At 57.3% G+C, this 57,671-nt stretch carries 47 protein-coding genes and 1 pseudogene; 23 read left to right on the top strand and 25 right to left on the bottom strand.

Going from position 1 to position 57,671, the window contains the following annotated elements; translation table 11 throughout:
* Positions 1-390: 390 nt before the first annotated feature.
* From FHR87_RS16160 to FHR87_RS16145, 4 genes are all read right to left on the bottom strand, one after another.
* Positions 391-819: a DUF2846 domain-containing protein gene (locus FHR87_RS16160; protein ID WP_183167771.1), complete on the bottom strand. Its 429-nt coding sequence runs from the start codon at positions 817-819 to the stop codon at positions 391-393.
* A 450-nt stretch (positions 820-1,269) separates the two neighbouring features.
* Positions 1,270-1,644, bottom strand: a complete 375-nt coding sequence (locus FHR87_RS16155) for a hypothetical protein (protein ID WP_183167770.1) — start codon at positions 1,642-1,644, stop codon at positions 1,270-1,272.
* Positions 1,645-1,848: 204 nt separating this feature from the next.
* The gene (locus FHR87_RS16150) at positions 1,849-3,081 is read right to left on the bottom strand and encodes an MFS transporter (RefSeq protein WP_183167769.1); all 1,233 of its coding nucleotides are present in this window, start codon (positions 3,079-3,081) and stop codon (positions 1,849-1,851) included.
* Between the two features lie 115 nt (positions 3,082-3,196).
* Positions 3,197-4,216, bottom strand: coding sequence for an AraC family transcriptional regulator (locus tag FHR87_RS16145; protein ID WP_183167768.1), 1,020 nt, complete (start codon positions 4,214-4,216; stop codon positions 3,197-3,199).
* 459 nt (positions 4,217-4,675) lie between these two features.
* Between FHR87_RS16145 and fadB the strand changes: the two genes are divergently transcribed.
* From fadB to FHR87_RS16115, 6 genes are all read left to right on the top strand, one after another.
* Positions 4,676-6,811, top strand: a complete 2,136-nt coding sequence (gene fadB, locus FHR87_RS16140; protein WP_183167767.1) for a fatty acid oxidation complex subunit alpha FadB — start codon at positions 4,676-4,678, stop codon at positions 6,809-6,811.
* Between the two features lie 54 nt (positions 6,812-6,865).
* Positions 6,866-8,635 (top strand): acyl-CoA dehydrogenase C-terminal domain-containing protein, encoded by a 1,770-nt coding sequence (locus tag FHR87_RS16135; protein ID WP_183167766.1) that lies wholly within the window; start codon positions 6,866-6,868, stop codon positions 8,633-8,635.
* Positions 8,636-8,795: 160 nt separating this feature from the next.
* A complete protein-coding gene (locus tag FHR87_RS16130) occupies positions 8,796-9,545 on the top strand; it encodes an electron transfer flavoprotein subunit beta/FixA family protein (protein WP_183167765.1) in 750 nt (249 codons plus the stop codon).
* The gene (locus tag FHR87_RS16125) at positions 9,545-10,477 is read left to right on the top strand and encodes an electron transfer flavoprotein subunit alpha/FixB family protein (RefSeq protein WP_183167764.1); all 933 of its coding nucleotides are present in this window, start codon (positions 9,545-9,547) and stop codon (positions 10,475-10,477) included. The genes FHR87_RS16130 and FHR87_RS16125 overlap by 1 nt, the downstream gene beginning before the upstream one ends.
* 161 nt (positions 10,478-10,638) lie before the next feature.
* Entirely contained in the window at positions 10,639-12,288 is a 1,650-nt protein-coding gene (locus FHR87_RS16120) for an electron transfer flavoprotein-ubiquinone oxidoreductase (protein ID WP_183167789.1), read from the top strand.
* A gap of 109 nt (positions 12,289-12,397) precedes the next feature.
* Positions 12,398-13,891, top strand: a complete 1,494-nt coding sequence (locus FHR87_RS16115; RefSeq protein ID WP_183167763.1) for an acetyl-CoA hydrolase/transferase family protein — start codon at positions 12,398-12,400, stop codon at positions 13,889-13,891.
* Positions 13,892-14,025: 134 nt separating this feature from the next.
* Here the strand turns inward: FHR87_RS16115 and FHR87_RS16110 are convergent, their stop codons facing one another.
* From FHR87_RS16110 to FHR87_RS16100, 3 genes are read right to left on the bottom strand one after another with little or no spacing between them, the layout of a single operon-like run.
* Positions 14,026-15,441, bottom strand: coding sequence for a TolC family protein (locus FHR87_RS16110; RefSeq protein WP_183167762.1), 1,416 nt, complete (start codon positions 15,439-15,441; stop codon positions 14,026-14,028).
* Positions 15,442-15,462: 21 nt separating this feature from the next.
* Positions 15,463-16,470: an efflux RND transporter periplasmic adaptor subunit gene (locus FHR87_RS16105; RefSeq protein ID WP_183167761.1), complete on the bottom strand. Its 1,008-nt coding sequence runs from the start codon at positions 16,468-16,470 to the stop codon at positions 15,463-15,465.
* The gene (locus FHR87_RS16100; protein ID WP_183167760.1) at positions 16,436-17,539 is read right to left on the bottom strand and encodes an ATP-binding cassette domain-containing protein; all 1,104 of its coding nucleotides are present in this window, start codon (positions 17,537-17,539) and stop codon (positions 16,436-16,438) included. Before FHR87_RS16100 ends, FHR87_RS16105 begins: the two co-directional genes overlap by 35 nt.
* 483 nt (positions 17,540-18,022) lie before the next feature.
* Here FHR87_RS16100 and FHR87_RS19680 point away from each other — a divergent pair, with 483 nt between their 5' ends.
* The 5 genes and pseudogenes from FHR87_RS19680 to FHR87_RS16075 all read left to right on the top strand — a co-directional run bounded on the left by FHR87_RS19680 (position 18,023) and on the right by FHR87_RS16075 (position 21,694).
* Complete coding sequence (locus FHR87_RS19680; RefSeq protein WP_420826752.1) at positions 18,023-18,199, top strand: hypothetical protein; 177 nt, start codon at positions 18,023-18,025, stop codon at positions 18,197-18,199.
* Positions 18,169-18,497 (top strand): annotated as a pseudogene (locus FHR87_RS16090) (4Fe-4S dicluster domain-containing protein); the annotation flags it as partial. The gene FHR87_RS19680 and the pseudogene FHR87_RS16090, both read left to right, overlap by 31 nt.
* A gap of 106 nt (positions 18,498-18,603) precedes the next feature.
* The gene (locus tag FHR87_RS16085; protein WP_183167759.1) at positions 18,604-20,097 is read left to right on the top strand and encodes a succinate CoA transferase; all 1,494 of its coding nucleotides are present in this window, start codon (positions 18,604-18,606) and stop codon (positions 20,095-20,097) included.
* A 253-nt stretch (positions 20,098-20,350) separates the two neighbouring features.
* Complete coding sequence (locus FHR87_RS16080; protein WP_246336067.1) at positions 20,351-21,073, top strand: OprD family outer membrane porin; 723 nt, start codon at positions 20,351-20,353, stop codon at positions 21,071-21,073.
* 159 nt (positions 21,074-21,232) lie between these two features.
* Entirely contained in the window at positions 21,233-21,694 is a 462-nt protein-coding gene (locus tag FHR87_RS16075) for a MaoC family dehydratase (RefSeq protein ID WP_183167758.1), read from the top strand.
* A 208-nt stretch (positions 21,695-21,902) separates the two neighbouring features.
* Here the strand turns inward: FHR87_RS16075 and FHR87_RS16070 are convergent, their stop codons facing one another.
* From FHR87_RS16070 to FHR87_RS16055, 4 genes are all read right to left on the bottom strand, one after another.
* Positions 21,903-22,835: a ketoacyl-ACP synthase III gene (locus FHR87_RS16070; protein WP_183167757.1), complete on the bottom strand. Its 933-nt coding sequence runs from the start codon at positions 22,833-22,835 to the stop codon at positions 21,903-21,905.
* A 93-nt stretch (positions 22,836-22,928) separates the two neighbouring features.
* Positions 22,929-24,635, bottom strand: a complete 1,707-nt coding sequence (gene phaC / locus FHR87_RS16065) for a class I poly(R)-hydroxyalkanoic acid synthase (RefSeq protein ID WP_183167756.1) — start codon at positions 24,633-24,635, stop codon at positions 22,929-22,931.
* Positions 24,636-24,761: 126 nt separating this feature from the next.
* Positions 24,762-25,511 (bottom strand): acetoacetyl-CoA reductase, encoded by a 750-nt coding sequence (gene phbB, locus FHR87_RS16060; RefSeq protein ID WP_183167755.1) that lies wholly within the window; start codon positions 25,509-25,511, stop codon positions 24,762-24,764.
* A gap of 357 nt (positions 25,512-25,868) precedes the next feature.
* A complete protein-coding gene (locus FHR87_RS16055; protein ID WP_183167754.1) occupies positions 25,869-28,559 on the bottom strand; it encodes a DUF3141 domain-containing protein in 2,691 nt (896 codons plus the stop codon).
* A gap of 262 nt (positions 28,560-28,821) precedes the next feature.
* Here FHR87_RS16055 and FHR87_RS16050 point away from each other — a divergent pair, with 262 nt between their 5' ends.
* On the top strand, positions 28,822-29,385 hold the full coding sequence (locus FHR87_RS16050; RefSeq protein ID WP_183167752.1) for a phasin family protein: 564 nt from the start codon (positions 28,822-28,824) through the stop codon (positions 29,383-29,385).
* Positions 29,386-29,569: 184 nt separating this feature from the next.
* Here FHR87_RS16050 and FHR87_RS16045 read toward each other — a convergent pair whose 3' ends face one another.
* Positions 29,570-30,355 carry an NAD(P)H-dependent oxidoreductase gene (locus tag FHR87_RS16045; RefSeq protein WP_183167750.1) on the bottom strand — a complete coding sequence of 262 codons (786 nt, stop codon included), beginning with the start codon at positions 30,353-30,355 and terminating at the stop codon, positions 29,570-29,572.
* Positions 30,356-30,442: 87 nt separating this feature from the next.
* Between FHR87_RS16045 and FHR87_RS16040 the strand changes: the two genes are divergently transcribed.
* On the top strand, positions 30,443-31,339 hold the full coding sequence (locus FHR87_RS16040; protein WP_183167749.1) for a LysR family transcriptional regulator: 897 nt from the start codon (positions 30,443-30,445) through the stop codon (positions 31,337-31,339).
* 44 nt (positions 31,340-31,383) lie between these two features.
* On the opposite strand, the gene phaR is transcribed toward FHR87_RS16040, so the two are convergent.
* From phaR to FHR87_RS16010, 6 genes are all read right to left on the bottom strand, one after another.
* Positions 31,384-31,905: a polyhydroxyalkanoate synthesis repressor PhaR gene (gene phaR, locus FHR87_RS16035; RefSeq protein ID WP_183167747.1), complete on the bottom strand. Its 522-nt coding sequence runs from the start codon at positions 31,903-31,905 to the stop codon at positions 31,384-31,386.
* A gap of 231 nt (positions 31,906-32,136) precedes the next feature.
* Positions 32,137-33,447: an MFS transporter gene (locus tag FHR87_RS16030; protein ID WP_183167746.1), complete on the bottom strand. Its 1,311-nt coding sequence runs from the start codon at positions 33,445-33,447 to the stop codon at positions 32,137-32,139.
* A 264-nt stretch (positions 33,448-33,711) separates the two neighbouring features.
* A complete protein-coding gene (locus FHR87_RS16025; protein ID WP_183167745.1) occupies positions 33,712-35,058 on the bottom strand; it encodes a sigma-54-dependent transcriptional regulator in 1,347 nt (448 codons plus the stop codon).
* A 2-nt stretch (positions 35,059-35,060) separates the two neighbouring features.
* Positions 35,061-36,821, bottom strand: coding sequence for a sensor histidine kinase (locus FHR87_RS16020; RefSeq protein ID WP_183167743.1), 1,761 nt, complete (start codon positions 36,819-36,821; stop codon positions 35,061-35,063).
* Positions 36,822-36,886: 65 nt separating this feature from the next.
* Complete coding sequence (locus FHR87_RS16015; protein WP_183167742.1) at positions 36,887-37,669, bottom strand: SGNH/GDSL hydrolase family protein; 783 nt, start codon at positions 37,667-37,669, stop codon at positions 36,887-36,889.
* The gene (locus FHR87_RS16010; RefSeq protein WP_183167740.1) at positions 37,591-38,835 is read right to left on the bottom strand and encodes an OpgC family protein; all 1,245 of its coding nucleotides are present in this window, start codon (positions 38,833-38,835) and stop codon (positions 37,591-37,593) included. Before FHR87_RS16010 ends, FHR87_RS16015 begins: the two co-directional genes overlap by 79 nt.
* A gap of 269 nt (positions 38,836-39,104) precedes the next feature.
* On the opposite strand from FHR87_RS16010, the gene FHR87_RS16005 reads away from it, so the two are divergent.
* On the top strand, positions 39,105-39,800 hold the full coding sequence (locus FHR87_RS16005; protein ID WP_183167739.1) for a TIGR00266 family protein: 696 nt from the start codon (positions 39,105-39,107) through the stop codon (positions 39,798-39,800).
* Positions 39,801-39,896: 96 nt separating this feature from the next.
* Here the strand turns inward: FHR87_RS16005 and FHR87_RS16000 are convergent, their stop codons facing one another.
* A complete protein-coding gene (locus tag FHR87_RS16000; protein WP_183167738.1) occupies positions 39,897-40,889 on the bottom strand; it encodes an aldo/keto reductase in 993 nt (330 codons plus the stop codon).
* A 258-nt stretch (positions 40,890-41,147) separates the two neighbouring features.
* On the opposite strand from FHR87_RS16000, the gene FHR87_RS15995 reads away from it, so the two are divergent.
* The 3 genes from FHR87_RS15995 (at position 41,148) to FHR87_RS15985 (ending at position 43,257) form a co-directional block, all read left to right on the top strand.
* Positions 41,148-41,939, top strand: coding sequence for an SDR family NAD(P)-dependent oxidoreductase (locus tag FHR87_RS15995; protein ID WP_183167736.1), 792 nt, complete (start codon positions 41,148-41,150; stop codon positions 41,937-41,939).
* A gap of 261 nt (positions 41,940-42,200) precedes the next feature.
* The gene (locus tag FHR87_RS15990) at positions 42,201-42,464 is read left to right on the top strand and encodes a DUF3144 domain-containing protein (protein ID WP_246336066.1); all 264 of its coding nucleotides are present in this window, start codon (positions 42,201-42,203) and stop codon (positions 42,462-42,464) included.
* Positions 42,465-42,627: 163 nt separating this feature from the next.
* Positions 42,628-43,257, top strand: coding sequence for a uracil-DNA glycosylase (locus tag FHR87_RS15985; protein ID WP_183167735.1), 630 nt, complete (start codon positions 42,628-42,630; stop codon positions 43,255-43,257).
* Between the two features lie 34 nt (positions 43,258-43,291).
* On the opposite strand, the gene FHR87_RS15980 is transcribed toward FHR87_RS15985, so the two are convergent.
* Positions 43,292-44,656, bottom strand: coding sequence for an amino acid permease (locus tag FHR87_RS15980; protein WP_221189884.1), 1,365 nt, complete (start codon positions 44,654-44,656; stop codon positions 43,292-43,294).
* Positions 44,657-44,958: 302 nt separating this feature from the next.
* On the bottom strand, positions 44,959-45,276 hold the full coding sequence (locus FHR87_RS15975; protein WP_183167733.1) for an HPF/RaiA family ribosome-associated protein: 318 nt from the start codon (positions 45,274-45,276) through the stop codon (positions 44,959-44,961).
* Positions 45,277-45,593: 317 nt separating this feature from the next.
* Here FHR87_RS15975 and FHR87_RS15970 point away from each other — a divergent pair, with 317 nt between their 5' ends.
* On the top strand, positions 45,594-46,709 hold the full coding sequence (locus FHR87_RS15970; protein WP_183167732.1) for an S-(hydroxymethyl)glutathione dehydrogenase/class III alcohol dehydrogenase: 1,116 nt from the start codon (positions 45,594-45,596) through the stop codon (positions 46,707-46,709).
* 59 nt (positions 46,710-46,768) lie between these two features.
* Positions 46,769-47,614, top strand: coding sequence for an S-formylglutathione hydrolase (fghA, locus tag FHR87_RS15965; protein WP_183167731.1), 846 nt, complete (start codon positions 46,769-46,771; stop codon positions 47,612-47,614).
* A gap of 85 nt (positions 47,615-47,699) precedes the next feature.
* On the opposite strand, the gene FHR87_RS15960 is transcribed toward fghA, so the two are convergent.
* Entirely contained in the window at positions 47,700-48,347 is a 648-nt protein-coding gene (locus FHR87_RS15960; RefSeq protein ID WP_183167730.1) for a histidine phosphatase family protein, read from the bottom strand.
* A gap of 282 nt (positions 48,348-48,629) precedes the next feature.
* Here FHR87_RS15960 and FHR87_RS15955 point away from each other — a divergent pair, with 282 nt between their 5' ends.
* Positions 48,630-48,995, top strand: coding sequence for a hypothetical protein (locus FHR87_RS15955; RefSeq protein ID WP_183167729.1), 366 nt, complete (start codon positions 48,630-48,632; stop codon positions 48,993-48,995).
* A gap of 238 nt (positions 48,996-49,233) precedes the next feature.
* Here FHR87_RS15955 and FHR87_RS15950 read toward each other — a convergent pair whose 3' ends face one another.
* Positions 49,234-51,651, bottom strand: a complete 2,418-nt coding sequence (locus FHR87_RS15950; protein WP_275944089.1) for a heavy metal translocating P-type ATPase — start codon at positions 51,649-51,651, stop codon at positions 49,234-49,236.
* A gap of 79 nt (positions 51,652-51,730) precedes the next feature.
* Here FHR87_RS15950 and cadR point away from each other — a divergent pair, with 79 nt between their 5' ends.
* Positions 51,731-52,168 (top strand): Cd(II)/Pb(II)-responsive transcriptional regulator, encoded by a 438-nt coding sequence (cadR, locus tag FHR87_RS15945; RefSeq protein ID WP_183167728.1) that lies wholly within the window; start codon positions 51,731-51,733, stop codon positions 52,166-52,168.
* Between the two features lie 7 nt (positions 52,169-52,175).
* Here the strand turns inward: cadR and FHR87_RS15940 are convergent, their stop codons facing one another.
* Both FHR87_RS15940 and FHR87_RS15935 read right to left on the bottom strand, forming a co-directional pair.
* The gene (locus FHR87_RS15940) at positions 52,176-53,627 is read right to left on the bottom strand and encodes an ATP-binding protein (RefSeq protein WP_183167727.1); all 1,452 of its coding nucleotides are present in this window, start codon (positions 53,625-53,627) and stop codon (positions 52,176-52,178) included.
* On the bottom strand, positions 53,627-54,286 hold the full coding sequence (locus tag FHR87_RS15935; RefSeq protein ID WP_183167725.1) for a response regulator: 660 nt from the start codon (positions 54,284-54,286) through the stop codon (positions 53,627-53,629). The genes FHR87_RS15940 and FHR87_RS15935 overlap by 1 nt, the downstream gene beginning before the upstream one ends.
* Positions 54,287-54,685: 399 nt before the next feature.
* On the opposite strand from FHR87_RS15935, the gene FHR87_RS15930 reads away from it, so the two are divergent.
* Positions 54,686-55,615, top strand: coding sequence for a ZIP family metal transporter (locus FHR87_RS15930; protein WP_183167724.1), 930 nt, complete (start codon positions 54,686-54,688; stop codon positions 55,613-55,615).
* Positions 55,616-56,345: 730 nt separating this feature from the next.
* A complete protein-coding gene (locus FHR87_RS15925; RefSeq protein ID WP_183167723.1) occupies positions 56,346-57,365 on the top strand; it encodes an OmpA family protein in 1,020 nt (339 codons plus the stop codon).
* Positions 57,366-57,671 lie beyond the last annotated feature (306 nt).

Here is a 57,671-nt window from a genome sequence, read left to right as displayed (position 1 = left end):
GTCTTTGCAGGTTGAGGCAGCGTTTTGGGATATCTGCCACTGGGGAATACTCTGCTTGGTATCGCTGAGTGCGATCTGGGGGCTTTACAGGCTCTGGCTGTATATCCACTGGCGAAGCGGTAATAGCGATGGTGGTTGTCCCAGCTGCGGAGGCCCAATGCAGCATCTACAAGAACCGCATGCCATGTACAGTGAATGCATGATATGTGGGGCGAGAAAAAACGGCTGGGTCACCGAACACCGGCACAAGGCTTCGGTTTAGGTGCAAAGTAAAGTTGGTTGGCAGCAATCTGGAATATAAATGAAAAAGGGCGATTCGAATTTTCGAATCGCCCTTTGCTTTTTACCCTGCAAGCTCGAGTAGGCAAGGTCTGATCTGACTCGATAACGTTATCGGCCTACGATCAGCTTCGTTTCCATGACGCCTTTCTGGCCTTCATCTTCATCCATGATGTGCAGTTTGTTCTTGGCGTAGGGAGCACTGATTTTCACATCCTGCCAGATATAAGTGATGGTGCCGGGTTGCAGGTCCACTTCCAGCGTATCGGTATTTTCCGCTTCGGCCGTGATAGTGTGCTTGCCAGGTTTTACTTCATGGTACAGATAGGTTTTACCGACGGTTTTGCCGATGGACTTGCCATCGACCATCACGTTCATCTTCAATCCGGCATCGACGGTTTCATTACGATAGACATAGATGCCAGCTTTTTTAGGGGCTGTCTGGAATGTCTTGAGCGTGGCGTCCAGAGCTGGATCGCTCTGAGACCCAGCGCAGCCGGTAAGGGCGATCAGCAAGGCGCAAATCGGATATCGTTTCATCAAGGCACGTTCCATAGGTTTCATGGGCAAGGCGGTCGTTGTCTCTTGACAGTGGTAGTGGAGGCAGAAATCGATCACTACGAGACATTTCTTGTGCGGCATTCTGCCGCTTTTTAATAGTTAGCCAGCGCAACGTTAATGTAATGGACGTATGACCACAATATCTGTGGCGGTATTTGTCTACTACTTTAGTATTGGTTGTCGGCATTTTTTATAGTGGTTTTTGAGTAACGAGTCTGGCAAGCAAGAGCTCGTGAGCCATTGCGGTAATTTTTTCTATTCTCGGAATCAATAAAAAAAGAAAGATTTACAAATGGATGTAACAAATATCTGCTCGATATTTACTGCTTTGCGCATACTGCGACTCTCCATATTCCTTTCTTTTTTAAGCAATTTTCTTGCCAAGGATTTATGGTGTCGCTTGGGAGTTAGAGTTGCCTTACGGGGAAATCACGATTTGAACCAGCGCGGTGCCAAGGCGATCCAGGCCATTGCCGGATAGCAGGCATAGTGCAGGAAGAACACCAATAGCCCGACCAGGCCATGCGTAGACTGATTCTCCATCATCACAAGCAGGGCGGTGTAGAGCGCGCCGAGCCCTAAAGCGTAACGGGCCACCAAGCCTCTGCGTTCGCTGGGAGTAGGCCCACGGTGGGCCTGCCAGTGGAAGGCGAAAGCCATACCTATGGCGATCAGCGTTGCGAACAGTAGGGAGGCGATGGGGCCACCGATTTTCACGAAGGTGCGCAGCAGGAAGTTGACTACTACGCATGCCAGGATGGCACCAAGTGCGTGGTATGCGAGTCTGGGTGAGCTATCAGGCATGTGGAAAGTTCCGTTAATGCAGTAAATACGACCATTCGGCACCTGGATTGCACCGAAGCAGTTCATGCTGCAAGAACGATTCCTGGTGAATTCGCCAGGGAGCGTGTCTTGCCTGGTCATGTATGAAACACCGTCAGTTCTTCAAGCCTCGAATGACAGATTGCACGGCTTCGAGACTTGAAGGCGAGCGCGTGACGAGTCGGATCAAGCGTTTTCCGCCAAGCCTTCTTCTCGTTGTGCCGTTTCGCTATAACGTGCCTGGTCTTTCCAGGCCCACCAGAAGATCGCCAGCCCACCGGCCGCTGTGATCGCCCCGACATAGCCGGTAGAGGTCCAGCCAAGGCCGGCCGAGATCGCCAGGCCACCGAGCCATGGACCCAAGGCATTGGCGACATTGAAGGCGGCGTGATTGGAGGCAGCTGCCAGGTTCTGCGCGCCGACGGCCACATCCATCAAATGGGTCTGCAAGGCAGGAGACAGCGAGACCATGGTGCCCACTGCGAAGATGGCCGGCAGCATGCTCCAGATCGACTGTGCGGCCAGCGGAAACAGCAGCAATACGATGATGCTCCAGACCAATATCAGTGAAATGGATTTGAACTGTAATTTGTCGAACAGCCAGCCACCGACCAGGTTGCCAGAAATACCGCCCAGGCCGAAGGCTGCCAGAGCAAAAGGAATCCAACCTTCACTAACGCCGGTTACTTCCAGCAGAGTCGGAGCCAGATAGCCGAATACGCAGAACATGCCCGCGAAGCCGATCGAGCTGATGCCCAGGGCGAGCCATACCTGAGAGCGGTTGAACGACTGGATTTCGCTTTTTGGGTTGCTATGGGTTGCTTCGGCATTGCGTGGCAGGAAAATAAATACCAGCACCGTGGTCACCAGGGCGATAGCGCCGACCATGCCAAAGGCATAGCGCCAGCTCAGCAGTTGCCCGAGCCAGGTAGCGATAGGGTTACCGATCAGCATGGCGAGCGTCAGCCCCGCCAAGACTCGGCTGACGGCCTTGGCGCGCTTGTGGGGCGGCACCATGGAGGCAGCCACCAGCGATGCGACACCGAAATAGGCACCATGCGGCAAGCCGGCGATGAAGCGGAACAGCATTAGCGATTCATAGCCTGGAGCCATGGCGCTGGCGAAATTGCCGATGGCGAAGAACAGCATCAATAGCATCAGCAGAAGACGACGCGGCAGCCGGGCGCCGAGAATTGCCAGTAATGGCGCACCGATCACCACGCCGAGGGCATAAGAGCTGATTACGTGCCCCACTTGTGGTTCGCTGATAGCCAGGTTTTGGGCCATGTTTGGCATTAGCCCCATGGTTGCGAATTCTCCTGTGCCGATACCGAAGCCGCCCATGGCCAGGGCCAGTTCGATCAGTAATACCGTGTGGGTCGAGGGTTGGTTCGGTTGCGGCCTGGTTTGCTCTGTCATGAATGCCTCGGTTCCGGTCTGGTGAGTGTCTGCCGCATTATTCTCCGATCCGGCGTCTTGGAGAACCCGGGGAACCACTCGGAAACTGGCTTTATAAAGAACATGCAATTGCTCCCTACTTCTTGTTCTGGGCCGCATCCCGATAGGTCTTCGGGGATTCGCCCGTCCATTGCCGGAACGCTCGAGTGAAGGCCGAGGGTTCAGAAAAGCCAAGCTGGCGGGATATCTGAATGATCGAGATCGATGGTTGGTTCAGGTAGTGGATGGCCATGTCGCGGCGAATGCCGTCCTTGATGATCTGGAAGCTGGTGCCTTCCAGAGAGAGTTTCCGCCGCAGCGTTCTTTCCGTCAGGTGCAATTCGTTCGCGATCTCTCCGATATTGGTACTGGCCAGATCCGTGGCTTTTTCCAGGTAATTCAGCACGCTTCTCGTGTATGCGGAGTTATAGGCCTGGCGTATGAACCAGTCGAGAGGTGCGCGCTTCAGGTGGGTGCGTAGTGTAGCTGGGGTCTGCACCACGGGGGCATCGAGGGCCTCGATACCGAAGACGAAGCAGTTGCTGTTTTCGTTGAATCGGGCAGGACAGGGAAACATGAGGCGATATTCGGCCAGATGTTTCGGTTCGGGATATTCGAAGGTGATGTATTTCAGCGGAATCCGGTGGCCGATGAGCCAACTGGGAAAACGGTGCCAGAGCAGCATGAAGAATTCCCTGAACAGATAGTCGGGATCGTGCCCGGGATCTGCCAGGGTCATGGAAAAGAGCGCATCTCCCCCTTCGATCCTGAGCTCCAGCCGCAGCGAATCGTTCACCAGATTGTAGAAGCGGCTGAGATGATGATAGACGGAGCCGAGCGTGCGGCATTCGACGGCTTGCCTGGCCATCAGGGCGAACACTCCATGCCGGGAGCGATACGGGGCCAGCCCCATGAATTCATCGTCACCCATCCGCCATATGGCCAGCATCAGACGGCTGAACTGATCGGAAGTGATTCGCAGGTGCGAGCTGTCGAGCAGTTTTCGGCTGATTCCCGCTTCCTTGAGCAAGTTTTCTTCGTCGAGCCCTTTTTTTCTGGCTGCCTTTATCACCACTTGCGCGAAATGAACGGAAATGGAATAGCGCTCGATACTCATTTTTCTTGTTCGGTCAACGGGGCTGAAGGATTGCTGTGGGGGCAAAAATTGTAAAGAAATATGCGGTTCATACTGTCCTTTAATGTCAAGTATCGGACTGGATTCGTTATTGCCGAATGAAGGGCCGGAGCTGAAGCTAGCAGCCAGTAAAGAGCAAGTCGATAAACATAAGATTGCCTGTCGATATCGATTCTTTTCACTCAATTAGTGACTAACTATGAATCCATGCCAGTACAAGACACCGTCTGACTAGCTAGATGTACATGGCCTATCGGTGAGCATGGAAGCTATTTGAAAGCATCCGGATCGACTGCTTGGCGGCAATGGACATTACCGAAGTCGTCAAGCTTTATCTGTCGTGCGCTGGTCTTGATCCGACAACAAGAGATGGGTTTTAGCGATCTGGACAGGTCATAGCTGTTCGATACCCGAAACCATTCGCATAACAAGGAATTCGACATGTATAGCGGAAAGGCAATCGGCCTCAAGGCGCTCGGCTCGGGACTGGTCGAGCTGGTGCTCGACCTGCAGGGCTCCTCGGTCAACAAGCTCGACAAGCTGACCCTGAGCGAGCTGGGCGAGGCCATCGAGCTCGTCTCCCGGCCCGGGGCGGGCGTCAAGGGGCTGCTGATTTCCAGCGCCAAGCCGGCCTTCGTGGTGGGGGCGGACATCACCGAGTTCACCCAGCTCTTCGCCCTGAAAGAAAGCGAAGTGGTGGAGTGGGGGCGGCACACGCATACACTGTTCCTCGCCCTGGAAAACCTGCCGTTCCCCACCGTGGCCGCGGTGAACGGCCTGGCTTTGGGTGGCGGCTTCGAGCTGGCGCTGGCCGCCGATTTCCGCATTCTGGCGGCGGATGCCAGGATCGGCCTGCCGGAAGTGACGCTGGGCATCTGCCCCGGCTGGGGCGGCACCGTGCGCCTGAGCCGGCTGATCGGCGCCGAGGCGGCGCTGGAGTGGGCCACCGGCGGCAAGCCCCAGGCGGCGAAGAAGGCCCTGGAGCTGGGCGCCGTCGACCGAATCGCTGAGGATCTGCGGGCCGAGGCGCTGGCGTTCCTGAAGGCCGCCGCCGATGGCGAGCACGACTACCGCAAGAACCGGGCGCGCAAGCAGCAGCCCATCGAGCAGACGCCGGAATCGCCGGCGAAACTGCAAGCGCTGGCCCAGGCCTACGGGAAAAAGCTCGATCCCCGCTATCCGGCGGCGGGCGCCATCGTCGAAGCGGTGGTCCGCCACAGCGCGCTGCCGTTGCGGGAGGCGCTGGAGGTCGAGACGCACACCTTCGCCCGGTTGGCCAAGTCCGATGCCGCCCGCGCCCTGGTGGGGCTGTTCCTCAGCGATCAGGCGATCAAGAAGAAGGCCAAGGGCTGGGCCGCCAAGGGGCATTCGGTACGCCTGGGCGCGGTGCTCGGCGCGGGCATCATGGGCGGCGGGGTGGCCTTCCAGTCGGCTTCCAGCGGTACACCGATCCTGATGAAGGATATCCGCCAGGACGCCCTCGACCTGGGCTTCGAGACGGCCAGCCGGCTACTGGACAAGCAGGTGGAGAAGGGCCGCCTGGACGAGGCCGGCAAGCGTCAGGTGCTGGAGCGCATCACGCCCACCCTGGAGTACCGGAATTTCGAGCAGGTCGATCTGGTGGTCGAGGCGGTGGTGGAGAATCCCAAGGTGAAGGCGGCGGTGCTGGCCGAGGTGGAAGGGCTGATCGGCGGGGGCGCCGTGCTGTCTTCCAATACCTCGACCATCTCCATCGACCTGCTGGCCGAGCACCTGAAGCGCCCGCAGCAGTTCTGCGGCATGCACTTCTTCAACCCGGTGCACCTGATGCCGCTGGTGGAGGTGATACGCGGCCGCCGCACCAGCGAAGCCGCCATCGCCACCACGGTGGCCTACGCCACCGCCATGGGCAAGACGCCCATCGTGGTCAACGACTGCCCCGGCTTCCTGGTCAACCGCATCCTCTTTCCCTACTTCAACGGCTTCAACCGGCTGCTCAAGGACGGCGTGGATTTCGAGCGGATCGACCGGGTGATGGAGGCGTTCGGCTGGCCGATGGGCCCGGCCTACCTGGCCGACGTGATCGGCATCGACACCATGGTGCACGCCGACCATGTGCTGCAGGAGGGTTTCCCCGAGCGCATGGGCCACGATGGCGAGCCGATCATGGACCAGCTTCTGGCCGCCGGCTCCCTCGGTCAGAAGAACGGCAAGGGCTTCTATGATTACGGGGTGGATGCCGATGGTCGGCGCAGCAAACAGCCCTCGGCCGCCATCCGGGCGCTGATCGCCGAACAGGTGCGCCAGTCTGCCGAGGTGTCGGATGGGGAGATCGTCCAGCGGCTGATGATCCCCCTCTGCCTGGAGTCCGTGCGCTGCCTGGAAGATGGCATCGTCGAGACGCCGGAGGAGGTGGACATGGGCCTGATCCTCGGCCTCGGCTTCCCCCGCTTCCGGGGCGGCGCGCTGCGCTATATCGACACCCTGGGCCTGGAAACCTTCGCCCGCCAGGCCGAGGCGCACGCCCGGCACGGCGGTCTCTACCAACTGACGGACGATTTCCGGGCGCGGCTGAAGGCCGGCCGCAACTATTTCTGAGGGTGCGGCGGTGATGCCCCACCCCTTCAGCGTGCAGATAAGGAGAACAACAAGATGAGCGATTACATCCACCCCTACCGCGATGCGGAATTCGTCCTCAACGAACTGGTCGAGCTGGACCGGCTCTGCGCCGATGCCGGCCTGAGCGACGTCAACGGCGAGTTGGTTTCGGCGATCCTGGCCGAGGCCGGCAAGCTGGGTTCCGAGGTGCTGGCACCGCTGAACCGGACCGGCGATACCCTGGGCGTGCGGCTCGGCGAGAGCGGCGTCGAGGAAACCCCCGGCTTCGCCGACGTCTATCGGCAATTCCAGGAAGGCGGCTGGCCGTCCTTGACCGCCGCCGAGGCGTTCGGCGGCCAGGGCCTGCCCAATGTGGTCGGCACTGCGGTCAACGAGATCTGGCACTCGGCCAACCTGGCCTTCGCCCTCTGCCCGATGCTCACCCAGGGCGCCATCGAGTCCATCGCCCATCATGGTTCCGACATGCTCAAGGGGAGCTACCTGCCCCGGCTGGTCAGCGGCGAATGGACCGGCACCATGAACCTCACCGAGCCGGACGCCGGCTCCGACCTGGCGGCGGTCAAGACCAAGGCCGTGCCCCAGGGCGACCATTACCTGATCACGGGCCAGAAGATCTTCATCACCTGGGGCGATCACCAGATGACCGAAAACATCGCCCATCTGGTCCTGGCGCGCCTGCCGGATGCGCCGTTCGGGGTGAAGGGCATCTCGCTGTTCATCGTGCCCAAGTTCCTGCCGGATCGGGAAGGCCGCTTCACGGTGCGCAACGATGTCGCCTGCGTGTCCCTGGAGCACAAGCTGGGCATCCATGGCAGCCCGACCTGCGTGATGAGCTTCGGTGACAAGGAAGGCGCGGTGGGCTACTTGGTGGGCGAGCCGCACAAGGGCCTGGCCTACATGTTCACCATGATGAACCACGCCCGCCAGGCGGTTGGCCTGCAAGGCCTGTCGGTTGCCGAGCGCGCCTACCAGCAGGCGCTGCCCTACGCCAAGGAACGCTTGCAGGGCACCAATAAGGACGGCAGCCGCTTCAGCATCATCAAGTTCCCGGACGTGCGGCGCATGCTGTTGCAGATGAAGGCGTCCAACGAGGCCATGCGCGCCCTGGCGCTGGTCGCCGCCGCCGAGACCGACCGCGCCCACGGCGCGGACGCCGCCCGCCACCAGGGCCGCGTGGAGCTGCTGACGCCCATCGTCAAGGGCTGGCTGACCGAACTGGCCCAGGAGGTGACCGCGCTGGGCATCCAGATCCACGGCGGCATGGGCTTCATCGAGGAGACCGGTGCGGCCCAGCATTACCGCGACGCGCGCATCCTCACCATCTACGAAGGCACCACCGGCATCCAGGCGCTCGACCTGGTAGGCCGCAAGACGCTGGCTAACCAGGGTGCGCTGCTGGCCGATCTGCTGGAAGAGATCGGCGAGACGCTCCAGCAACTGGAGGCCGGTGGCGAACGCTTCGCCGTCCAGGCCAACGCCCTGCGCAACGCTCTCGAGGCGGGCCGCGAGGCGCGCCGCTTCCTGCTCGACAACGCCGCCCGGGACCCGTCCCTGGCGGGCAGCGTCAGCGTCGACTTCCTGCTGCTGTTTGGCTACCTGAGCGGCGGCTGGCTACTCGGCAAGTCCGCCCTCAGGGCCCAGGCCCTGCTGAACGCCGGCGGCGGCGATGCGCGTTTCCTGAACGCCAAACTGGTCACCTCGCGCTTCTACGCCGAGCACCTGCTGCCCAGGACGGGCGCGCTACTGGCGGCGATCAAGGCGGGCAGCGCCAGCATCATGGCGCTGGACGAGGATCAGTTCTGATCGGCGTTCCGCCGGGGCACCGGGACTGATGGCGCGGCCGCGCCATCAGTCCGGGCTCTGACACCCTTCCAATCCACTGAAATCGATCCCGCGAGGGCTTCCAGGCCCCCGCGTGGACAGACACGTCCCCGCATCGAGTGGGGGCGAGGGAACGGCTGCGATGAAAATACTGGTAACCGTCAAACGGGTGATCGACTACAACGTCAAGGTGCGGGTCAAGCCCGACCACAGCGACGTCGACCTGGCCAACGTCAAGATGGCCATGAACCCCTTCTGTGAAATCGCCGTGGAAGAGGCGGTGCGCCTCAAGGAAGCCGGCCTCGCCACCGAGATCCTGGCGGTCTCGGTCGGGCCCAAGGCCTGCCAGGAGCAGATTCGCACCGCATTGGCTCTGGGCGCGGATCGGGGCATCCACATCGAGACCGAGGACTTTCCCGAATCCCTGGAGGTGGCCCGGCTGCTGGCCAAGGTGGTCGAGGCCGAGCGGCCAGAACTGATCATCACCGGCAAGCAATCCATCGACAGCGACAACAACCAGACCGGGCAGATGCTGGCGGCGCTGCTGGACTTGCCGCAGGGCACCTTCGCCTCGGCGCTCAAGCTGGCCGACGGGCGGGTCGAGGTGACCCGCGAGATTGATGGCGGCCTGCAAACCCTGTCGCTGTCGCTGCCGGCCGTGGTCACCACCGACCTGCGCCTGAACGAGCCGCGCTACGCCTCCCTGCCCAACATCATGAAGGCCAAGAAGAAGCCGCTGGAGGTCAGGACGCCGGCCGAGCTGGGTGTGCAGCCCAGGGCGCATACCCGCCTGCTGAAGGTCGAGGCGCCCGCCGAGCGCAAGGGCGGCATCAAGGTGGCCAGCATCGACGAGCTGGTGGAAAAACTGAAGAACGAAGCGAAGGTGATCTGATGGCTATCCTTATCATTGCCGAGCATGACGACCGCACCCTGAAAAGCGCGACCCTGAATGCCGTCACGGCCGCCGCACAGATCGGTGCGGAACTTCATCTACTGGTAGCCGGCCGGGATTGCCGGGCGGCGGCCGGGCAGGCCGCGCGGATTCCCGGCCTGGCCAAGGTGCTGCTGGCCGACGACGCCAGCCTCGCGCAGCAGTTGGCGGAGAAGGTTTCGCCCCTGGTGGTCGAGCTGGCCAAGGATTACTCGCATATCGTCGCGCCGGCGACCACCAGCGGCAAGAACCTGCTGCCGCGCGTAGCCGCGCTGCTGGGCGTGGCGCAGCTCTCCGAGGTGATCGGCGTCGAGTCGACGGATACCTTCCGCCGCCCGATCTATGCCGGCAACGCCATCGCCACCGTGCAATCCCTGGATTCGGTGAAGGTATTGACAGTCCGCGGCAGCGCCTTCGAACCCGCGCCGGCCGAAGGCGGCGGCACGCCCATCGAATCCATCCACTTCGCCGGAGATGCCGGCGATTCCGCCCGCTTCGTCGGCGAGCAGGTGGCGGTTTCCGAACGTCCGGAATTGAGCAGCGCGCGCATCGTCGTCTCGGGTGGGCGCGGGCTGGGCAGCGGGGAGAGCTTCGCCCTGCTGGAGCGGCTGGCCGACAAGCTGGGCGCGGCGGTCGGCGCCTCGCGGGCGGCGGTGGACGCCGGCTTCGTGCCCAACGACAGGCAGGTGGGGCAGACCGGCAAGATCGTCGCCCCCGACCTGTACATCGCCGTCGGTATCTCCGGGGCCATCCAGCATCTGGCCGGGATGAAAGAATCCAAGGTGATCGTCGCCATCAACAAGGACGAGGAGGCACCGATCTTCCAGGTCGCCGACTACGGCCTGGTGGCCGATCTGTTCGAAGCCATTCCCGAGCTGGAACGCAAGCTGTGACGGCAGTCCGTAGGGTGGGTTAGGCCGCAGGCCGTAACCCACCGACCGGCCGTCAGGCTGGCAGTGGGATGCCTGTCGGCATCCTTGGTGGGTTACGCCGCGGTTCGGCTAACCCACCCTACGACTACGACAACAACAAGGTCTTCGAGGAGGATCGAGCCATGCGTGAATCGATGGAGTTCGACGTGGTGATCGTCGGCGCCGGGCCGGCGGGTTTGTCCGCGGCCTGCCGGCTGATGCAACTGGCCGCCGAACAGGAGCGGGCACTGGAGGTCTGCGTGGTGGAGAAGGGCTCCGAGGTGGGCGCGCATATCCTCTCCGGGGCGGTGATCGAGCCGCGTGCCCTGGACGAGTTGTTCCCGGACTGGAAGGAGCGCGGCGCGCCGCTGAACACGCCGGTCAGCGAGGACCGGCTGTACCTGCTGAAGAGCGCCGGGCAGGCCATCCGGCTACCCGATCCGCTGGTGCCGAAGACCCTGCACAACCAGGGCAACTACGTGGCCAGCCTGGGCAACCTGGTGCGCTGGCTGGGCGAGCAGGCCGAACAGCTGGGCGTGCAGATCTTCCCCGGTTTCGCCGCCGCGGAGGTGCTCTACCGCGAGGATGGCAGCGTCAAGGGCGTGGCCACCGGCGACATGGGCGTGGCCGCCGATGGTTCGCGCAAGGACAGCTTCGAGCCGGGCATCGAGCTGCATGCCAAATACACGCTGTTCGCCGAGGGTTGCCGTGGCCACCTGGGCCAGCAATTGCGCCGGCGCTTCGAGCTGGAGCGCAACGCCGATCCCCAGCACTACGGCCTCGGCATCAAGGAACTGTGGGACATCGATTCGGCCCGGCACCAGCCCGGCCTGGTCATCCACGGTTCCGGCTGGCCGCTGCAAGGGGATGCCAGCGGCGGATTCTTCCTCTATCACGCAGAAAACAACCAGGTGGTGGTCGGGCTGATCGTCGACCTGAACTATGTCAACCCCTGGCTCAGTCCGTTCGACGAATTCCAGCGGATGAAGCACCATCCCGTGCTGAAGCACTACCTGGAAGGCGGCAAGCGGGTCTCCTACGGGGCGCGGGCGATCGCCAAGGGCGGCTTCAATGCGTTGCCCGAGATGGTGTTCCCGGGCGGCCTGCTGATCGGTTGCGAGGCGGGAACCCTGAACTTCGCCAAGATCAAGGGCACGCACACGGCGATGAAGTCCGGGATGCTGGCGGCGGAGACGGTGTTCGAGGCGCTGGTGGACGGCGACGAAGGCGGCCGGGCGCTGGAGGCGTTCGACGAGCGCTTCCGGGCTTCCTGGCTGTACGAGGAACTCTATCGCTCGCGCAACTTCGGCCCGGCGCTGCATCGCTTCGGCGCCCTGGGCGGCGGGGCCTTCAACTTCCTGGAACAGAGCCTGTTTTCCGGCCAGTTGCCGATCACCCTGCGAGACCGGGACGAGGACCATGCCCGGCTACGCCCCGCCGCCGACTTCTCGTCCATCGCCTATCCCAAACCGGATGGCCTGTTGAGTTTCGACAAGCTCAGCTCGGTATTCCTCTCCAATACCAACCACGCGGAAAATCAGCCCTGCCACCTGGTGCTGAAGGATGCCGAGGTTCCAGTGGCCAGCAACCTGCCGTGCTATGCCGAGCCGGCCCAGCGCTACTGCCCGGCGGGTGTGTACGAGGTGAGCGGCGACGAGCGGGAGGGCTGGCGCTTTCAGGTCAACGCGCAGAACTGCCTGCACTGCAAGACCTGCGATATCAAGGACCCGGCGCAGAACATCGTCTGGACGACCCCCGAAGGAGGCGGCGGGCCTAATTACCCGAACATGTGACCCTGCTGCGGCCCGCGCGGCCAGGCCGGGGCTTGCCATGGGCGGCAGCGAACCGTGTCGGTGCAGCGAGGCTTCTTCGGCAAATAACTATAATGATCACGAGGTTTTTATGTACTCCGAGCGTATCCGTTTGTCTTCCTTGAACGATCGCATCATGAGCGCCGCCGAGGCGGCCCTGCTGATCGAGGACGGCATGACCGTCGGTATCAGCGGTTTCGGCGGCGCGGGCGACGCCAAGGCCGTTCCCCTGGCGCTGGTCGAGCGCGCCAGACAGCATCCCTTGAAGATCGACCTGGTCACCGGCGCCAGCCTCGGCCGGGGCCTCGACGGGCTGATGAGCGAGGCCGGGCTGCTCGCCCGGCGCATGCCATTCCAGGGCGATCCCGTGCTGCGCAGGGCGATCAATGAGGGCCAGGTGATGTTCGTCGACCAGCACCTCTCGGAACTGATCGAGCAGATCCGCCACGGTCAACTCAAGGCACCGGACGTCGCGGTGATCGAGGCGGTGGCGATCACCGAGCAGGGCCATATCGTGCCGACGTCGTCGGTGGGCAACTCGGCCAGTTTCGCGGCGTTCGCCCGGCAGGTGATCGTCGAACTCAACCTCGCCTGTAGTCCGCACATGGAAGGGCTGCACGATATCTACATCCCGGAAACCCGTCCCGATCGCGCGCCGATCCCCCTGGTCAGGCCGGACGATCGCATCGGCGCCCCGGCCATCGCCATCGATCCGGCGAAGATCGCCGCCATCGTCATCTGCGACACGCCCGAGACGGCCCTGCCCATCCTGCCGCCGGACGAGGAAACCCAGGCCATCGCCGACCATTTGATCGCCTTCTTCGAGCAGGAAGTGGAAGCGGGCCGCCTGGGCGCCAGCCTGGCGCCCTTGCAGGTCGGTGTCGGCAGCATCGCCAACGCGGTGATGCACGGGCTGGTCGATGCGCCCTTCAACAACCTGGTGCAGTACTCTGAAGTATTGCAGGACTCCACCTTCGCACTGTTCGACGCCGGCAAGCTGCTGTTCGCCTCCGGCTGCTCCATCACTCTGTCGGGCGAGTGCGGCCAGCGGGTCTTCGGCAACCTGGAGAAGTACAAGGACCGCCTGGTGCTGCGTCCGCAGGAAATCTCCAACCATCCCGAAGTGGCGCGGCGGCTGGGGGTGATCGGCATCAACACGGCGCTGGAGTTCGATATCTACGGCAATGTGAATTCCACCCATGTCGGTGGCACGCGGATGATGAACGGCATCGGCGGCTCCGGGGATTTCGCCCGCAGCGCGCATCTGTCGATCTTCGTGACCAAGTCCATCGCCAAGGGCGGGGCCATCTCCAGCGTGGTGCCGATGGCCGGTCACGTCGACCATACGGAGCACGACGTGGACATCCTGGTCACCGAGCAGGGCCTGGCCGACCTGCGCGGACTGGCGCCACGGGAGCGGGCGCGAGTGGTCATCGACAACTGCGTGCACCCGGACTATCGCAGCGCCCTGAATGCCTACTTCGAGGCCGCCTGTGCCAGGGGCGGGCACACTCCGCACCTGATCGAGCGGGCGCTGGAGTGGCACATCAATCTGGCGCGGCACGGCCAGATGCTGGCCCGTTGAAACCTGCTGAAAACAGCGGCGACGAATCGCTCCGGGCCAGAAAACAGCGATGCCGATCTGGAGGCCGCATGGCTACCGGATTGCATTTTTTTGAGAAAAGTTTTTTTCAGAGTTTTCTTGGCCTGTGAGAAAAGTCAATTATTGCTTGAGTATGAATATTGTTTTATATATAGCGAACTATAATTCATCGTCGAGAAGTAGTAGTTTGAAATATTCTTCCAAAAATCAAGCTGGGCCTTGATGAGTTTTAATTGTGCCTCGATGGTTTTTTCTTCCCGCAGGTTGACTACAAATAAATCTGATAAACCTTCTTTGAACTTGCTATATTCAGCCTGTTGCATTACTTCAGCAAGGGCAACTTCTTTCGAAATAAGGTTTTGATACTTTTCAATCATTGCATAGTTGCTAGCAATGGTTTTTAACTGCGTGGCAATTTGCTCGGCGACTAATTTTTGTTCATATTCCAAACGATTTTTTTCAGCCTCTGCCTTGCGAATTTTTCCCTCGGCAATGTTACGCTCTAATGGAATTGTAATAGACAAACCAATTTTCACATCATTCCCTGCAGGTGAACTCTTTTGACCACCGACATTATGTGTCCCCTCTAGGACAACATCGACTTTGGGCAAAAGGCTATTTTCTCCTAACTCGATTGTATTATCGAGTTTTGATTGTTCCATATCAATGGCGATTATGTCAGGGCTTTGTGATTGCAAGTATGCCATATCATGGATAAGTTTATTCTTATCAATTGATGGCTTATCAGGAAAATCATGTGGCATATCCAACGGTGTTGGAACGTTTGAATTGCCCATTTCATCACGCCAAAACAAGCTAAGGTAAACTGCAGAATTTTGCCATTCTTGTTCCATTTGATTGATTTCAATCTGACGCTTTAGAATATATTGCTGGTTTTCCGTTAAATAAATTTCGGCGATATCACCATGTTTGTTTTTCTTCTCAAAGGCAACTTGTCTTTTTTCAGATAATTCTAATAAGTAACGCATGGATTGAATGGATTTCCCAAGGGCAATCCATTCTAAATAAGCGTTCATGGCCTGGTACTGTGTCTTGAGCTGTGTAAGGCGCATTTCATTTTGTGCCTTTTTAGCAGTCAATTCTGATTGTCTGACATTATATCTATCCTTGTCGATTGTTCTGTCCTTGAGAAGAGAGAACATAACCCCCACATTAAACTCCCCCCCACGATATGTATTCATGGCATCTTCATAAGATGGTAAGTAATCTTTTGATATGCGATAGCCAAAATAAAGACGCATGTTATTATCATAAAAACGACGCGTAACCTGCGTATCAGCATAACGCCCATCGTATGTGTGCGAGCGGCGCATGATTTTCTGTTGTACTTCCCAATCAAACGCCCCTTGTGCTATTTGCTTTTCTGCATCACCTGACTCTATCTTCTGCAAAGAAGATAGAATTTTCGGATAGTGCGTTGCCGATGAACTAAGTACTTGTTCCAAGGTCAAACTATAGGCAGAAGAGCAAACTGAGAAAATTCCTGCTGTGGAAGCCAAAAAATTACGCATAAAGTGTATAACCCTTCTTACTTAGTTATTGGTAGTATTTACAGGAAACTCAGGTGGAAACCCATTAAGCTGTCGCCATATTTCATATCCTAGGGAAACAGTTTCTAATAGTATCCAGCCTTGAACCCTTACCCCAACACGCAAAAGTTTTTCAGGTGGCCAATATTCATCTTTTGGCTTTGAAATAATGACGCGAAATTTCCCAGTCGGAGAAATTGCTGGGTCAATGATGCTAACTACACCACCAAACGTACCAACCGATGTGGTTGGCCATCCACTAAATTGCATAGCTGGCCATCCATCAAATCGCAAGCGAACTTTTTGCCCTAAACGCACAAGGGGTATATCCATTCCTGCTATATCAAGGGCAATCCCGATATCTAAATTAACAGGTAAGAACTCTGCTAAAACATCGCCTTCTTTTACGAGGGTTGCTGTATCACCTGCAAATGTGTTTAAGATTTGTCCATCTTGGGGGGCGATAATCTTTTGTCTTGTTTGACGTGAGAGCATTACTTCGGCACTAGCAACTTTACTCTCGGCTTCTGCCAGTTTTGCTAACCAAGATTCATATTTAATTCTCGCATTTTCAACATCCTTACGGGCTGCTAAACCTTGTTTATGGAGTTGCTCTTGTCTATGCACATTGGTTAATGCTGTTTCTGTAGCAATTCCTGCAGCATTTTTCGCGGCAGTAAAGCTGTTTTTCTGTGCTTGCAATCTGTCCAAAAACAGCGGGTCATTATCAACGATCTCGGCAATGACATCGCCCTTTTTCACGATACTACCATCGCGAATATGCCATTTATGAATACGCCCCTTCACCAAAGCATGGATGAATTGTACTTTTCCGTTTGGTGCCAAAGAAACAATTCGCCCCATACCGTGCGATGTTTGAACCCATGGCACATACATGAGAATAAGGGCGCTCATAATAATCAACCCGACAAGCATGATGCATAAAATCATCAAAGGGCGAGGCATTTTTATATTTTTATAAGAAATGAAAACTGGAGAAATCTCCGTCATTTTTTTCCTCCTTGTCATTTAGAAGCTTGGCAGGATGTCGGATTAAATCATCAAGCTTTCTTGCAGAAACACATAATTCATAATACAGCTTTAGATAGTAACCAAGCCACGGAAGACTTGCGAAAATGGTTGACAAAATTAATTCAGCAGCAACCAATTGTCCGAGTGACAATTGCTCCTGAAGGACAAGCCAACCTCCAAGTGCGAGCAAGCCACCATTAGCTAAAACATAAACTAATAAAAATCCTAAATTTTGCCTTAAGTACGTCCTGAAATATTCCTTGCGAGCAGAAATATAATCGTTATTTAATCTGTCGATATTGACTAAAGATATATCTTTACGTGCATCGGTTTCAAAAGGAAACTCTTTATCAACTAAACGCTCTAATGCGTTAGCCATATTGTATTTTTCGAGTGAAACTGAATAAGCCCCATTATACATATCACGATGACATAAGCGCCATATAATCAAACAGCTCGTAGCAAAAATAATACTAAACATAAACAAGAAAGGGTGGTAGAACGAAACAACTAACAGGCCAACAATCATGCGCAGCAAGAGAGAAACTCCACCAACAATTAAATTTGGTACAGATTGTTGAACAAACATGATTTCAAAGTACCGCTCTACAAGCCCATTACTTTTAATGCTGTTTTCTACATCTCCGGCAATGTTGGAAATCGAGGTTACAATTTCAGCTACTGTACGAGCAAAGAAGCGTCTTTGGAAAAGCTCCATGACGTAAATTTGCAGGGCATAAAACAAGGCGGCAATAACAAGCAGTAATAAAACGCCCGCCACCAAAATAAGTAATGACAAATCTTGTGCTGAATTGGCAACCGTGTTGATCACTGTTTGAATTGCCACAGGCACAATCAAAATCAGCAAGCTAATGGCAATGCTATAAACGATTGTGGCTTGGTATAATTTTTTCTCGTTGGATACAATTCGTCTTAAAAATACGGAAAAATGCGACAGAGTAAACTGTGTATGATCTGCCATATATATTAATTTAACCTCTTCATAACAAATTCTTTGAGCGAGCGTATTAAACTTAATTGTCAGCATGATTCTTTAATATAAAATATAAGTATCCGCTCGCCAAATAAAGATGTCATGATTTTCATATCAATCACAAGTAAATCTTTTGTATCATTTATGCGGCATATTGCAGGTCAATAGTATTTACCTAGAAAATTTCACATGAAACGATAAGATTAAAAAATATATAAATAAAAGTGCTACAAATTCTTTCGGCAAGCCATGCGCATCAACGGCCAGTTGGCCAGACTAACAACGGCAAGCTTGGCGCTGAAACGCTATATCGGTTAGTTGGGCAAGGTAAGGAGCTGTTCCGGTGGCGCCTACCCGAAGGTAATCCCTACCTGAGATCGGAACCCAGGAATACATGGACCTCGCGCTTCACTGAAGTGGCTATGGCGTTCGCCAACGTTTAAGCGGAGAGTCTGATGCATTGAAAGGTGCATGTCCGGTTCGGTGAGGAGAAGCAAGGCAAGGAAATAATCTGACTACGCCCTACCTCTTACTCAACTGCCGGCTGAGGTCGCTGGCCGCGGGTTCCAGCGGATGATGCATCACCCGCTGTTCAGGCACTACCTGGAAGGCGGCAAGCGGGTCTCCTACGGGGCGCGGGTGATCGCCAAGGGCGGCTGCGGCCCGGCGCCGACTGCTCGCCCATCGCCTATCCCAGGCCGGATGGCGTGCTGAGTTTCGACAAGCTCAGCTCGGTATTCCTCTCCATACCAACCACGCGGAAAACCAGCCCTGCCACCTGGTGCTCGAGGATGCCTCGATCCCGCTGCAAAGGAACCTGCCGTGCTATGCCGAGCCGGCCCAGCGCTACTGCCCGGCGGGCGTGTACGAGGTGATCGGTGACGAGCGGGGTGGCTGGGCCTTCCAGATCAATGCGCAGAACTGCCTGCACTGCAAGACCTGCGATATCAAGGATCCGGCCGTCTGGACGACGCCCGAAGGAGGGGGTGGGCCGAACTATCCGAACATGTGATTCGACCATCGGCGACTTGTGCTTTATTGGTTTTATGTAGCAAAAGTAGCGAAAGACTACAGAGCGTTTTTCTCGTACCGACAACTATAAATACACGAGGTTTTCCATGCATTCCGACCGCATTCGGTTGTCCTCCCTGCAAGACAGAATAATAAGCGCCGATGAGGCTGCCGCCCTGATAAAAGATGGTATGACCGTCGGCCTGAGCGGCTTCGGTTGTGCCGGCGATGCCAAGGCCGTGCCCATGGCACTGGTCGAAAGGGCCAGGCGCAAGCCCTTGAAGATCAATGTGATCACCGGGGCCAGTATCGGCAATCGCCTGGACGGGCTGATGGCCGAAGCCGGGCTGCTGGCACGGCGTATGCCGTTCCAGGCCGATGCCGCCTTGCGCAAGGCCATCAACGCCGGTGAAGTCATGTTCGTCGACCAGCACTTGTCGGAGCTCGTCGAGTTGATGCGCCACGGGCAGCTCGAAAATCCCGATATCGCCATCATCGAAGCGGCCGCCATCACCGAGCAGGGCCATATCGTGCCGACCGCATCGGTGGGGAATTCGGCCAGCCTGGCCTTGTCTGCCAGGCAGGTGATCGTCGAGATCAATCCGGCCTGCAGCGCTCACTGGGAAGGGCTGCACGATATCTACATTCCCGAGAAGCGCCCGGGACGCAAGCCGATCCCGCTGGTGAATGCTGACGACCGTATCGGGACTACCGCCATCGCCGTGGACCCGCAACGGATCGCCGGTATCGTCATCAGCGATAAGGTCGATTCACCGTCCACCATCGTGCCACCGGATGCCGAGACCCAGGCGATAGCCGATCATCTGATCGCCTTCTTCGAGCAGGAAGTGGAGGCGGGTCGCCTGAGCAGTAGCCTGGCACCGCTGCAGGTCGGGGTCGGCAGCATCGCCAATGCGGTGATGTGCGGTCTGATCGAGGCGCCGTTCAGGGACCTGGTGCAGTACTCGGAGGTATTGCAGGATTCGACCTTCGAATTGATTGATGCCGGTAAGCTGAAATTCGCTTCGGGGAGCGCTATCACCCTGTCCGCCGAATGTGGCAAACGTGTTTTCGGCGATCTGGAGAAGTACAAGGATCGCCTGGTACTGCGCCCGCAGGAGATCTCCAATCATCCGGAGCTGGCGCGTCGCCTCGGTATCATCGGGATTAACACCGCGCTGGAATGCGACATCTACGGCAACGTCAATTCCACCCATGTCTGCGGGACACGCATGATGAACGGTATCGGTGGATCAGGCGATTTTGCCCGTAACGTGCACATGGCGATCTTCGTGACCAAGTCCATCGCCAAGGATGGTGCCATTTCCAGCGTCGTGCCCATGGTCAGCCACGTGGACCATATCGGGCAGGATGTGGATGTCCTGGTCACCGAACAGGGCCTGGCCGACCTGCGTGGCCTGGCGCCGCGCGAGCGGGCGCGGGTGATCATCGCCAACTGTGTGCATCCTGCCTACCGTGAAGCCATGAACACTTACTTCGAGGCGGCCTGTGCCAGGGGCGGGCATACGCCGCATCTGCTCGACGAAGCGCTGAGCTGGCATGTCAACCTCGAGGCGCGCGGCCACATGCTGGCGCGTTGAGGCGCGGTTCGCCAGGTACAGCCACAGGGCGCTGCCTTACCCGGGGAAAACCGCGGTGCGGATTTCCCCTGCGTAGACTGGACAACGCCGAAGGCTTGTCCACCGAACGAACCCGCGGCGAATGGCCCGAACCTCCCGGTGGAAAACTGCTGTGAGGGTTTTCCACCCTTGTATGTCGACTAGCTGACGAAAGACGTTGAAAGACCCGCACCGGCAATCGAGACAAGACAACAATAATAAGGAAGACAGAAACATGCTCAGATCCTCCATCTCCTGGAGTGTGGTGTTGGCGATCTTGGGTGCTTCGGTGGCTCACGCGGAATTTCTCAAGGACAGCAAGGCCAGCCTGCAGATACGCAACTATTACTACAATCGCGATTTCCGCCAGGATAACGCTGGGCAATCCCACGCCGACGAGTGGGCGCAGGGTTTTACCCTGAAATACGAATCAGGGTTTACCGAAGGGCTGGTGGGCTTTGGTCTGGATGCCGTCGGCATGTGGGGCATCCGGCTTGATTCGAGCCCCGGGCGTGCCGGTACCGGGCTGTTTGTGCATAACGATGGCGATGTACCCAATGACCATGGCAAGGCCAGTGCCACAGCCAAGCTGCGTTTCTCCAGGAGCGTCCTGCGCTATGGCACGTTGTTTCCCAAGATGCCGACCGTCATACCGAACGAGACCCGGCTATTTCCACAGTATTTTCGCGGGATAGGTCTCTCTTCGCAGGAATTGGACGGATTGACGGTCAATATTGGTCGCCTGACCCGCAATATCCAGCGTAACGCCAGTGCTGCCACGGATATCGCCGTGAATAACAAGGGCATGACCGGGCTGAACCCCAGCGATAAATTCGACTACGCCGAATTCAAGTACGACTGGAGCAATAACCTGACCATGGCCTATGACTACGCCCATCTGGACAAGAACTACCATCAGCATTTTCTTACGCTCAACCATACCCTGCCTTTGCTCTGAGAGAACTTGTCCACGATCAGCTGTGCGTCGGTCATACGAGGTTAAAAAGGGCTTCGTCTGGGGCTGGCTCGCCAGAGCGTGAATAAGCGCTAAAGGCCACCACCAGGAACATTCCCGCTTTGGTGGGAATATCCCCACCTTCGACACAAGGAACCTGCCATGCCTGAATCACAACCGACTGCGGATCTGTACCTGGAAGATCTCGTCGTAGGCCGCCGCTTCTGTAGCAGTGAATTGGAGCTGGATGAAGCCGGCCTCAAGGCTTTCGCCAGCCAGTTCGACCCGCAACCCTTTCATCTGGACGACGAAGCCGCCAAGCCGACCCTGTTCGGTGGGCTAGCCGCTAGTGGCTGGTATACGGCGGCCATCACCATGCGTCTAATGGTGGAAAGTGTCCCGATCGCCAAGGGGCTGATCGGTGCCGGCGGCGAAATCACCTGGCCGCGCCCCACGCGCGCTGGGGAGATTCTGCATGTGGAAAGCATTGTGCAGGAGATCATCCCGTCACGTTCCAAGCCGGATCGCGCCATGGTCACGCTGGAAAGCCTGACCTTCAACCAGCAGGGTGAGCTGCTGCAACGACTGGTTTCCAGGCTCGTGATATTCAAACGGAATCCCTGAAAAAGCTGCGGGTGGTTTTTGAAATGGAAAAAAAGCCCCTGCTGGCAGATACCGGCAGAGGCTTTTCATCGGACTCTGGTTTTAGTGACTGGAAGCCACTGCATCCCCAAGCCGGTTTGCGCCCGCACGAATTGATGGTCATAGGCCGAGCGCTCCTGTGCTACCTGAGCGCTTGCTTGGACTATAGCCCCAGCCGTTGAACGCTTATTCAAGCTGCATTGCGCAGCAGCAGGGCCGATCCCCAGGATAACCCCACCCCAAAACCGCTTACCACCAGGTTTTCCCAGTTTGAAGCAGCCGCGTGGCGTTCCAGCAGCAAGGGGATGGTAGACGATACTGTATTGCCTATTGCGCACAGATCTTTGATGGCCTTGTGTCCGTTATCGCCCAGCTTTTGGGTGAGCAAGTCGATGATGGTGGCGCTGCCCTGATGCAGAAGGACGGCATCCACTTCATCCAGCGTCATGCCTGCCAGTTCCAGCACTTCCCGCACCTGCGGAACGACATTGGCACCGGCAAAGTCGAGTACCTCGCGACCATCCATATGAAAGAGGCCATCTTTGATCATCAGATGCTCGGCACCGCTGCCATCGGTGCCAAAGCGCGCCGGACCGAGTTTCCAGACCGGATCGGTGCCGATCCAGGTGGCCGTGGCGGCATCACCGAACAGTAAGGTCGTGGGACGGTCGGTGCGATTGACGATTTTCGAGTAGGGATCGGCGGTGACCAGGATGCCATTCTTCAGTCCTGCCGCTTCCATGAAACCCTTGAGTGCATACAATCCGTAGACGAAACCGGAGCAGCCCAGGGCGACATCGAAGCAGGCGGTATGGGTGGACAGACCAATCTTGTGCTGGGCAATGGCCGAGGTATGGGGCAGTCCTTCGGCGTCCCCGTTTTGCGTGACCACCACCAACGCCTCGATGGCATCGAGTTTCAGGGCCGGGTTTTCAGCCAGCAGATTGCGCACGGCGGCGGCACACAGGTCAGAGGTCTCCTCGGTTTCGTCTTTCACCGATAGCGTGGTAGTACCGATTTTAGCCATGACAAAGGCCTCATCCCGGTCAAAGGATGCAGCCTGCGCAAGGTTATCGATCCGGCCTGCCGGGACGTAGCTGGCAATACTTTTTATTCCGATCATTGTGTACCTCCAACAATCACCCGTAAGGGTGTGATGTGCAGCGCGACCGCCACGAAAGTGCTGTAACACTCGAGAAACTCGGCTATCGACAGGCTATCCGCTGGGCAGGACATAACGGCCCGGAGCCGGTTCCAACGGTGGATATTCGGCACTGCCCATCTGTTCCCGGGCAGGCTGGTACTCTCCCGCATGGAGCTGTAGCCAGGTAAACCAGTCGTTCCACCAACTGCCGGGATGCTGTTCGGCAGTGGCGAACCACTCATCGGGAGCGGCTGGCAGCTGCTCGTTGGTCCAGTAATGGCGTTTGTGCTTGGCCGGCGGGTTGATTACCCCGGCGATATGCCCGGAGGCGCCCAGCACGAAGCGGCAGGGGCCGGCGAGCAGCGCGGTACTGGCGTAAGCGCTGCGCCAGGGCACGATATGATCGTCCTGGGTGCCGAGGATGTAGGCCGGTACTTCGATGGTGTGCAGATCGAGTTTGACCCCACAGCACTCCAGTTCGCCGGTCTTCAACTCGTTCTGCAGGTAGGTGTGGCGCAGGTACCAGCAGTACATGGGGCCAGGCAGGTTGGTGCTGTCGTTGTTCCAGAACAACAGGTCCAGAGGGAGCGGCTTCTGACCCTTGAGATACTTGTCGACATGGTAGTTCCACCACAGCTCGTTGGGCCGCAACAGGGAGAAGGTGTTGCCCATATCCTCGCCACGGAATAGGCCGGCCGGGCCGCCCTGGCCGCCGATGGTGCGCTCGCGGTAGGCCACCAACTGCTCGTCGATGAAAATGCTGATCTGCCCAGTATTCTCGTAGTCGAGAAAGCTCGCCAGCAGGCTCAGGCTGGCAATCTCCTGGTCGCCGCGGGCGGCCAGCACCGCCAGGGCGCAGCTCAGCAACGTGCCGCCGATGCAGAAACCCAGGCAGTTCAGCCAGCGTTCGCCGCTGATCGCGCGGGTTACCTGCAGGGCGGCGATTACGCCATTCTGGATTAGATCGTCCCAGCCCAGGCTGGCCTGTTCCATGCCAAAGTTGCGCCAGGAGATCACGAAGACCTGATGGCCCTGTTCCAGCAGGTGACGAACTAGTGAATTCTCCGGGCGCAAGTCGAGGATGTAGTACTTGTTGATCACCGGTGGGACCAGGAGCAGAGGCCGTTGGTGTTGGGTCTCGGTGAGTGGCCAGTATTGAATCAACTGGAACAGCTCGTTCTCGAATACCACTTCACCCGGGGTGATGGCGAGGTCGACGCCGACTGTGAAAGCGCCAGGATCGCTCTGACGCAACTTGCCTTCCTGGATATCGCTGCTTAGGTGCAGCAGGCCGCTGAACAGGCTGGCGCCCTGGGTTTCCACCAGACGTTGCAGCGCGTCGGGGTTGCTGGCCAGGAAGTTGCTTGGTGCGCTGGCAGCGATGTTCTGCTCGATCAGATAGTGCAGGCGCAGACGAGGTTTCTCCTCCTCGATCGGCAGCAGCTCCAGCAGTTTCAGCAGGAACTTGGAGTTGAGCAGGTAGAAGGCGGCCAGCGAGCCGAACAGTGGGTTGTTCCAGTTGGTGCTGGCAAAGCGTCGGTCGTCGAAGCTGAAGGCCTGCTGGGTCAAGAGTTGCTGGCCGAGGAGGGTCCATTCCTTCTGGTACTCGCTCTGCAAACGTTGCAGGTCTTCGTGCGGTACGGCGAACCAGCGCTCGTGCTTATGCCCGGTGAACCAGGGGTTATGGCTGACCCACAGGCGTAACTGTTGCAGGGTGAGGCTGGCGAAAAACGGGGTCTGGCCTGACCAGTAGTGACTGAAAGCGTACAGGTTATCCATGGATTCTATCCGGGAAATGAAGAAATTCCGCAGGCCAGTTCGACCTCCTCGCTGCCGAAGCAGTGGCAGTCGTTACGGGCATTCGATCATTGGCCGGGCGTATCCTTCTGCGCCCGGCCAGAGGCCCTACTGCATATTCATGCCGCCGTTCAGCGAGAAGTCGGCGCCGCTGGCATAGGCGGATTCCTCGGAGGCCAGCCAGGCCACGATAGAGGCGATTTCTTCGGGTTTGCCGAGGCGACCGACCGGGACGCCGGCAATCAGCCCTTCGAGGATGTCCGGGCGCATTGCCGCGGTCATGTCGGTGCGGATGTAGCCGGGAGAAACGGTATTGACCGTGATGCCCTTGCCCGTCACCTCGCGGGCCAGGGCCATGGTGAAGCCGTGTATGCCGGCCTTGGCTGCAGAGTAATTGGTCTGGCCGAACTGGCCGCGCTGACCGTTGATCGAGGAAATATTGATGATCCGCCCCCAGCCCTTGGCCAGCATGCCTTCGATGACCTGTTTGGTAACGTTGAACAGACCGGTCAGGTTGGTGTTGATTACCGCGTTCCAGTCTTCCGGGGTCAACTTGCGAAAAGTGGCATCGCGGGTGATGCCGGCATTGTTGACCAGTACATCGACCGGCCCGATCTGCTCGCGCAGCAACTCGAAGCTCTGACGGGTGCTTTCCCAGTCGGTGATATCACACTCCACGTAGTGGAAGTGGTAGCCGGCTTCGAGCTGGCGGGCCGCCCAGGCCTCCCTGCGATCAGTTGAGTCAGGAGTGCAACCGACGGCCACAGTAAATCCATCCTTGTGCAAGCGTTGGCTGATAGCCGTACCGATGCCTCCCATACCTCCGGTAACCAGCGCGACGCGAATCCCAGTTGACATGGACATCCTCCTGCTTTGTCGAATTTGTAATTGTGATTTTGCAGCGTTTAAGGAAACGTCATTGATAGATCGCCATCTGTCGAAAATGTTCTTGGGCGATTGGAAATTCCTTACGTGTCATTGACGTCGCTCCTGTAGAGCAGGACTACGAGCCGCAAAACAGGGTAGCAATCAAGGGGGTCGCTGATCAGCATGAGCGATGCACAAGCCGCAGATCCGCGGCATGCTGATGAATACCCAGGCCAGGTCGCGTTTCTGGGGGCTGGCGGTCATGTTGAAATGGCCGCGGCGCTTGAACCCAGGGCGATGCCGCCGAACCCGGCGGTCATCAAGCTCCATGCTGGGTTGATGCGTGCTTCAATTGCCCTTGTTCCCTTTGCCCGGGTTCTTGCCTGTACGTTTGCGCGGCGTGGCGGGGCTGGATTTACGCACGGTGGTTCTGGTGGTTTTGCCGGTTGGCTCGCTGGATAGTCCGTCACCCGTCGTTTGGAGCGCGTCGTCTTGGGGCACTGTGGATGCCGCCGTATCGGTCGGCTCCAATTCTGGTTCTGGTTCTGGTTCTGGCTCGGGTGCGGGGATTTCCAGCTCTGCTGCCGGAACGGATACCGGCTCGGGCGTGATCGGTGCCGAGGAGGCCAGGTTTTCCGTCGTTGCGGGCGATGCCTCGGGCGTAACGGATTCAGGGGCTTCCGGGCTCGCTGCTGTGGCGGATGCCGGCTCGGGCCGGACCGCCTGCGGGCTGGGAAGCGCTGGCGTTTCCTGCCCGGCGAAGGTCAGGGCAGGCAAGGCGAAACCGGGCGGCGGTTGGTCGAGCAAGCTATGCAGATCACGCCAGAACTCACCTACGACACCTTGTGCCGTGCGCAGCTCCGGCACCAGTTGAACCACTCTGTTTAATACTCTCTGGCGTGACTCGGTATCTGGCAGCAGATGCGGCAGGGTGCTCAGACTCTCCTCGGGGTGGGCGAACACCAGCAAGCTCTGCAGCCGGATGGTGTCGCGCAGGAGGAGGGGGTCGATGGCGAACTGCTGGACGAGCGCCCGGCTCTGCTGGATCAGGTATTCGATGCGTTCCTTGCTGATCTTGTTGCTGTAACGCTCCAGCAGGAAGAGTATCCGTGCCACGGCTTCCAGCCTGCCGCCATGGGGCAGGGCCTCCTGTAGACGCTCGACCACGACCTTGTCCTGTAGCCGGATCCGATTCTGTGAGTCCTGTAGGCGCTGACCGCCGGTGAGAGTGCTCAGTCCGCCGTAGAAAGCATGGAAAGCCATTTCCTGAACGGCGTCACGGGTATCGCGATAGGTGTCCAGTTGGGTTTCCACCAGGTCGGAAAATAACGCCTGCCAGGCCAGCAATGGATTGTTCCCGGCGACCGGCGTGCGATTCGTGCGAACCTGCTCGGCGCTGCTCGCCAGCCACCAGAGAGCTGGATTCAGGCTGCTCCAGGCCACCTGCTGCTGACGGAAGGGATGCGCCTTGCGAATCAGCTCGGCCATGGGTTCGCTGATTATCCTGCGCATCCAGGGGCGCACGAACCAGTCGTAGAGGGTGTTGTTGAGTTCGGAAGCACGCTCGACCAGGGCGAATTCGCGCTCGTCGTCGCAGTCATCCTCGTCGCAACTGATGTCAGTGATCCGCCGGGGTTCGAAATGCACCAGATACTCCACGCAGCCTGTTTCGGAGACGCCGGGCTGCTCGTCGATCACCAGTTCGAACAGCCCGGCTGGCAGCGCCTGAATGGCGTCGATGGCACCAAGCAGTTGGCGGTGCTCACGCCGTGCTACCTGGCCTGAAACGAAGATGCCCAGGTGGCCGATGCTGGCATGGCGCAGGTAGACGATGGTACGCCCGGCGACACGCAGCGCCAGATCACTGGGGTAGACGTCGGCGATCCAGTTCAGCGCCTGCTGCGGCGGGGTGATGTTGTCGCCATAGGAACAGAACACCACCACCGGCGCTTCGATCCGCTTCAGGTCGATGCCGCCGCTCCGGCGCCTGAAGCTACCGGCCAGGCGATTGCCGATAAACAGGTCGTCGACAATGTTTTCGATCTCTTCGCTGTTGATCAGGGTCGGGCTACCCCACCAGCGTTCGAAATCGAGAAAGCGCGTGGCCTCGCTGTCGACCTGGCTGAACAGGTTGTAGTACTTGCTCCAGTAAGTGTTGGCCGGGTCCAGGCTCTCGAAGTTGCTGACCAGCCAGACACCGTCGAAGCGGCCATTGCCCAGGTCGCTACCCAGGCGGGTCATCCAGGCGCCGCCCAGCAGGCCGCCGGTGTAGCGCATCGGATTGCGGCCGTTGACACCGGCCCAGTACGACAGGGGCGCGCCATTGATAATCACCAACCCCGGGAGTTCCGGGCGGGCGGCGGCCAGCCCCATCAGAGCCCAGCCTGCCTGGCAGTTACCGATCACTACCGGCTTGCCGGTAGTGAGGTGACGGGTGCGAACCTGTTCGATGAAGTAGGCCTCGGCTTCACCGATATCCAGCAGGGTCTGGCCGGGCTCCGGCGCATGACTGAAGGCGATGAAGTAGGTGGGGTGTCCAGCGCGCAGGCTTTCGCCGACTTCCGAATCCGGCTTGAAGCCGCCGATGCCGGCACCGTGGCCACCGCGTGGGTCGATGATGATCACCGGCGGGCGGCTGTCGTCGATCTGTTGGTCGGGGTTGGGGAGGATGCGTAGCAGCGAATAGTTGACTGGGTGAGGGAGGCTGCGACCGTCGATCAGCACTTCGTGCTTGAATTTGAGCAGCAAGGGATAGCCGGCACGTTCGTGGGCCAGGGTGTTATCGCCGCGCTGGCGCAGAGTGTCCCAGAACAGCAGGTTGCGTTGGCCGAAATCGGTTAGGTATTCCCACCAGTCATGGGCCGAAGGTTGCTGCAGTCGGCCTTCGCGCAGGGGGGCAAGGAGTTTTTCCTGGCGCTGGCGAAAGGCATCGAGGACGAGCTGCGTATGCAGGTGGTGTAGGCAACCCAGATGCTGGAATAAATTGTGGAATGAGGAAAAGCTATCTTCCTGCTTTGCAAAAAAACTTTCCTGACTCATGGCGATCTCCTGTGTCTGGCCGTTTGCCCGGCCGGCAGGGGGAGGGCGGCCGAATCCTCGGTTTTCCAACAACGGATAGGAATGGCTTTTTATAGCCAATGAGTTCTCCTCAGGCAAAGTATTTTTGCGCTGCACAAAAAATACTTGCAAAGACTTTTGTGCAACGCAACAATCAAGTAGCGCGTTGGCTTCGTATTTCGTAGTGGGGGGCTCTCGCGTGCCGGACCCAGATCGGCCTTTCCATTGCCAGGAGACCCTAACCATGTCCTTTTTCGATTCGGAAAAACTGCACAGCGCCCAGCAAGCCAATTTCGACTTGCTGCAACAAATCAGCAGCAAGGTTTTCGAAGGGGTCGAACAGCTCGGCCAATTGCAGTTGAAGACGCTGCGTGCCTCGAGCGACGATCAGTTCGAGATTTTTCGCAAATTGCTGTCAGCGCGTGATCCGCAAGCTTTCACCGAGTTGCAGGCATCCTTCACGCAGCCGTCGGCCCAGGCCGAGCGCCTGCTGGAATTCAATCGTCAGGTGTATGAGCTGATCTCCGGAACCCAGGCGGAAGTCGCCAAGCTCACCGAACGCCAGATCGAGGCGAGCGCCAAGCAGACACAGGAGCTGGTGGATGTGATCGCCAGGAACGCGCCGCTTGGTGCCGAGCCGGTGGTGGCTGTGTTCAAGTCGGCGCTGGAAAGTGTCGGTACCGTCTACGAAAGCGCGCAGAAGGCAGCCAGACAGGCGGCGGAAATCACCGAAAACGGCATTGCCGCAGCCGCCCAGGCTGCCCGTGAGGCCAGCAATTCGACGGAGGAGTCGTATCACCAGCAGTAAGAGCCAGCTCTTTCCATATGGAGCCGGTGCTTCCTACCGGCTTTCGCTCGCTGGGCCCCTGGCCGGCACTTGGAAACTGGATTGTTTCCAAGGAGTCGGCATGACCAGGATCAAGCTCACTAAATCTGTTGTCATCACTGTTCTGGGCTGAAGCGCCGGCAGAAGCCGGTTGGCCATGCCAGAACTACCCTCCTCGTGCGATGTGTGCATCGAAGCCGTACTGGTCCGCTGCAATATCGGACCGCAACGTGAGTTCCGGAATGGCGTACGCTCCCGCATTCTGCGGGCGAAAGGGTATCGGCGCAGTCTTCCAAAGATCATCGAGACGTTGCCCGAGTTCATCGCAAATCTTCGAGAATCGTGCTTCGTCAGTCCGGCTGGTCCGGTAGACCATGAACGGCGGTAGCACGTCGAAGCCGGGGTAGTACAAGATCCCATGCTGGATGGGGAACAGGATGTCGTCGATAGGGCCGTTGATCCCTCGTGGGCCGTAATGCGACTCCCATCCGCCCGTGGTAACGACCAGCATTGCCCGCTTTCCCGCCAGCATGCCTTCTCCATAGCGGTCGCCCCAGTGGGTGTCGGAATGTTCTCCCACGCCATAGGCGAAACCATAGGCATAGACACGCTCCACCCAGCCTTTCAGGATCGCCGGCATCGAAAACCACCACAGGGGAAACTGCAGGATGACGGCATCGGCCCAGCGCAGCTTGTCCTGTTCGAGCGCGATGTCCTGGCTCTGTGTGCCGTTCTCGAACGCGCGCTTGGAGTCCAGGGATGGATCGAAGCGTGCACCGGGTTGCCTATCCGTACTGTCGTCCGCGTCAAGGATGGCTTTCCATTGCATTGCATACAAATCCGAAACCTGGACCTTGTGTCCCGCGTCCTCAAGGTGTTTGACCGAGAAGTTCTTGAGCGAGCCATTCAGTGAGCTGGATTCGGGATGGGCATAGACGAGAAGCACGTTCATGACTGGACACTCCATAGCTAGATGGAGCGCACGATAGGCAGTTGTCAGGCATATTTAAAATGAATTTCCGATATTCCAGGTATTGTCATGAATAATTCCCTGCGGCGACTGGACCTCAACCTGCTGGTAACGCTCGATGCCTTGCTCGCGGAACACAATGTGACGCGTGCAGCAGAACGCCTGCATCTCTCGCAACCATCGGTAAGCGTCCAGCTCGCCAAGCTGAGAGAAGCCTTTGGGGACCCCTTGCTGCTACCTGGGCCACGAGGCATGCGGCCTACCGCGAGGGCCGACGAGTTGCGCGAGCCCTTGCGGCAGGCGCTGGATGCGCTTGAGCGCGCGGTGTCACCCGCCAGCCCCTTCGATCCAGGCAAGGCCAGCCATACGTGGCGCGTTGCCGCGTCCGATTACAGCGAATCGACGCTCCTGCTGCCTGCATTGACCGGGCTGCGTTCGGCGGCGCCTGGTACCCGCTTGGCCGTTCTTGAAATCGTTCCCTCACGCATTGCCAAGCAAGCGGAACAGGGGGAAATCGATCTCGCCTTTCATATCAGCGCGGGCGCGCCAGCCGGTCTGCGCCGCCGTTTGATGTTCACCGAACGGTACGTCCTGGTCGGCCGCGCAGGTCATCCGTGCCTGGAAAAACGACCTACACTGGCGCAATTCTGCAAACTCGATCATGTGATCGTGTCGCCGGATGGCGGGGGATTTCACGGCATCGCGGATACCGCACTCGCGGAACTGGGCCTGACGCGGCGGGTTGTGCTTTCCGTTCCGCACTTTCTGTTTCTGCGGTCGGTCCTGGCGAGCACGGATCTCGTGGCGCTGTTGCCTTCGCGCCTGCTACGCGACAGCGGCGCTCTGCAGGTGGTCGAGCCCCCCATCGACGTACCAGGCTTCGAGATGCTCATGCTCTGGCATGAGCGCTCTCATCGTGATCCCGCGCATCAATGGTTGCGTGAGCACATCGCCAGTTCGGTGTGATCGTGTAAGGGATGAATCAGGTTGCCGGTCTCCAGCGGCTTTTTTCATTCGTCGCCGCCTTTCTTTCGCCCTTCGTTGCTGCCCGGTGCCCGGCCGCCGAACAGACCGAACAGGTTCTGGGTGCCGAGATAGAGATTTTTCGACTGTTCGACATATTGGCGCATCAGGTCCTGCATCACTGGCACTTGCTTGTGCATGAACTCGCTCCAGGCCTGGGAGGATTGCACGCCGCTTTGGGTCTGGATGTCGATGACCGTCTGGATGCTCTTGTCCAGGTAGCTGCCGAGCATGCCCTGGAACGGCCCGTAGAAACGGATGATGCCCTTGAGCATGTCGCTGGAGAAGATCGGCTCGCCGCCGCTCTCGGCCTCCTGGATGACTTGTAGCAGGATGCTGCGGGTCAGGTCTTCGCCGCTCTTGGCATCTACCACCTGGAACGGTATCTCGTCGATTACCAACTGGCGGATGTCTGCCAGGGTGACGTGAGTGCTGGTGTGCGTATCGTACAGGCGGCGGTTGGGGTATTTCTTGATCAGGCGGATGCTGTTCCGGCTGTGGTCTGGCATGCGGGGTCTCTCATGACGAGCCTGGGATCGTTACATCTTACTCTTGCATGCCTATCACTGGCGCGGGCTGTCACCGGATCACTCGATGCACGGTGCGGGAGCCCATCGAACGCTAGCCTGGTGATCGCGGCCAGGCATTTGCTGGCATGGAATGATGGTCAAGATTCAGCTGTACGCTGGCCTGAACGCTGAAAAGGCCCACAAGGGGCCTCTTCAGCGTGCTGTTGCTGGTTACTCTTCGGTAATCCGCGAATTGTCGCGCGTATCCTTCATGGAGATGTAGATACATAGCGAACAGGCAATGGCAGCAGTGACGTACCAGTAATAGCCGGATTCCAGGCCGACGCTCTTGAACCACAGGGCCAGGTATTCCGCCGTGCCGCCGAAGATCGAGACGGTCAGCGCGTAGGGCAGGCCGACGCCCAGGGCACGAATCTCAGTGGGGAACAGTTCCGCCTTCACCACGGCATTGATCGAGGTGTAGCCACTGACGATGATCAGCGCCACCATGATCAGGAAGAATGCCCCCCACCAGGTCTGCACATCTTGCAGTGCGGTCAGGATCGGTACAGTGAACAGGGTGCCCGTGATGCCGAAGGCGATCAGGATGGGACGCCGGCCAATCCGATCGGAGAGTCCACCAACCAGGGGTTGCAGCAGCATGAACAGGAACAGGGTGGCGGCCGAGATCATGGTCGAATCGGACTTGCTCATCCCTGCGCTGTTGACCAGGTATTTCTGCATGTAGGTGGTGTAGGTATAGAAGGCCAGGGTGCCGCCCATGGTCAGGCCGACTACGGTCATGACTTCCTTCGGATAGCGGAGCAGGGTGCGTATTGCGCTTTCCTTGGGCTTGTTCGCCACTTCCTTGGTGAAGGATGTGGTTTCTTCCATGCCGCGGCGCAGGTACAGCGCGGAGACCGCGCAGAGGGCACCGATCAGGAAGGGAATACGCCAGCCCCAGCTTTCCAGCTGTTGGGTATCGAGAACCTGTTGCAGCAGAATCAGCACCGCCAGCGCGATCAATTGGCCGGATACCAGCGTCACGTACTGGAAGCTGGAATAGAAACCACGGCTTTCCTTGGTCGCCATCTCACTCAGATAAGTGGCCGAGGTGCCGTATTCGCCGCCCACCGACAAGCCTTGCAGCAGCCGGGCAAGTACCAGCAGGACCGGCGCTGCGACGCCGATGCTTTCATAGCTGGGTGTGACGGCGATGATCAGCGAACCGCCGCACATCAGCACCACCGAGACCATCAGGGCTGCCTTGCGACCCTTGCGGTCGGCGTAGATACCCATCAGCCAGCCGCCGATGGGGCGCATCAGAAAGCCCACAGCGAAGATCGCGGCAGTGTTGAGCAGTTGAGCAGTGAGGTCGCCCTGGGGAAAGAAGGATTTGGCGAAATACAGCGAGAAGGCTGCGTAGACGTACCAGTCGTACCATTCGACCAAGTTGCCTACCGAGCCACTGAAGATGGATTTGAGGCGTTGGGAAGTCGTCTTGGGCAAGGCACCCGCAGCGAGGGTGGCAGTACTTTCCATGGGGGTATTCCTCTTAATCTTATCGTTGTCGAGATAACACTGATGTGCTGCTTGGGCAGGACATAGCAGGAGTTATGCCAGGAATGGAAAAGCATTTGGCCTGTTAGGAAAAATCTATTTGAATCATTTGGTTGCGTAGAATTATGGATTTTTTGGCCAACTGGAAAGCCTCGATGCTGCCGACAATGCGTTGCGCTTGAGCTGAAATTTGCCGATGAACCCGCTGTAATGAGCAGAAATCCGCCTATCCAGCCAAGCCGGTTTTCAAGTGCTCGGCTCGCTGTCTTCGAGAAATTCGCTGCGGGCCAGGCCGTGCCGCTGCATTTTTTCGTTCAAGGTTCGCCGGGGAAGCTGCAGTTCCTCCAGCACCGCCTTGATCTCGCCTTTGTGCCTGGCCAGGGCGGCGCGCAGGCATTGCGCTTCGTAGGCTTCCATGCGCGCGGCCAGGGATTGGGGTTCGCCATCGATTGTCGCCGCGCCCGAGGTCAGGCCCAGTACATGGCGTTCGGCGGCATTGGCCAGTTCGCGCACATTGCCCGGCCAATCGTGGGCGAGCAGGCGGGCCAGCTGGGCACCGCCGAGCGGTCGTGGTTCGCGACCCAGGCGTTCGGTAGCACTGCGGGTGAAATGCTCGAACAGCAGCGGAATGTCCTCACGGCGTTCGCGCAGTGGTGGAATATGCAGCTCGGCCACATTGAGGCGATAGGCCAGATCTTCGCGAAAACGCCCGGCACGCGCCTCATCGAGCAGATCGGGCTTGGTTGCGGCGATGATGCGCAGATCTACCGCGATACTGCGGTTGGAACCCAGGCGCTCCAAGCGTTGTTCTTGTAGTACGCGCAACAGCTTGGCCTGCTGAACCAGCGGCATGCTTTCGATTTCGTCGAGAAACAGGCTGCCGCGATCGGCATGTTCCAGCTTGCCGATACGCTTGCCCTGGGCGCCTGTGAAGGCGCCGCTTTCATGGCCGAACAGTTCTGCCTCGAACAGCGTATCCGGGATGGCCGCGCAATTGAGCGCCACGAAGGGTTGGTCATGGCGCGAGCCAAAGTCATGCAGGCAGCGCGCGAGCATTTCCTTGCCGCTGCCGGTTTCGCCGCGCAGCAATACGTTCACTGGCGTGTCGGCCAGCTCCAGCACCTGCCGGCGCAGGTTTTCCATGCTACGCGAGAGGCCGAGCAGGCGTGCCGCCAATTCGCTGCGACAATCCGAACGCTGTTGCAAGCGGCGGTTTTCCAGGACCAGTCGGCGCTTTTCCAGGGCCCGGCCCAGGCTACCGAGCAGGGCTTCGGGGCTGAAGGGTTTTTCCAGAAAGTCGTAGGCGCCCTGGCGCATGGCTTCCACGGCCATGGCTACGTCGCCATGCCCGGTCAACAGAATCACCGGCAGATCGTGATCCAATGCTTGCAGGTGCTCCAGCAAGGCCAGGCCATCCAGGCCGGGCATGCGTACATCGCTCAGGATCACGCCTGGAAAGTCCGGTCTAAGCATGGGCAGACAATCCTCGGCGCGGGTGCAGAGATCGACAGTGAAACCGGAGAGCTGCAGCCATTGTTGGATCGCTTCGCGGATGCTGGCTTCGTCGTCGATGACGATGACACGATCAGTCATGTTCACTCCTCTGTTTCCAGAGCGGCCGGTAAGATCATGCTGAAACGAGCGCCACTGCCGGTATTGTCGGCGCTCAGGTTGCCACCCAGTTCATGAACGATGGCATAGGATACCGCCAGCCCCAGTCCCAACCCTTCGCCTACCGGCTTGGTGGTGAAAAAAGGATCGAAGATCTGTGGCAGATCTTCTGCCGCGATACCGCCGCCAGTATCGGTCACTGCCAGTCGCCATTTGTTTCCATGCAATTCGAGATCGATTGTCAGGCGCCGTTCGTTCTTTCCGGTCATGGCATCCAGGGCATTGCGTAGCAGATTGACCAACACCTGCTCGAGGCGGATGCCATCGCCCAGCACCCGCGCTGGGCGTGCCAGGTGCAGTTCGACATGAACCTCCTCGGTGCGCACCCGTGCTACCAGTAATTCCAGCGCATGATCCACTACCCGCGCCAGATCGACCGCTTCGCGCAGGCCACCGGGGGTCTTGCGGGCGTAGGTCTTCAAATGGCCGGTCAGCGCCGCCATGCGAGTGAGTAGCGCATCGAGTCGGCCAACGGCTTCGCGGGCTTCGTCGATGCGCTGCCGGTCGAGCAGCATGTGCAGGCTGGCCAGATGCATGCGCTGGGCGGTCAGCGGCTGGTTCAGCTCGTGGGCGAGGGCGGCGGACATCTGTCCCAGCGCAGCCAGCTTGGCGGCCTGGACCAGCCCGTCCTGGGCGGTGCGCAGCGCCGTGGTGCGGGCCTCCACCAGGCGTTCCAATTCGCCGCGGCTGCGCTGGCGTTCACGAGCCAGGCGCCAGCGCTGGTGCAGCAGCAGGCCGGCAAAAACCAGTGCCAGCCAGGCTCCCGCGACGGCGAAACCGGCTGTGCGGGCATCGGCAGCGAATTCGTGGGTATCGCGCAGCAAGTGCAGGGTCCAGCCTGTTTCCGCCAGCGGTAGTGAATTCCAGAGAAAATCCTTGCGGTCTGCCGGTCCTTCGATACGCGTCAGGCGCTGGCCGGGTGCCAATTCGCGCAGATTGCGGTACGTCAGGGGTGTCAGCGGCTGACGGTCGTATTGCCGGTTCGCCTCTAGCTCGGCCAGATCGTTGGCAGTGAGTTGCCCCAGCATGCGGTAGCGCCAGCCTGGCTGGTTAGCGATAAACACAATTCCCCTGGCGTCGCTGACCAGGATTACCTCCGCTCGCTGGCTCCAGCTCTGTTCCAGTTCGGGAAACTCCAGCTTGACCACGACGGCCCCGAGAAATTCGCCGTCTTCGCCAAGCACCGCCTGGGAGAGAAAATACCCAGGAATCCCACTGATCACTCCGACCCCATAGAAGCGCCCGGTGCCTTGCACACGGGTTTGCTGGAAATAGGGCCGGAAGCCGTAATTGTGCCCGGCATAGCTGGTTGGTTGACGCCAGTTGCTGGCCGCCACGGCCAGACCGGTCTTGTCCATCAGTTCCAGCGTAGATGATCCGGTGGCGAGGTTGATGCGTTCCAGGCGCCGATTCAGGCGCTGGCTGGTTTCGGCATCCATCGGGCCGGCCAGGGCGGTACGCATTTCGGAGTCCAGCGCCAATACGGCAGGCAGAGTGCGGTAGCGGTCGATCAGGGTCTGCAGGCTGTTGGCATAAAGCTGTGCCTGGCTTGCGCCTGCCGTTCCTGCTTCGAGCAACACCCGCCACTCGGCCTGGCGAGTCGCCCAATACGCGATCAGCAACGTCCCGGCAACGATGGTCAGGGTAACGACAAGCAGGCGCTGGAGACGAGGCAAGCGAGGCATGGCGGCAGGTGAATCCTGGCGAGGCGGGCAGCCATGATAACGCGCTATTCTGGATACGAGCGGGCTTAACGCTGCTCACCCGCAATGGCTTCGGACACCAGTATGGCAAGACAGTGGTTACTGGAATCGGTCAACTGGAGAACGTCCGTTCCGGATTGATCCGGTAGGGCAAACATCTCCGAACGGGCCATTATCTTCATCAGGTCGTAGCGCGGAATGACCGCTACGCCAAGCTCGGCAGCGGTTTTCCTGAACGTTTTCCGATAGTCATCGTAGTTTGGGTAACGATCCTCGTGCGGTAGCCACTGCATGTCCATCAGCAGGATATCGATCCCGGCTTCGCGGGCTTTTCCGATCCCTTTTCTCAACGTCCGGGCGAGGCGAGCCTGCCCCACGTCGCGCAGGGTATCGGTAATTACCGTATCCCAGATCAGCAGTGTCGGTCGGCGAGCGATGACGTCCTCATCCATGCGCTGGAGCATCTCGTATGCGGTTTGTCCGCCGATCCCTTCGTTCAGGATGATGATTCGGTGGTCGGGCAGGCGGCGCTCCAGCTGCTCGCCGATTTCAGCGGGATAGCTCTCGTCCTGGGCATTCGCTCCGGCCCCTTCTGTGGTGGACGAGCCCAGTGCTACGAGCGTCAGTGCCGCGCCTTCCCGCAGTGCATGCCGGGTAGCCGGCAGCGCAGGGTGGAACTCCAGGGCATTGCTCCAGGCTTGGCAGTTGCCGGTGGGTTCCTCGGCATGGATTTGCCAGGCCGGGCACAAGATCAGGAGCGCGATGGCAATGCCGAGCCGGATGGTGCGGGCTGGCGTGCTGTCTGCGATCCAACCTGCAATTGATACCATGACAAAAAGGCTCCCAGTCCAGCGAGTAGCGTGATACCCGTCGCACAGACGAGCAGTTGAATGGTGATGACATAAGACGTCTCGGTCATGATGACCTCGCCCAGGATAGATAGAACGCTACCTGTGCAGAAAACCGCCAGGGAATGCCGCCCCATCATCGCAAGGATTCGCCCCGCAATAGTGGTCAGTAGAGGCGTGCGCGCGGAAACGAACGCGCAGAAGACCCAGATTATCGCCAGCAGGTGGGCAACGCGCACGGGTGCCAGATTCATCTTGTTGTTACCGATGTGTACTTCATCGATCCAGGCCTCCAGCCAGGGCAGCCCGAGAAAGCCAGGAGGATAGATCTTGACCAGGCACAGGATAATCAATACCGCTAACGCAATGGTGGTTACGGCTCGGGGATTCCCCAGCGAAATTCCGTGCCGCATGAATTGCCCCATCACCACGCCAAGCGTGAAGACCAGTTGCCAGCCCAGTGGATTGAAGAACCAGCCACCGAAGCGTTCGGGCAGATTGATATTGAAGAACGTCGCGCCTTGCCAAACCATGACCGACACGACCAGCGCCAGCGCAGGACTGCGGCGTACCAGTAGATAAATGCAGGGAAAGGCCGCCAGTAAAACGATATAGAGCGGCAGAATGTTGAGATAGCTGGGCTGATAGACCAGCGTCAGGACATCGACCAGTGCATTGAGTGGATCGCTCAGAAATGGCTGTATGTTGATCAACGCGATGTAAAGCGGGTTCTGGGTTCGGGTGACGGCCATGAAGACGACACCGCAGACGATCAGGAACACGATCAGATGTGCCACGTAAAGCGTCCACAGACGGGCGCCGAGCCTGAGCATTCCCACGGCCAATCCTTGCTGGTCGATGATCTTGCCGTAGGCGAGCGTCGCCGAGAGGCCGGCCAGCAGGACAAAGATCTCGGCGGCATCCGAAAAGCTGAAATTGGACAGCGTATAGCGGGCGATGAAATTACCGGGCATGTGGTTGATGAAGATAAAGACAAGCATCAGCCCGCGGACGACATCGATCCGCAGATCCCGGGATGGCTTGCCAACGACATCGACCGTCGGCCAGCGCGTCAGAAGCGCTTTGAATAATGGTTGCAGGTTCGCCACGTTATTCCACAATTTCAGAAGTCGGCTTCGATAGTTCATTATCGTCTTTTTAACCTGCGACAGGATACCTGCTGGATATTGGGTATATCGATAATTTCAAGAGCCGGAAACAAGCTGTACTCCTTTGAAAACATTCGACACTAGCGTTCTGGCTTGGGTTGCGGGTATCTATGCACGATCACGGTGTCCCTCGGCACCTGGAATCATTCACGACGAAGGCGGCCTGGTCGATCTTCGATAGTGAAATTGCACAGCCTGTGCGCGCCAACTACGATTCCGGGTTCGTGATAATCCAGGAGCAGGGCTGCATGAGCACATTCACGGTTGTGGAAGGGCGTGACCCACTGCTGTCGGTCGAGCTTGCCTATGGTGAAAAGGTGATCGCCGAATCCAATGCGATGGTGATGCATGACGGCTTGGTCAGTGTCGAAGGCCGCATGAGCGGCGGGCTTATGGCATCTCTCATGCGCAGTTTCGCCAACGATGAATCGTTCTTCATCCAGCAGATCGAGGGCATCAGCAAGACGGGCCAGGGCCAGATCATGCTGGCGCCACAGGCGCCTGGCGATATCAAGGTGCTAAACGTATCAGGCGGGGACCAATATATTCTGAATCGGGGGTGCTTCCTGGCTTGCGATGCTGGCGTATCCATCGAAAACCGGATGAACTCTCTGGGCAGTGCCTTGTTCGGCGACACTGGTGGCTTCGTCATCATGCAGACGTCCGGCAGCGGACAGGTGGCAGTCAGTGGCTTTGGGCAAATCTTTGAGGCTGCTATCGAGCCGGGGCAAGAATTAGTGATCGACAACGGGCACCTGGTCGCCTGGAGTACCGGACTGCGCCATGAAATATCCGCTGCAGCGTCTGGCAAGGGCATGTTCGGCAGGATGCTGAGCAGTGCCAAGTCGGGAGAATTCATGGTGCTCCGGTTCACGGGACACGGCAAAGTTCTGGTGGCCTCGAGAAACCTGTCGGCCTATCTTGCCGGTCTTTCTCCGCGTTGAAGGTGAGCTTGGTGCTCTGCCATGTCGGCTCTGTCCGGTCTCGTTGGTTGAAAAGAAAGAGGTGCAGCGGGCCTCTTGGGGCTGTGGCGACCCCGATCAACTGTCTTTGGTCGGCGGTGCCATGAATTCCGGGCCAACCGGATCCTTGATATGCTCGGCAAGCAGCGCATCGATATCGTTCAGATCGCGCGGCGTCAGTTTCCAGCCGAAAGCCTGGTCGATGCCTTCGAGCTGGTCGGGGCGGCGCGCACCCCATAGCGCGATGGTCTTACCCTGATCGAGAATCCAGCGGATCGCCAAGGCTAGCACTGGCTTGTCGTAGCGTTCGCGTGCCAACTGTTCCAGCGCCTTGACCGCTGCCAGGTATTGAGCGAAGCGCGGCGGTTGGAATTTAGGGTCGGCATTGCGCAAATCGTCGCCATCGAAGTGAGTATCGGCCTTCATCCGTCCAGAGAGCAGGCCGCGACAGAGTGCGCCGTAGGCCAGCACGACCAGTCCATGAGCACGAGCATAGGGCAGTACATCTGCCTCGATGTCACGTTCGAACAGGTTGTAGGGCGGCTGGATGGTGGCCAGCAGGGCTTTATTGCGAAAGGCATCCATTTGTGCGGGGCTGTAGTTGCTGACGCCAATGGCGAGAACCTTGCCTTCCTGATGCAGCTTTTCCAGCTCGGCGGCAGTTTCCTCGAACGGCACCAGTGGGTCTGGCCAATGCACTTGGTAGAGATCGATGCGATCGGTGCGCAGACGACGCAGCGAATCTTCGATTTCCTGGCGAATACGTGCCGGCGTTGAATTGCGCACGATTTTCTCGTCTTCGCTCCATTCGAGTGCGACCTTGGTGGCAACGACTGCCTGGTCGCGAATCCCTTCCAGGGCCTTGCCGACAATTTCTTCCGAGCGGCCGAAACCGTAGACCGGGGCAGTGTCGATCAGGTTGATCCCGCGTTCGATGGCAGTGCGAATGGTACGGATGGAATTGTCTTCGTCGGTACCACCCCACATCCAGCCGCCGATGGCCCAGGTACCCAGGCCAATGCGTGAGGCCGGGGTAGGGATACCTTCGATGTGCAGGGTTTCTATGGTCATGGATAGCTTCCTGAGTACATGGTCTGCTGTCATTGGATAGATCGACCGCTGTAGCTCGATAAAGTTGAGGTCATATCAGAGGTATGTCTTTGTCAGCTTCGCCACAGCTTCAGCCCTGGACGAGAAGCCTTAGGCTGTCTTAAACGTCACCTGATGCCGCTGGAAGATGACGGGTTAGCGGTTTTCGCTTTTTTGAAACTGTCGAGAAACAGACCGTGTCTCTGAATTTAACTAGCCATGGTTTGTAGAGAGGACAGCATGCATATCGATCTTTCCGGAAAAACTGCCATTGTTACCGGTTCCACAGGTGGAATTGGCCTGGCTATTGCCCAAGGCCTTGCCGCCTCTGGTGCATCGGTTATCGTCAATGGCCGCAAGGACGAACGGGTGAAGGAGGCTATTGATACCATTCTGGAGGTCGTACCCAAGGCTCAGATTCAAGGTTTTGCCGGGGACCTGGGCACTGCCCAGGGATGTGCGGCACTTTTGGACGCGCACCCACGCTGCGAGATTCTGGTGAACAACCTGGGTATCTATGGTCCGCAGGATTTCTTCGAGATTCCCGATGAGCAGTGGACGCGCTTTTTTGAAATCAACGTCATGTCCGGTGTCCGTCTGGCGCGGGCCTATTTGCCGGCCATGCAGGAAAATAGCTGGGGGCGGGTGGTATTCCTGTCTTCCGAGTCGGCGCTGAATATTCCGGCAGACATGATCCACTACGGCTTTACCAAGACCGCACTGTTATCCATTGCGCGTGGTCTGGCCAAACGTATGGCCGGTACCGGTGTAACGGTGAATTCCATCCTGCCTGGCCCGACCTTCAGTGAAGGCTTGATCGACATGCTTGCCGATGAAGTGAAAAAGACTGGCAAGACGTTGCAGGAAGTTGGTGTCGAATTCGTGATGAAGAACCGTCCTTCATCTATCATCCAGCGCCCGGCCACTGTGGATGAGGTTGCCAATATGGTCGTCTATACCTGTTCACCGCAGGCATCGGCTACGACGGGAGCAGCCTTACGAGTAGATGGCGGAGTGATCGATTCGTTATAAGCCGAGGCGTGTCAAGCCGCACTCTTGGTAAGGGAAGACACTCCGGTAGCGGTCAGGATGGCCGTCCATGCTGCATGGGATAGAGGCATGCGGCTATATTGCTTGGCGTTCGGGAGATAAAATGGTCGATGCCTTGGGTCGCTTACAGACCTGCGGCATGTACTTGATGAAATAACGTCCATTCAGGCTGGATCGTCTACTTGTGTATCAAACACAAGCCATGAACGCTGGCCTGATCCACCTTTGCCAAGGGATCAGAAAATGTCCGAACAAGCCAATAACATGGAAATCTTCGACATGGCCGATGAGTTCATTGCCATAGCCAACCGCCTGCTCGAAGAAGAGAAAGACCTGGGGAAAATCAGTGCTGCCATCCGCTATGCCGCTGCACGTTTCAGTGCCTACGAAGCCGCTCGCCGGTCCGGTGATCTGGCTACGGACAAGGAAAAGGCAACAATCTGGTTCACCGAACAGTTCGAAAAAATGCTGGTGGAAAATCTCGATCAGCATATCGAGGGGAGCTAGTGACTGGCCTGTTTGATTGATTGGAGTAGCCCATGCTGGCGTAATGCTGAAACGCAGCTTTGGCCACTGGCTTGGATTTTTTTCCGTTCCCTATTCCGATTATTGCGGTGGAAATTGCTTCTTGCATTTCCACCCGGCCGCTTGAAAAATCGGAGAGTCCGGCGTGCCCATCGAAACATTCCTGCAGACCCTGACGAAGCAACGCAATACGTCCACGCTGACCAATCCTTATCGCGACGCTGCCATCCTCAATAACCTGCGTATCTACCTGAATCATATGTGCCGAATCGAAGGTCGGCGCGTGTTGCTGGTCGGGGAAGCACCTGGTTACAAGGGCTGTCGGATAACCGGGATTCCCTTCAGTAGCGGACGTATTTTCACGCGTGCCGGGCATCCACTGCTGGACGCCTTGCGAGATGAGTTGGTATTTGCCCGGATCGAGGCGGAAAACACTGCCAGTATCGTCTGGGAATACCTTTGTGCCCGGTGCATTACTCCGTTGTTCTGGAATTCCTTGCCCTTCCATCCGCACCCGCCAGGCAAACATGACGGCAATCGAGCACCCATGGTGCAGGAAATCGCGCAGGGCGTGTCTTATCTGCGGGATATCGAGCGATTGTTCCACCCCGATCAGGTGGCCGGGGTCGGCGCCAAGGGAACGGAATGTGCGCGACGGGCTTTTCCCGAGCGGCAGATTGTCTGCATCCGACACCCGTCCTTTGGTGGCAAGGCCGAGTTCATTCGCGGTATGGACCGGCTTTTTCCGCAGGACATGGCATCAGCGGCAGGATGATTGACGTGCCCACGACAACTATCACCGTTGCCGATCAGTACAGGTTCTCGTGGCGCGCGTGGTGGCGCGAATAGCCGAAATAGCAGGCCAGCCCGACCAGTAGCCAGATCAGGAAAGCAAACCAGGTTTCGAAAGCGAGATTGAGCATAAGAATCAGGCAAATCACCACCGAGAGCGGGCCCAGTACCCAGGGCAGCGGCACCCGGAAGGCACGTTGCAGATCCGGGCGGGTACGTCGCAGGATGGGTACGGACAGGGAGATGATGGTGAAGGCCAGCAATGTACCCATATTGATCAACTCGGCCAGGGTGGTGAGTGGAATGGTTGCGGCAATCAGTGCCGAAATCGTACCGAGCAGCCAGGTCGAGGCAACCGGAACCTGGCGCTGGTCAATCCGTGACAGCCAGCCCGGCAGCAAGCCGTCACGCGACATGGCGAACACGACGCGGGTCAGGCCATAACCCATTACCAGAATCACCGTCATCATCCCGCTCACTGCCGCCAGGCTGACCAGCCCGGCAAGCCAGTCGATTCCGGCGCGCTGGAATACCAGGGCAATTGGCTCATCCACACCCTTGAAATCCTGGAACGGCACGATGCCGGTGGCAACGGTGGCGACCAGGGCATAAAGCAGTGCACAGATCAGTAGTGAACCGATCAATCCAATGGGCAGGTCGCGCTGCGGGCGGCGTACTTCCTCCGCCGCAGACGACACAGCGTCGAAACCGAGGAAGGCGAAGAATACCAGTGCCGCAGCGCTGACTATGCCTGAAAGCCCATGGGGCGCGTAGGGTTCGAAATTTTCCGGTTTGACGTACCAGCCGCCTACCGCAATCACCAGGATGACCACTATCAGCTTGATAATCACCAGCAGATTGTTGACCCGCTTCGATTCGTGAATACCAAGAGCGAGAATCGCTGTGATCACCATCATGATCACGAATGCCGGCAGGTTGAACAGGGTGGTTGTTCCCGCTGCGTCGACGCCGGGCGCAGCGCTTAGCGCTGCTGGCAGTTGCAGACCGAAACCGGCGAGCAGTGCCTGGAAATAGCCCGACCAACCTACCGAAACGGCGGCAGTTGCCAAGCCGTATTCGGCAATCAGACTCCAGCCGACGATCCAGGCGATCAACTCGCCCAGTGTGGCATAGCTATAGGTATATGCCGATCCCGCTACTGGAATCATCGAGGCGAATTCGGCATAGCACAGCGCTGCCAGAGCGCAGGCAGAAGCTGCCAGGATAAAGGAGATGGCCAGGGCTGGCCCGGCCGCCACTGCACCGATACCGGTGAGCACGAAAATACCGGTACCGATCATCGCACCCAATCCGAGCATGACCAGATCAAGGGCACCGAGGACTTTCTTCAGCTCCGATACCTCGGCACCGGTACCAGTCATGACCTCGATTCTTTTCTTGCGTAATAGACTCATAAATAAAGCCGCTAAAGGTGGGAGGCTGAACGAGGATCGGCTTTGCAGCCAGTTCTTAGCCTTCAGTGGCTTCTTCAGCCAGGAAACATGGGTTGGTTCAAGCTGAACGTGGCTGTGCGGTTAATAGGTTAACTCAAGTTTGGGTGGCCGAGGTTCCGAAACCAGGCGTCACGAGGAGTCATAGCAGGACCATGACGAAGAGGGGCAATGCCGTCTCGGTACCTCGGTCGTCGAAGTTGACTACTTGAATTGTGAATTGACCAAACAGGCTACTGACGATTATCAAGCCTGCCGAAGGTGTGCTCCAGGGCGTTGTTCAATTTTCCCGTGGCTCCGGCGATGGCCTGTTCATAGGAGTCTGCCTTGTGGGTCACCGACACAGGGTCGCGTGCCTTGATGCGCGCTTCCATCTGGCAACGTTTGTCTGCTGGTCCGCTTTTCTTGCTGCTGTTCTCGTCACTCAGGTGGACTTCGACACGGGTCAGGCGTTCTTCAAAACGATCCAGTTCGTTTTCCAGGCTGGCTCTGATTCGTTGTTCGAAATGGTTGGCGTTAGTGCTGTTGCTGCTGTTTATCAGAATATCCATGCTGATCTCCTGCAGTTACGGAACCAGAGGTTGCCACGCGAGCCATGCGAATCGTCGATACTCAGGCGGTATGCGGCAACCTCTTGTCTTAACTGTAGCTCTTTTGGGCGGGTTCGACCGGATTGTCAGATCAATGAACAGGCAGTGCTGCGGGTAGTTGGCAGATAAACGAGTGGATATCCGGAATTCTGGTTGTTTTCAGTGTTGACAGTATGTTCAGGCAAAAGATGACGGTCGGTAAAAATTCTGGATCGATGGTTTGCCTGGCTTTTTCCTGAATTAAACTTCGGGCTTTCCCTGTATCAAGAGTGAACGTGATGACTATCAAATCCCGCGCGGCCGTGGCATTCGGCCCCAAACAGCCCTTGCAGATTGTCGAGGTGGATGTCGAGCCGCCGAAGGCGGGTGAGGTGCTGGTGCGTATCGTGGCCACTGGGGTTTGCCATACCGATGCCTTCACGCTCTCCGGAGACGATCCGGAAGGGATCTTTCCCAGTATTCTCGGCCATGAAGGCGGCGGCATCGTCGAAGCGATAGGCGAGGGCGTGACCTCTCTCGCCGTTGGCGACCATGTCATTCCGCTGTATACCGCCGAGTGTCGCCAGTGCAAATTCTGCAAGTCCGGCAAGACCAACCTCTGCCAGGCAGTGCGTGCCACGCAGGGTAAAGGGTTGATGCCGGACGGCACGACGCGCTTTTCTTATCAGGGTCAGCTGATCTACCACTATATGGGCTGCTCGACTTTCTCCGAATACACCGTCCTGCCGGAAATCTCCCTGGCCAAAATTCCACAGGATGCACCGCTGGAAAAGGTCTGCCTGCTTGGTTGCGGTGTGACTACCGGCATCGGTGCGGTATTGAATACAGCCAAGGTCCAGGCTGGCTCTAGCGTGGCGATCTTCGGGCTGGGTGGTATCGGTCTTGCCGCGATCATCGGTGCGACCATGGCCAAGGCTGCGCGCATCATCGCCATTGATATCAATCCGGCCAAGTTCGAGATCGCCAGGCAGTTGGGCGCGACCGATTTCGTCAATCCGCAGGATCACGCCAAACCTATCCAGGATGTCATCGTGGAGATGACCGATGGCGGCGTGGACTACTCGCTCGAATGTGTCGGCAACGTCAAGTTGATGCGCGCGGCGCTGGAGTGCTGCCACAAGGGCTGGGGTGAATCGACCATCATCGGCGTGGCGGGTGCCGGGCAGGAAATCAGCACCAGACCTTTCCAATTGGTGACTGGGCGTGTCTGGCGCGGCAGTGCCTTCGGTGGTGTGAAGGGTCGTACCGAATTGCCCAGCTACGTGGAAAAAGCCCAAAAAGGCGAAATTCCACTGGATACTTTCATCACCCATACAATGGCCCTGGAGCAGATCAACGATGCTTTTGAATTGATGCACGAAGGCAAGAGTATCCGGACTGTTGTGCATTTCTGAGCGTAAGCCAGCGTTTGTGGTCTCGGCTTCATGGTTTTCGGTTTGACGGAGTTTGTCGCATGTCTCTCGAACTTGTTTCCAGTGCCAGGAGCTTCGGTGGCTGGCACAAACGTTATCGCCATCGTTCCGCTACGCTTGGTTGCGACATGGTTTTTGCCGTTTACCTGCCGCCCCAGGTTGACGCGACGCAATCGTTGCCGGTGCTGTACTGGCTGTCTGGCCTGACCTGCACCGACGAGAATTTCATGCAGAAGGCCGGCGCCCATCGGTACGCTGCGCAGTTGGGTCTGGTTATCGTCGCGCCGGATACCAGCCCGCGTGGGGCAGATGTTCCGGATGATCTGGATGGGGTTTGGGATTTCGGCCATGGCGCTGGTTTTTATCTTGATGCGGTTCAGCAGCCCTGGGCACGTCATTACCGCATGCATGACTATGTGGTGAATGAGTTGCCTGCGTTGATCGAAATGAATTTTCCCGTTTCCGCTCGGCGAGGAATTTCAGGTCATTCCATGGGGGGGCATGGCGCGTTGGTCTGTGCGTTGCGTAATTCCGGCCGCTATCGTTCGGTTTCAGCCTTTGCACCGATTGCCAATCCGATGAATTGTCCATGGGGTGAAAAAGCGTTTGGCCGGTATCTGGGGGCGGATCGGGCCAGTTGGCGGGAATGGGACGCCTGCGAGTTGCTTGCCGGTGCGACGGAACGAGTGCCGATTCTGGTCGATCAAGGCGGCGCCGATGATTTTCTGGAGGAGCAGCTCAAACCGATGAATCTGCAAGCGGCGGCGGAGCGTGCTGGACATCCTCTCAAGCTGCGGCTGCAACCTGGCTATGATCATAGCTATTACTTCATTGCCAGTTTCATCGAGGATCATCTTCGCCACCATATCCAGGCGCTCAAGGATTGATCTGGCAGGGCGGCGGCAGGATCGGTGATGGCTTGTCAGTAGCAAGGAAAACGCCCTGCCGGTGGCAGTTGTGATTCGGGGTTGGTTAGCCAGGAGATGTTTGAGACAGCATTGCCTGGCTGCCATCGGGCGTGGAGTTGGCCTGTAACCAGGCAAAGTGCCCATTACGCATGATCAAAATGCGGTTCTGTGGAATGTCCAGGTTCGGAGCCAGTCGTTCATCCACGCCGCCCTGCAGCTTGAGACAGGCGCGAAGGATGCCCGCATGGGCCACGATCAAGGTATCCCGCTCCAGCGATTTTAGTACTGCCGCTACACGCGTGAAGACCATGCGCCAACTTTCTCCACCCGGTATTGCCAGCTCCAGTGGGTCGGCTAAATGAGCCCGGTATTCTTTCGGGTGTTCCGCCTGGATGTGCTGCCAGCTCAAGCCTTCCCATTTGCCGAAGCTGATTTCCATCAGGCGGTCGTCGGTTCGATAGGCTGTAGGGTCCAGGCCCAACTGGTGGCGAACGCTGCGCATGGTTTCCTGGGCCCGCACAAGCGGACTGGCGAGGAAGTCCAGATTCGCTGTGTCCAGGTTCAGCCAGGTCAAGCAGGCTCCTGCGTTGTTCGCCTGTTGGCGTCCGATCTCGTTGAGCGGAATATCTCGCCTACCTTGCAAGCGCTTTTGCGCGTTCCACTCCGTTTCGCCGTGTCTGATCAAATACAGAGTATGTCGGCATATCTCCATTCGCTTTGTTCCTGTTCGAGGGTGTCTACTGGATTCAATATCACGCTAAAGCTCAAGTTAAAATAAAACCTTTCCATGCAGTCCTTACGCTTGGTTCGTCCAAGCGCACTTTGCTATAGCATATTTAGCTGCATTCATTGTGGCATGGCTGTTGTGGTGGGCCGTCCAGGCGAAATAATTGAACCCTCTTGCCCGGCAACATTCATACTATATGAAGCGTGAAGCGCTGAATTCAGCTTGTGTTGCCAAAATTTCATATGGATAAGTGCAGGGAGATAGCACATGAACCAGGAGCCGAATGATCACCTCGCGGCCAACTCCGGCGAAACGTTACAACAGTTGGTCCAGATGTACGAAAAACTCCAGTCATGTGTCCTGGAGATGGAAATTCAGCATCGGGTCGATCAAGATTTTATCTGTATATTGATGCTGCTTTTTAAACGTCCCGAGAAGCTACAGGACCTTTGGAAAATGAGTGCTTCGGCAATTGCTGAAGACATATCGGTTCGCTGGGCGCATTTGGATGGGCAAGATGATGCAGGGCAGATAGCGCAAGTGAAAGAGGTGATGAATGATCGCTTCGATTTTTGGAGCGAGCGAATTCAGTTCGCAATCGATATTCGCAAAAATTCTGGCAGTACAAACTAGCCTGTCTAGTAGGTAATACCAGCAGATACGAAGACCGGTGCCAAGCTGGTCTTTTCAAAAAGCAGTGCGGCAACTGCTGTAAAAATAGCTGCATTGTTCCTTCATTATTCAGACTAATTTACGGATTTCTTTTGTGCACGATAACGGCGCGGCTTATGGCACTGTGCCAATAGCAAGCGGGCCGATCGTTATTATAGTGTCGGCGTCGGCCTGCACTCTCATTTCGAATCCGTAGCAGTCACGCCCGTAACAGGCGCAATCCATTTGCTACCACCAGCAAACTGACGCCTACATCGGCAAACACGGCCATCCACAAGGTTGCGTGTCCAGTCAGTGCTACGGTAAGGAATACAGCCTTGATACCCAGTGCCAGACCGATGTTTTGTTTGAGCACAGTGGCGGTTTGTCTCGACAGGCGGATAAAGGCCGGAATCTTGCCCAAGTCGTCGTCCATGATCGCTACGTCGGCGGTTTCGATGGCGGTATCGCTACCTATGGCACCCATGGCAAAGCCGATATCGGCATGGGCTAGGGCAGGGGCATCATTGATGCCATCGCCGACCATGCCAACCGTACGATGCTTACCCAACAGTGCTGCGACGGCTTGCAGTTTGTCATCCGGCAGCAGGTTGGCGCGAATTTCGTCGATCCCGACCTGGGTTGCGATGGCTTGGGCCGTATATAGGTTGTCGCCACTCAGTATCAGGGTTTTGACACCCAGACGATGTAATTCCTTAACGGCGCTGCGACTGTTGTCCTTGAGTGTATCGGCCACGGCGAACAGAGCGAGCGCTCGGGTTTCGTCGCACAGCAGGATTACGCTCTTGCCCTGGCGTTCCAATTCGTCCAGGCGATGTTCGATTTCCGGTGAACAAAGGTTCAGTTCTTCCAGCAGACGATGGTTGCCAAGGTGGTAGGTTTGACTGTCGATCACGCCGCGAACGCCACGCCCGGGCAGTGCTGCAAAGTGCGCTACTTCGTGCTGCGGCAGGCCTGCAGTTGCTGTGCTTGCCAGTGCTCGAGAAACCGGATGATCCGAGCGCCTGGCAAGACTGGCCGCCAGCGCGTGGTAGCGTTCGGGAGTATCCGGGCCAAGCGTCACGAAGTCGGTCTGCATAGGTTTGCCGTGAGTCAGCGTTCCGGTCTTGTCCAAGGCTAAATGAGTGATATGCCGGCCATTTTCCAGATGGACACCACCCTTGATCAGGATGCCCTTGCGCGCTGCCGATGCGAGGCCACTGACGATGCTGACCGGTGTGGAAATCACCAAGGCGCAAGGGCAGGCAACCACCAGCAGCACTAACGCACGGTAGATCCATTCGTGCCAACTGACCTCGAAGAACAGGGGAGGCAGCACTGCGACGGCCAGCGATAGAGCGAACACGACCGGGGTATAGATGTGCGAGAACTTATCGATGAAACGCTGGGTCGGTGCCCGTGAACCCTGGGCTTTTTCCACGGCATGGATGATCCGGGCCAGGGTGGTATCGTCAGCCATCGCGGTAACACGGTACTCGAGGGCACCAGCCTGGTTGATGGTGCCGGCGAATAGTGGGTCGCCTATGGTCTTTTCCACCGGTAGGCTTTCACCGGTAATGGGTGCCTGGTCGACGCTGGAATGGCCTTCGAGCACCACGCCATCCAGGGCGATACGTTCACCCGGCCGCACCCGCACCACACTATCGAGGACGATCTCGGCTGCGTCCAGTTCCTGCCAACTGCCATCTTCCTTGCGTACCGTCGCCTGTTGCGGCGCGAGATCGATCAAACCACGAATGGCATCGCGGGCGCGATCCAGCGAGCGGGCTTCGATGCGTTCGGCGATGGCGAAAAGAAACATCACCATTGCCGCTTCCGGCCACTGGCCGATCAGAATCGCGCCAGTCACTGCGACGCTCATCAGGGCATTGATATTGAGGTTGCGATTTTTGAGTGCAATCCAGCCCTTGCGGTAAACATCCAGGCCACTTGCCAATATTGCCGCCAAGGCAAAAGCCACGATCAGCCATTCGGGGCCGGATTGCAGAAAGTGCAGGGCTTCCGCCGCGATTGCCGCCAGACCTGCGACGATCAGTTTCCAGGTGTCCTTTCTTGCAGGAGCAGATGGAGCAGTAGTTTTCGCACCGGTTCTACCGATGATTTGGGGCGTGAAACCCAGTCCGCGGATGGCTCGCAGCGCCGGCTCCAGGCTATGTGACTCGTGACCAAGCACGAGGGTGCGCTGCAACAGATTGAAGCGCAATTCTGTGATGCCTGGCATCCCTGAAAGTTTGCCGGTAATCAGGCGTTCCTCGACCGGACAGCACATCTGTTCGATCCGGATGCTGGTTTCGGTCTGTACCGACAATGACTCGGCCTGCATGCCGAGTGCGGCGATGGCTGCAGCTATCTGTCCGGTAGGCAATGCATCGTGCCAGATGCGCAGGGTGCGCTGGACGAGGTTGAATTCCAGATCACGAACCTGCGGCAGCTTGGTCAGTTTGTCGCGAATCAATGCTTCTTCATTCGGGCAGTCCATCTGTTCGATACGGAAAAAGCTGGAGTACTCCTGATGCTGTAGTGGAGTCTCAGATTGTAGATGAGCATGATCACCTGCTGTATTGCAGCAGGTATCAAGAATGGGTAGTTCCGATTGTTGGTCGCAACAGGTGCTCATATGCGTTTCTCCTTGAACTCTATTGTCGAGTGAACACCCTGTAGCCACTATAAGGTCAAGTCTTTAGGGAGAGTACATAGTGAAAATCGGTGAATTGGCGAAATTAACGAACTGCCAAGTGGAGACGATCCGTTATTACGAGCGTGAAGGGTTATTACCTCAACCTGAACGCAGCAGCGGCAATTATCGGCTGTACGGCGATATTCACGTCGAGCGACTGACCTTTATTCGCAACTGCCGTAGCCTGGATATGACTTTGGGCGAGATTCGCCAGCTCCTGGGGTTTCGTGACCAACCGCTCGGTAATTGTGCCAACGTCAACGAACTGATCGATGAGCACATCGAACATGTGAGTGCGCGTATTGCCAGTCTGCAGATCCTGCAAGCACAGCTGGTCGAGCTGAGAAAAAGCTGCTCAGGTAGTCAGAATTGTGAAATTCTGCAGCAGCTCAACAAGGCCGGGAGCGTAGTAGCTGAAAATACCTGCTCGCATATAGGGAGTTGTCATCGGCATTAAGCCAGGGCTAAAAACGGCGTGGCAGTTGCACTCGTACTTCCAGCCCGTCGAGCATCGAATCGAGCAGTTCGATGTTGCCGCCGTGCAGTTCCACCACCCGCGCGACGATGGACAGGCCCAGGCCGGCGCCCTGTCCAGGACCTTGGCGGAAGAAACGCTCGAAGAGTTTTTCGCGCAGCTCCGGCGGTACGCCAGAGCCACTATCCAGTACTCGCAGGGTGAGCATGCTTTTTTCTGCTTCTAGGATTACTTGGATCATGCCGCCAGCCGGCGTGTACTGTACGGCATTGCTGACCAGGTTTTGCAACAGGATGCCCAGGCTCGGTGCATCGGCCACCATACGATAGTCGGCATCTTCATTGGCATCCAATATCAGATCCTGGCCCTGATCCAGGGCCAGTGGCGTCAGTTCGGCCAATTGGCCGCGTACCACGGCCAGTAGGTCAACTTTGACCATGGCTGGTTGCACGGCGTTGGGCTCAAGGCGAGCGAGCGTCAGCAACTGGCTGACGACCCGAGTGGCCCGCTCGACAGCATTGCCCAGATGCTGGAGCGCTTCTTCTCGATCCTTGGGGTCGCGTGCCTCAAGAGCATTCTGCTGATGAATTCGCAGTACGGCGAGCGGAGTGCGTAGTTCATGAGCGGCATCGGCCAGGAAGCGTTTTTCTCGTTCTAGCAGACGAGTGACTTGCAGTAGCAGGCGATTCAACGAAGCGGCCATGGGTTCGAGTTCCGCTGGCAGTGGATCGAACAGGATTGGCGACAGGTTGTTAGGATCGCGAACCTTGAGCAGTTGCACCATACGTTCCAACGGTCGCAGGCCCCAGCCGACCGCTAGCCAGACCATCAATGCCAGCATAGGTAGTGCGACCAGATCTGGAATCAGGGTGCGACGGGCAATCTTGCTGATCAGTTCACCACGGACATCTTCACGTTCTCCAGCTAAAATCCAGAGATCGCTTTGCTGGTCATGCAGTAAAAACATGCGCCACAGGCGGCCATCTTCCAAGATGGCGTCGTGATAGCCGCTTAGACCCTGCTCCTTCAAGGACAATGCTGTGCGGATACTCGGTTCGTAACTTGGCGTCTGGCTTGCCAATAGCTCGTCGAGAGCACTATCGGGCACGCTGGCCGAGCGCAGAATCAACCGGCCAGTATCGGTAAAGACTTGAAAGGCCAGCTTGCTTTCGTAAGGATGACTTAGAGCCCCCGGATGTTTGGTGCGCGAACGCAGGTTGACGGCTTTATCCAAGGCTATCTGGACCTGACCCAGTGATTCCTCACTCATGTTATGCCCAACCAAGCCTTCCAGCAGGCGTGCGCTCTGAGCCAGTTGTGCATCGAACAGCTCTTCTGTCTCATGACGAGCATCCCGGTAGCTTTTATAGGAAATCAGTGGTAGCGATAAGGTCAGCAGCCCCAGCACCAGCGCCAGGACTCGGCTGCGTAGCGACCACATCAAATTTTCTCCGCCAGGTAGCCGACGCCACGGACAGTCCGAATCAGTTCGGGGAAAAATTTCTTGCGTAAATGGTGGATATGCACTTCCAGAGCGTTGCTTTCCACCTCATCGTCCCAGCCGTAGAGCGCTTCCTGTAATCTATCGCGAGTCAGTACGCGCCCAGGTTGGGCAAGCAGTTGATGTAACAGCAGAAATTCCTTGCGTGACAGACTGACCGGCCGCCCTTGATAGCTGACTTGTTGGGTTGCCGGATCGAGCAGGACCTCGCGATAGGCGACTACCGGTTGGGTGCGATTCAGGCTACGCCGCAAAAGCGCACGCAGGCGCGCCTTGAGCTCGGCAACATCGAAGGGTTTGACCAAGTAATCATCTGCTCCTGCATCCAGCCCGGAAATCCGGTCGTTGGTGGTATCGCGTGCTGTGAGTACCAGAACCGGTACTGGATTGGAAGCAGCGCGTAAGCGTTTGAGTACGGAAAGGCCGTCCAGGCGCGGCAGGCCAAGATCGAGTACGACCAGTTCGAATATCTCGCTTTTCAGAGCATGTAGGGCGTTGGCACCATCCTGTAGCCAATCTACTGTGTAGCCTTCGCTTTTAAGAGCTGCACGAATACCTTCGCCCAGGGCCTGGTCGTCTTCAACCAGAAGAATACGCATGGAGGCTCCTTGAATGCCGCATCAAGCAGCGGCCGAGCGAACTATTCAACCAGCTTCTGGGCGCTTCGATCCAGATTTTTTCTCGCTTGGAGTAGGAGCTCACGGTTTTCTTCGAAGTAAACCAACCCGAAGCGATTCCGTTGAGAGAAGTGATATCACGATATTCTTCAGGTCGTATGTAGTGGGTTTCGTTGCAGTAATCTTCGGTTCTTTGTAGTTGTTGCTTGGTTGTTGGGTATGGATGAGTAAGGAACGTTACCTGAAAATTCAGTTTCGGTATGGGACTTTCCGCGTTCCATTTAGCTTAAATCGCTTATGTTTCAGGCATATTGAAGATATATAGAATCGTGCAGTCGGTATTGGCTGTCAGCTTGCTCCAATCCTTCGACGAGGAACGGTATGAGTAGCGCACAGGTTTCACTATCTCACTTCCGGGCTGCTTGGGTTGCTCAGGCCGAGGCCAGTCCATGGATCACCGCTGGCTTGGGCGTATCCATGGTGATCGTGGTTTGGTTGGTTGGTAGTAGCATTTACAACGCGCTCGTTAATGGCCATCCAGGAAACCTGCATTATGCGATTTACGGTGGCGTAGCTGGTTTTGCCTGCACTGCTTTGGGTGCATTTATGGCCATACCTATGCGTCGGATAGGCATCCGAGTTCAGGATACTATGCTCGGCTTTGCCGCCGGTATGATGCTGGCAGCCAGTTCCTTTTCGCTGATTCTGCCCGGTATCGATGCAGCCAAAGGTATCACTGGCGGTGGGATATCCGCTGCTGCCACCGTAGTGCTCGGTCTGACGCTGGGTGTCCTGCTGATGCTCGGTCTGGATCGCTTAACTCCGCATGAACACGAAAGTACCGGTCCTTGTGGGCCGGATGCAGGGCGTATCAATCGAGTCTGGCTATTTGTATTGGCCATCACTTTACATAATTTGCCAGAAGGAATGGCTATTGGTGTCGGTTTTGCCGATAGCGATTTCAATGTAGGCATTCCACTGGCTACGGCCATTTGCATTCAGGATATTCCGGAAGGTTTAGCTGTTGCTATGGCTTTGCGGACTACCGGCTTGTCAATCCCAGGATCAACCTTGATTGCTATCTGTAGCGGGCTTATGGAGCCTATAGGCTCATTAGTAGGGATCGGCATGTCCAGCGGCTTTGCCTTGGCTTACCCCGTGAGCATGGGACTTGCCGCTGGAGCGATGCTCTTCGTCGTTTCCCATGAAATCATCCCCGAGACTCACCGCAATGGCCACCAGACCCCCGCGACGCTGGGCTTGATGGCAGGATTTGCCGTTATGATGTTTTTGGACACGGCGCTGGGGTAGCACTCCTGTCAATCACTATTGGTTTTGCTTTTTTCGTCTATATAAAGCGCACGTCAATATCGATTGATATGTGCAATCGGAAGGCTGGCTAAAGTTTAGACTGCAGCTGTTTTCAATCTGAACGAAATACATTCCAGTGCTTAAATGTAGGTGGGGGAGGTCATCGTATTCTATAGTTGAATAGCCACTTATTGTTGATTGAAAAAATGCAATAATTTTAATTGGTTTTAATGCGTCTTGATAAAATTGAATCCGTTGCATCATAAAAGACTCCAATAATTATAGTGTGATATTTGGATGATTTTTAACAAAATCAATTTGTTAATCATGTATTTGAATGCTGTTAAGTTGATTTTAATTCTTGTTTTTTTGTTTGTTCGTTCGTTAACCTTGAATGTCGTTGCGGTTGCACATTGATCCGACTGGGTTTGAGATTTTGACATTATCGTCTTCAGGGCTATGCTTCTGACTAAAATATGTACAATTTCATTCTAAGCTATAGATTTGATTCAGCTTGACGAGAAAAATAAGCATTTAGGAAATTTGGTTTGTCTTTTTGAAAAGAAGCAAAAAATAGTGAACTAACAAGGATGCTTTGCTGTATATGCTCATGATAAAATTCCAGCGCATACTGGAACTTAACTTGACCGGGATGTCTTACTGAAGATGAAGGAATTTGGTATTTTGTCTCGGAATTAGCTTGATACACGGTCAAAATGGGGATTTACGAATGAGACTAAAAAACACCTTGAGCGCCGTTCTGGGTTCTATGGTTGCTGTCTCCTCTGTCAGCGCGATGGCACAAGGCAAGGGCGCTGTAGAGGTGGAAGCTTTCTATAAAAGCTATCAGACCCAGCACTCTCGCGATATTTCCAACCAAGGAAATCTGCTTGGCGGTGGTGCCAGCTACTTTCTGACAGACGATGTCTCTTTGGGCGCGTCTTACGGCGAATACCATGATTTCAGGGCTGATGGGGCCGATGGCCGCACTGATGGTAATGGTCCTGGCCGTAGGAATATCAAGGGATCCTATACTTCTATCGATGCTACCTATCACTTCGGTAGCCCTGGATCGGCCTTGTCTGGTACAGGGTGGTATGGCGTTCGTCCATACGTATCTACAGGGATTGGCTATCAATCCATCGGTCAAGCATATAAAACCGGCCGCGATCACAGCACCTATTGGAATGTGGGTACTGGTGTCAAGTGGTATGTTACCGACATGCTGTTCACCAGAGTTGGTGTAGATGGCATGTATAACATTGATGACGGCTACTCCGAGTGGACAGCTGGAGTTGGGGTTGGTTTGAACTTCGGTGGATCTACTCGCAAGGCTGCTGCCGAGCCAGCTCCGGAACCTATAGCGGTAGCAGAGCCGGAACCGCAAGCTGTACCAGCTGTAGTGCGTGTTGAATTGGATGTTAAATTCGACTTCGACAAAGCTACTGTACGTAGTGATAGCTATAGTGAAATCAAGAACTTGGCTGATTTCATGACGCAGTATCCGCAAACTACTACAGTTGTTGAAGGGCATACCGACTCCGTAGGTACCGACCAGTATAACCAGCGCCTTTCCGAGCGTCGTGCCAAGGCTGTTCGTACTGTACTGGTTGATGATTACGGTATTTCTTCTAGCCGTGTGGATTCCGTTGGGTATGGTGAGAGCCGTCCGGTTGCTGACAATGCAACTGAAGAAGGTCGCCAGATCAACCGCCGGGTTGAAGCTGAGGTTGAGGCACAAGCTCAATAACGTATGTTTTGAGTTATGCCTGAAAGGCAACGCCTTTCAGGCTGCTGACAAAGCCCTGGTCTTCTGGCCAGGGCTTTTGTTTGATTGGTATCGCTTTGTGCAAGCCGCCTTAATAGGCGTTTTGAAATTCATGGCAGCCAGTAAACGATCTGGCTAAACTATAAGCAACTAGCGCTAGTTCTTATCAATGGCTTAATTTGATTGATCTAGGGCTTGACGGTAGTTTGAGATGCTGTATTATGCGCCTCCCGCAGGCAGCTGGTTAGCCCAGCAGTCAGCGGCAAGCAATTGAGTAGAAAACGAAAT

Origin of the sequence: Azomonas macrocytogenes (assembly GCF_014191985.1) — a bacterium.
GTDB classification, from domain to species: Bacteria; Pseudomonadota; Gammaproteobacteria; order Pseudomonadales; family Pseudomonadaceae; genus Azomonas; species Azomonas macrocytogenes.
This window is presented reverse-complemented; position numbering and strand designations above follow the sequence as displayed.

What these genes read in the sequence shown, in the direction of transcription:
- FHR87_RS16160 (WP_183167771.1), bottom strand. Translation starts at nt 819, where the DNA reads ATGAAACGATATCCGATTTGCGCCTTGCTGATCGCCCTTACCGGCTGC.
- FHR87_RS16155 (WP_183167770.1), bottom strand. Translation starts at nt 1,644, where the DNA reads ATGCCTGATAGCTCACCCAGACTCGCATACCACGCACTTGGTGCCATC.
- FHR87_RS16150 (WP_183167769.1), bottom strand. Translation starts at nt 3,081, where the DNA reads ATGACAGAGCAAACCAGGCCGCAACCGAACCAACCCTCGACCCACACG.
- FHR87_RS16145 (WP_183167768.1), bottom strand. Translation starts at nt 4,216, where the DNA reads ATGAGTATCGAGCGCTATTCCATTTCCGTTCATTTCGCGCAAGTGGTG.
- fadB (WP_183167767.1), top strand. Translation starts at nt 4,676, where the DNA reads ATGTATAGCGGAAAGGCAATCGGCCTCAAGGCGCTCGGCTCGGGACTG.
- FHR87_RS16135 (WP_183167766.1), top strand. Translation starts at nt 6,866, where the DNA reads ATGAGCGATTACATCCACCCCTACCGCGATGCGGAATTCGTCCTCAAC.
- FHR87_RS16130 (WP_183167765.1), top strand. Translation starts at nt 8,796, where the DNA reads ATGAAAATACTGGTAACCGTCAAACGGGTGATCGACTACAACGTCAAG.
- FHR87_RS16125 (WP_183167764.1), top strand. Translation starts at nt 9,545, where the DNA reads ATGGCTATCCTTATCATTGCCGAGCATGACGACCGCACCCTGAAAAGC.
- FHR87_RS16120 (WP_183167789.1), top strand. Translation starts at nt 10,639, where the DNA reads ATGCGTGAATCGATGGAGTTCGACGTGGTGATCGTCGGCGCCGGGCCG.
- FHR87_RS16115 (WP_183167763.1), top strand. Translation starts at nt 12,398, where the DNA reads ATGTACTCCGAGCGTATCCGTTTGTCTTCCTTGAACGATCGCATCATG.
- FHR87_RS16110 (WP_183167762.1), bottom strand. Translation starts at nt 15,441, where the DNA reads ATGCGTAATTTTTTGGCTTCCACAGCAGGAATTTTCTCAGTTTGCTCT.
- FHR87_RS16105 (WP_183167761.1), bottom strand. Translation starts at nt 16,470, where the DNA reads ATGACGGAGATTTCTCCAGTTTTCATTTCTTATAAAAATATAAAAATG.
- FHR87_RS16100 (WP_183167760.1), bottom strand. Translation starts at nt 17,539, where the DNA reads ATGCTGACAATTAAGTTTAATACGCTCGCTCAAAGAATTTGTTATGAA.
- FHR87_RS16085 (WP_183167759.1), top strand. Translation starts at nt 18,604, where the DNA reads ATGCATTCCGACCGCATTCGGTTGTCCTCCCTGCAAGACAGAATAATA.
- FHR87_RS16080 (WP_246336067.1), top strand. Translation starts at nt 20,351, where the DNA reads ATGCTCAGATCCTCCATCTCCTGGAGTGTGGTGTTGGCGATCTTGGGT.
- FHR87_RS16075 (WP_183167758.1), top strand. Translation starts at nt 21,233, where the DNA reads ATGCCTGAATCACAACCGACTGCGGATCTGTACCTGGAAGATCTCGTC.
- FHR87_RS16070 (WP_183167757.1), bottom strand. Translation starts at nt 22,835, where the DNA reads ATGATCGGAATAAAAAGTATTGCCAGCTACGTCCCGGCAGGCCGGATC.
- phaC (WP_183167756.1), bottom strand. Translation starts at nt 24,635, where the DNA reads ATGGATAACCTGTACGCTTTCAGTCACTACTGGTCAGGCCAGACCCCG.
- phbB (WP_183167755.1), bottom strand. Translation starts at nt 25,511, where the DNA reads ATGTCAACTGGGATTCGCGTCGCGCTGGTTACCGGAGGTATGGGAGGC.
- FHR87_RS16055 (WP_183167754.1), bottom strand. Translation starts at nt 28,559, where the DNA reads ATGAGTCAGGAAAGTTTTTTTGCAAAGCAGGAAGATAGCTTTTCCTCA.
- FHR87_RS16050 (WP_183167752.1), top strand. Translation starts at nt 28,822, where the DNA reads ATGTCCTTTTTCGATTCGGAAAAACTGCACAGCGCCCAGCAAGCCAAT.
- FHR87_RS16045 (WP_183167750.1), bottom strand. Translation starts at nt 30,355, where the DNA reads ATGAACGTGCTTCTCGTCTATGCCCATCCCGAATCCAGCTCACTGAAT.
- FHR87_RS16040 (WP_183167749.1), top strand. Translation starts at nt 30,443, where the DNA reads ATGAATAATTCCCTGCGGCGACTGGACCTCAACCTGCTGGTAACGCTC.
- phaR (WP_183167747.1), bottom strand. Translation starts at nt 31,905, where the DNA reads ATGCCAGACCACAGCCGGAACAGCATCCGCCTGATCAAGAAATACCCC.
- FHR87_RS16030 (WP_183167746.1), bottom strand. Translation starts at nt 33,447, where the DNA reads ATGGAAAGTACTGCCACCCTCGCTGCGGGTGCCTTGCCCAAGACGACT.
- FHR87_RS16025 (WP_183167745.1), bottom strand. Translation starts at nt 35,058, where the DNA reads ATGACTGATCGTGTCATCGTCATCGACGACGAAGCCAGCATCCGCGAA.
- FHR87_RS16020 (WP_183167743.1), bottom strand. Translation starts at nt 36,821, where the DNA reads ATGCCTCGCTTGCCTCGTCTCCAGCGCCTGCTTGTCGTTACCCTGACC.
- FHR87_RS16015 (WP_183167742.1), bottom strand. Translation starts at nt 37,669, where the DNA reads ATGGTATCAATTGCAGGTTGGATCGCAGACAGCACGCCAGCCCGCACC.
- FHR87_RS16010 (WP_183167740.1), bottom strand. Translation starts at nt 38,835, where the DNA reads ATGAACTATCGAAGCCGACTTCTGAAATTGTGGAATAACGTGGCGAAC.
- FHR87_RS16005 (WP_183167739.1), top strand. Translation starts at nt 39,105, where the DNA reads ATGAGCACATTCACGGTTGTGGAAGGGCGTGACCCACTGCTGTCGGTC.
- FHR87_RS16000 (WP_183167738.1), bottom strand. Translation starts at nt 40,889, where the DNA reads ATGACCATAGAAACCCTGCACATCGAAGGTATCCCTACCCCGGCCTCA.
- FHR87_RS15995 (WP_183167736.1), top strand. Translation starts at nt 41,148, where the DNA reads ATGCATATCGATCTTTCCGGAAAAACTGCCATTGTTACCGGTTCCACA.
- FHR87_RS15990 (WP_246336066.1), top strand. Translation starts at nt 42,201, where the DNA reads ATGTCCGAACAAGCCAATAACATGGAAATCTTCGACATGGCCGATGAG.
- FHR87_RS15980 (WP_221189884.1), bottom strand. Translation starts at nt 44,656, where the DNA reads ATGACTGGTACCGGTGCCGAGGTATCGGAGCTGAAGAAAGTCCTCGGT.
- FHR87_RS15975 (WP_183167733.1), bottom strand. Translation starts at nt 45,276, where the DNA reads ATGGATATTCTGATAAACAGCAGCAACAGCACTAACGCCAACCATTTC.
- FHR87_RS15970 (WP_183167732.1), top strand. Translation starts at nt 45,594, where the DNA reads ATGACTATCAAATCCCGCGCGGCCGTGGCATTCGGCCCCAAACAGCCC.
- fghA (WP_183167731.1), top strand. Translation starts at nt 46,769, where the DNA reads ATGTCTCTCGAACTTGTTTCCAGTGCCAGGAGCTTCGGTGGCTGGCAC.
- FHR87_RS15960 (WP_183167730.1), bottom strand. Translation starts at nt 48,347, where the DNA reads ATGGAGATATGCCGACATACTCTGTATTTGATCAGACACGGCGAAACG.
- FHR87_RS15955 (WP_183167729.1), top strand. Translation starts at nt 48,630, where the DNA reads ATGAACCAGGAGCCGAATGATCACCTCGCGGCCAACTCCGGCGAAACG.
- FHR87_RS15950 (WP_275944089.1), bottom strand. Translation starts at nt 51,651, where the DNA reads ATGAGCACCTGTTGCGACCAACAATCGGAACTACCCATTCTTGATACC.
- FHR87_RS15940 (WP_183167727.1), bottom strand. Translation starts at nt 53,627, where the DNA reads ATGTGGTCGCTACGCAGCCGAGTCCTGGCGCTGGTGCTGGGGCTGCTG.
- FHR87_RS15935 (WP_183167725.1), bottom strand. Translation starts at nt 54,286, where the DNA reads ATGCGTATTCTTCTGGTTGAAGACGACCAGGCCCTGGGCGAAGGTATT.
- FHR87_RS15930 (WP_183167724.1), top strand. Translation starts at nt 54,686, where the DNA reads ATGAGTAGCGCACAGGTTTCACTATCTCACTTCCGGGCTGCTTGGGTT.
- FHR87_RS15925 (WP_183167723.1), top strand. Translation starts at nt 56,346, where the DNA reads ATGAGACTAAAAAACACCTTGAGCGCCGTTCTGGGTTCTATGGTTGCT.